Origin of the sequence: Cohnella thailandensis, from assembly GCF_014212135.1 — a bacterium.
Lineage (GTDB): Bacteria > Bacillota > Bacilli > Paenibacillales > Paenibacillaceae > Cohnella > Cohnella thailandensis.
On the sequence record NZ_JACJVQ010000011.1, the window covers coordinates 115,343 to 173,013 of the forward strand.

At 57.5% G+C, this 57,671-nt stretch carries 49 protein-coding genes and 1 riboswitch (1 of these 50 cut by a window edge); of the genes, 8 read left to right on the forward strand and 41 right to left on the reverse strand.

Going from position 1 to position 57,671, the window contains the following annotated elements; translation table 11 throughout:
• Positions 1–130 precede the first annotated feature (130 nt).
• Positions 131–823 carry a cyclic nucleotide-binding domain-containing protein gene (locus H7B67_RS13800; protein ID WP_185120426.1) on the forward strand — a complete coding sequence of 231 codons (693 nt, stop codon included), beginning with the start codon at positions 131–133 and terminating at the stop codon, positions 821–823.
• Between the two features lie 77 nt (positions 824–900).
• On the opposite strand, the gene H7B67_RS13805 is transcribed toward H7B67_RS13800, so the two are convergent.
• From H7B67_RS13805 to H7B67_RS13815, 3 genes are read right to left on the reverse strand one after another with little or no spacing between them, the layout of a single operon-like run.
• The gene (locus H7B67_RS13805) at positions 901–1,794 is read right to left on the reverse strand and encodes an ABC transporter permease (protein WP_185120427.1); all 894 of its coding nucleotides are present in this window, start codon (positions 1,792–1,794) and stop codon (positions 901–903) included.
• Positions 1,775–2,554, reverse strand: coding sequence for an ABC transporter ATP-binding protein (locus H7B67_RS13810; protein WP_209649191.1), 780 nt, complete (start codon positions 2,552–2,554; stop codon positions 1,775–1,777). Before H7B67_RS13810 ends, H7B67_RS13805 begins: the two co-directional genes overlap by 20 nt.
• 19 nt (positions 2,555–2,573) lie before the next feature.
• Positions 2,574–3,686, reverse strand: a complete 1,113-nt coding sequence (locus H7B67_RS13815) for an ABC transporter substrate-binding protein (RefSeq protein ID WP_185120429.1) — start codon at positions 3,684–3,686, stop codon at positions 2,574–2,576.
• A 182-nt stretch (positions 3,687–3,868) separates the two neighbouring features.
• Here H7B67_RS13815 and H7B67_RS13820 point away from each other — a divergent pair, with 182 nt between their 5' ends.
• Positions 3,869–5,122, forward strand: coding sequence for a purple acid phosphatase family protein (locus tag H7B67_RS13820; protein ID WP_185120430.1), 1,254 nt, complete (start codon positions 3,869–3,871; stop codon positions 5,120–5,122).
• On the forward strand, positions 5,119–5,727 hold the full coding sequence (locus tag H7B67_RS13825; RefSeq protein ID WP_185120431.1) for a dienelactone hydrolase family protein: 609 nt from the start codon (positions 5,119–5,121) through the stop codon (positions 5,725–5,727). Before H7B67_RS13820 ends, H7B67_RS13825 begins: the two co-directional genes overlap by 4 nt.
• A 291-nt stretch (positions 5,728–6,018) precedes the next feature.
• Here the strand turns inward: H7B67_RS13825 and queF are convergent, their stop codons facing one another.
• The 8 genes from queF to speD form a co-directional block, all read right to left on the reverse strand.
• On the reverse strand, positions 6,019–6,528 hold the full coding sequence (gene queF, locus H7B67_RS13830; protein WP_185120432.1) for a preQ(1) synthase: 510 nt from the start codon (positions 6,526–6,528) through the stop codon (positions 6,019–6,021).
• A gap of 28 nt (positions 6,529–6,556) precedes the next feature.
• Positions 6,557–7,285, reverse strand: a complete 729-nt coding sequence (gene queE, locus H7B67_RS13835) for a 7-carboxy-7-deazaguanine synthase QueE (protein WP_185120433.1) — start codon at positions 7,283–7,285, stop codon at positions 6,557–6,559.
• The gene (gene queD / locus H7B67_RS13840) at positions 7,278–7,727 is read right to left on the reverse strand and encodes a 6-carboxytetrahydropterin synthase QueD (RefSeq protein WP_185120434.1); all 450 of its coding nucleotides are present in this window, start codon (positions 7,725–7,727) and stop codon (positions 7,278–7,280) included. Before queD ends, queE begins: the two co-directional genes overlap by 8 nt.
• Complete coding sequence (queC, locus tag H7B67_RS13845; RefSeq protein WP_185120435.1) at positions 7,727–8,395, reverse strand: 7-cyano-7-deazaguanine synthase QueC; 669 nt, start codon at positions 8,393–8,395, stop codon at positions 7,727–7,729. Before queC ends, queD begins: the two co-directional genes overlap by 1 nt.
• Positions 8,396–8,529: 134 nt before the next feature.
• Positions 8,530–8,573: riboswitch (PreQ1 riboswitch) on the reverse strand.
• 123 nt (positions 8,574–8,696) lie between these two features.
• The gene (locus H7B67_RS13850; protein WP_185120436.1) at positions 8,697–9,608 is read right to left on the reverse strand and encodes a hypothetical protein; all 912 of its coding nucleotides are present in this window, start codon (positions 9,606–9,608) and stop codon (positions 8,697–8,699) included.
• A 6-nt stretch (positions 9,609–9,614) separates the two neighbouring features.
• Positions 9,615–10,763, reverse strand: coding sequence for a YecA family protein (locus H7B67_RS13855; RefSeq protein WP_185120437.1), 1,149 nt, complete (start codon positions 10,761–10,763; stop codon positions 9,615–9,617).
• A gap of 122 nt (positions 10,764–10,885) precedes the next feature.
• Positions 10,886–12,289, reverse strand: a complete 1,404-nt coding sequence (locus H7B67_RS13860) for an NAD-dependent malic enzyme (protein ID WP_185120438.1) — start codon at positions 12,287–12,289, stop codon at positions 10,886–10,888.
• Between the two features lie 157 nt (positions 12,290–12,446).
• Complete coding sequence (speD, locus tag H7B67_RS13865; RefSeq protein WP_185120439.1) at positions 12,447–13,253, reverse strand: adenosylmethionine decarboxylase; 807 nt, start codon at positions 13,251–13,253, stop codon at positions 12,447–12,449.
• Between the two features lie 190 nt (positions 13,254–13,443).
• Here speD and H7B67_RS13870 point away from each other — a divergent pair, with 190 nt between their 5' ends.
• The 3 genes from H7B67_RS13870 to H7B67_RS13880 all read left to right on the forward strand — a co-directional run bounded on the left by H7B67_RS13870 (position 13,444) and on the right by H7B67_RS13880 (position 16,539).
• The gene (locus tag H7B67_RS13870) at positions 13,444–14,670 is read left to right on the forward strand and encodes an MFS transporter (protein ID WP_185120440.1); all 1,227 of its coding nucleotides are present in this window, start codon (positions 13,444–13,446) and stop codon (positions 14,668–14,670) included.
• Between the two features lie 173 nt (positions 14,671–14,843).
• On the forward strand, positions 14,844–16,178 hold the full coding sequence (locus H7B67_RS13875) for an FAD-dependent oxidoreductase (protein WP_185120441.1): 1,335 nt from the start codon (positions 14,844–14,846) through the stop codon (positions 16,176–16,178).
• 82 nt (positions 16,179–16,260) lie between these two features.
• Positions 16,261–16,539 (forward strand): hypothetical protein, encoded by a 279-nt coding sequence (locus H7B67_RS13880; RefSeq protein WP_185120442.1) that lies wholly within the window; start codon positions 16,261–16,263, stop codon positions 16,537–16,539.
• Between the two features lie 30 nt (positions 16,540–16,569).
• Here H7B67_RS13880 and H7B67_RS13885 read toward each other — a convergent pair whose 3' ends face one another.
• The 20 genes from H7B67_RS13885 to H7B67_RS13980 all read right to left on the reverse strand — a co-directional run bounded on the left by H7B67_RS13885 (position 16,570) and on the right by H7B67_RS13980 (position 39,548).
• On the reverse strand, positions 16,570–17,736 hold the full coding sequence (locus H7B67_RS13885; RefSeq protein WP_185120443.1) for an iron-containing alcohol dehydrogenase: 1,167 nt from the start codon (positions 17,734–17,736) through the stop codon (positions 16,570–16,572).
• A 13-nt stretch (positions 17,737–17,749) separates the two neighbouring features.
• On the reverse strand, positions 17,750–18,418 hold the full coding sequence (locus H7B67_RS13890) for a DUF6904 family protein (protein ID WP_185120444.1): 669 nt from the start codon (positions 18,416–18,418) through the stop codon (positions 17,750–17,752).
• A 401-nt stretch (positions 18,419–18,819) separates the two neighbouring features.
• On the reverse strand, positions 18,820–19,026 hold the full coding sequence (locus H7B67_RS13895) for a hypothetical protein (RefSeq protein ID WP_185120445.1): 207 nt from the start codon (positions 19,024–19,026) through the stop codon (positions 18,820–18,822).
• A 49-nt stretch (positions 19,027–19,075) separates the two neighbouring features.
• Positions 19,076–19,570 carry a CYTH domain-containing protein gene (locus tag H7B67_RS13900; protein WP_185120446.1) on the reverse strand — a complete coding sequence of 165 codons (495 nt, stop codon included), beginning with the start codon at positions 19,568–19,570 and terminating at the stop codon, positions 19,076–19,078.
• Between the two features lie 95 nt (positions 19,571–19,665).
• Positions 19,666–20,679, reverse strand: a complete 1,014-nt coding sequence (locus H7B67_RS13905) for a ThiF family adenylyltransferase (RefSeq protein ID WP_185120447.1) — start codon at positions 20,677–20,679, stop codon at positions 19,666–19,668.
• Positions 20,680–21,071: 392 nt separating this feature from the next.
• Entirely contained in the window at positions 21,072–21,491 is a 420-nt protein-coding gene (locus H7B67_RS13910) for a homeobox domain-containing protein (protein ID WP_185120448.1), read from the reverse strand.
• A gap of 91 nt (positions 21,492–21,582) precedes the next feature.
• Positions 21,583–22,140: an SLOG family protein gene (locus H7B67_RS13915; RefSeq protein WP_185120449.1), complete on the reverse strand. Its 558-nt coding sequence runs from the start codon at positions 22,138–22,140 to the stop codon at positions 21,583–21,585.
• A gap of 84 nt (positions 22,141–22,224) precedes the next feature.
• Positions 22,225–22,677: a hypothetical protein gene (locus H7B67_RS13920; RefSeq protein ID WP_185120450.1), complete on the reverse strand. Its 453-nt coding sequence runs from the start codon at positions 22,675–22,677 to the stop codon at positions 22,225–22,227.
• Positions 22,678–22,697: 20 nt separating this feature from the next.
• The gene (locus H7B67_RS13925; protein WP_185120451.1) at positions 22,698–23,600 is read right to left on the reverse strand and encodes an ABC transporter ATP-binding protein; all 903 of its coding nucleotides are present in this window, start codon (positions 23,598–23,600) and stop codon (positions 22,698–22,700) included.
• On the reverse strand, positions 23,587–24,588 hold the full coding sequence (locus H7B67_RS13930; RefSeq protein ID WP_185120452.1) for an ABC transporter ATP-binding protein: 1,002 nt from the start codon (positions 24,586–24,588) through the stop codon (positions 23,587–23,589). Before H7B67_RS13930 ends, H7B67_RS13925 begins: the two co-directional genes overlap by 14 nt.
• Before the next feature lie 37 nt (positions 24,589–24,625).
• Positions 24,626–25,471, reverse strand: a complete 846-nt coding sequence (locus H7B67_RS13935) for an ABC transporter permease (RefSeq protein WP_185120453.1) — start codon at positions 25,469–25,471, stop codon at positions 24,626–24,628.
• A gap of 4 nt (positions 25,472–25,475) precedes the next feature.
• Positions 25,476–26,426: an ABC transporter permease gene (locus H7B67_RS13940; protein WP_185120454.1), complete on the reverse strand. Its 951-nt coding sequence runs from the start codon at positions 26,424–26,426 to the stop codon at positions 25,476–25,478.
• A gap of 71 nt (positions 26,427–26,497) precedes the next feature.
• Entirely contained in the window at positions 26,498–28,126 is a 1,629-nt protein-coding gene (locus H7B67_RS13945) for an ABC transporter substrate-binding protein (RefSeq protein ID WP_185120455.1), read from the reverse strand.
• Between the two features lie 212 nt (positions 28,127–28,338).
• Complete coding sequence (locus tag H7B67_RS13950; RefSeq protein WP_185120456.1) at positions 28,339–31,350, reverse strand: endonuclease; 3,012 nt, start codon at positions 31,348–31,350, stop codon at positions 28,339–28,341.
• Positions 31,351–31,537: 187 nt separating this feature from the next.
• Positions 31,538–33,166: a DUF5643 domain-containing protein gene (locus tag H7B67_RS13955; RefSeq protein WP_185120457.1), complete on the reverse strand. Its 1,629-nt coding sequence runs from the start codon at positions 33,164–33,166 to the stop codon at positions 31,538–31,540.
• A 154-nt stretch (positions 33,167–33,320) separates the two neighbouring features.
• Positions 33,321–34,715 (reverse strand): DUF4179 domain-containing protein, encoded by a 1,395-nt coding sequence (locus H7B67_RS13960; RefSeq protein ID WP_185120458.1) that lies wholly within the window; start codon positions 34,713–34,715, stop codon positions 33,321–33,323.
• Positions 34,712–35,239: an RNA polymerase sigma factor gene (locus tag H7B67_RS13965; protein ID WP_245363579.1), complete on the reverse strand. Its 528-nt coding sequence runs from the start codon at positions 35,237–35,239 to the stop codon at positions 34,712–34,714. Before H7B67_RS13965 ends, H7B67_RS13960 begins: the two co-directional genes overlap by 4 nt.
• Before the next feature lie 130 nt (positions 35,240–35,369).
• Positions 35,370–36,323, reverse strand: a complete 954-nt coding sequence (locus tag H7B67_RS13970; protein WP_342592507.1) for a CapA family protein — start codon at positions 36,321–36,323, stop codon at positions 35,370–35,372.
• Positions 36,324–36,824: 501 nt separating this feature from the next.
• Complete coding sequence (gene htpG / locus H7B67_RS13975; RefSeq protein WP_185120460.1) at positions 36,825–38,705, reverse strand: molecular chaperone HtpG; 1,881 nt, start codon at positions 38,703–38,705, stop codon at positions 36,825–36,827.
• 150 nt (positions 38,706–38,855) lie between these two features.
• Positions 38,856–39,548, reverse strand: coding sequence for a helix-turn-helix domain-containing protein (locus H7B67_RS13980; protein WP_185120461.1), 693 nt, complete (start codon positions 39,546–39,548; stop codon positions 38,856–38,858).
• A 177-nt stretch (positions 39,549–39,725) separates the two neighbouring features.
• Between H7B67_RS13980 and H7B67_RS13985 the strand changes: the two genes are divergently transcribed.
• Positions 39,726–43,343: a glycoside hydrolase family 44 protein gene (locus tag H7B67_RS13985; protein WP_185120462.1), complete on the forward strand. Its 3,618-nt coding sequence runs from the start codon at positions 39,726–39,728 to the stop codon at positions 43,341–43,343.
• A gap of 53 nt (positions 43,344–43,396) precedes the next feature.
• Here H7B67_RS13985 and H7B67_RS13990 read toward each other — a convergent pair whose 3' ends face one another.
• From H7B67_RS13990 to H7B67_RS14030, 9 genes are all read right to left on the reverse strand, one after another.
• Positions 43,397–44,596, reverse strand: a complete 1,200-nt coding sequence (locus tag H7B67_RS13990; protein WP_185120463.1) for an SLC45 family MFS transporter — start codon at positions 44,594–44,596, stop codon at positions 43,397–43,399.
• Complete coding sequence (locus tag H7B67_RS13995; protein WP_185120464.1) at positions 44,596–45,339, reverse strand: glycerophosphodiester phosphodiesterase family protein; 744 nt, start codon at positions 45,337–45,339, stop codon at positions 44,596–44,598. The genes H7B67_RS13990 and H7B67_RS13995 overlap by 1 nt, the downstream gene beginning before the upstream one ends.
• A 415-nt stretch (positions 45,340–45,754) precedes the next feature.
• On the reverse strand, positions 45,755–46,267 hold the full coding sequence (locus H7B67_RS14000; protein ID WP_185120465.1) for a hypothetical protein: 513 nt from the start codon (positions 46,265–46,267) through the stop codon (positions 45,755–45,757).
• 332 nt (positions 46,268–46,599) lie between these two features.
• A complete protein-coding gene (locus tag H7B67_RS14005; RefSeq protein ID WP_185120466.1) occupies positions 46,600–47,985 on the reverse strand; it encodes an FAD-dependent oxidoreductase in 1,386 nt (461 codons plus the stop codon).
• An 85-nt stretch (positions 47,986–48,070) separates the two neighbouring features.
• A complete protein-coding gene (locus tag H7B67_RS14010) occupies positions 48,071–51,607 on the reverse strand; it encodes an alpha-galactosidase (RefSeq protein WP_185120467.1) in 3,537 nt (1,178 codons plus the stop codon).
• A gap of 158 nt (positions 51,608–51,765) precedes the next feature.
• A complete protein-coding gene (locus H7B67_RS14015) occupies positions 51,766–53,388 on the reverse strand; it encodes an extracellular solute-binding protein (RefSeq protein WP_185120468.1) in 1,623 nt (540 codons plus the stop codon).
• 77 nt (positions 53,389–53,465) lie between these two features.
• Positions 53,466–54,338 (reverse strand): carbohydrate ABC transporter permease, encoded by an 873-nt coding sequence (locus H7B67_RS14020; protein ID WP_185120469.1) that lies wholly within the window; start codon positions 54,336–54,338, stop codon positions 53,466–53,468.
• Positions 54,339–54,363: 25 nt separating this feature from the next.
• A complete protein-coding gene (locus tag H7B67_RS14025) occupies positions 54,364–55,281 on the reverse strand; it encodes an ABC transporter permease (protein ID WP_245363578.1) in 918 nt (305 codons plus the stop codon).
• Positions 55,282–55,306: 25 nt separating this feature from the next.
• Complete coding sequence (locus H7B67_RS14030; RefSeq protein WP_185120471.1) at positions 55,307–56,314, reverse strand: glycoside hydrolase family 130 protein; 1,008 nt, start codon at positions 56,312–56,314, stop codon at positions 55,307–55,309.
• Between the two features lie 128 nt (positions 56,315–56,442).
• Here H7B67_RS14030 and H7B67_RS14035 point away from each other — a divergent pair, with 128 nt between their 5' ends.
• Positions 56,443–57,321, forward strand: coding sequence for an AraC family transcriptional regulator (locus H7B67_RS14035; protein WP_185120472.1), 879 nt, complete (start codon positions 56,443–56,445; stop codon positions 57,319–57,321).
• Positions 57,322–57,445: 124 nt separating this feature from the next.
• On the opposite strand, the gene H7B67_RS14040 is transcribed toward H7B67_RS14035, so the two are convergent.
• A protein-coding gene (locus H7B67_RS14040; protein WP_185120473.1) for an RCC1 domain-containing protein crosses the window boundary here: on the reverse strand, positions 57,446–57,671 show its 3' end. The gene runs 4,499 nt beyond the window's last position; 226 of the gene's 4,725 nt are visible here — the last part of the coding sequence; its start codon lies off the right edge, out of view; the stop codon is at positions 57,446–57,448.

Genomic DNA, 57,671 nt, shown 5'->3' on the forward strand with positions numbered 1-57,671 from the left:
TTGCTTACAACCCCTTTTCTTTTTCGCGCAAATACGCTATGAATGGGACAGATGTCCTTTTCCGCATGCGGGGTTATCCCTACAATGAAGCGCAAAGAAGCGGCAGAAGGAGAACGAAGGGGCGGACTCCGTGAGAAAAATATCCGACAGGACGAGCATCGAACATTGGGTGGAAAAACACGGCTTGCGAGGCATATGCGGCGAAGCTCTTATCGGGGCCATGAGCTTATGCGCCTATGAGAAAGGGGAACGGATCTGCTCGGCCGGCAGCGAGATCGACCAGTTGTACCTTCTTGTGGACGGGAAGCTGAAGGTGTTCTCCATTCTGCCCAACGGCAAAACCATTCTGCTGCGCTTCAATGAGCCTCTCGCGCTTATCGGGGATGCGGAATGGGCTACCGGACAACCCCCTCGCTGCTCGGTGGAGTGCGTGGAGGACAGCCTGCTTCTCTCCGTTGCCTTTGCCCGGCTGGATGCAAGCAACGACGTCCCCTGGCTCCGCTTCGTCATGAAACACATCGCCAATAAGCTCGACACCAACTCCAACGCGATCGGGCTCAACGTCCTCTACCCCGTCGAGAACCGGATCGCCAGCTACCTGCTATCGGTAACTACGGGCGAGAATCCGGGGGTGAACGTTCGCGAGATCCAGACGTCGAAGCTTCAGGAGATCGCCGAGCTGATCGGCACGAGCTACCGGCATCTGAACCGGATTCTCGCCAAGTTCGCGGAGGACGGCATCGTCGAGAGAAGAAGCGGGGGATTGACCGTCCTAGACCTCGGCAAGCTTAGGAAGCTTGCGGAAGGCATGCTGTATAATTGAACATAAAAGTCCCCGACGCCCGCGCCGACCGGCGAGGCATCGAGGACTATTGCCGAGACTTTTGATCCGATAGGATGCTATCCCTCGTAATGATACTTCTTCATCAGCAGATTGCCGATCCAATTGACCACTCCGTAGGCCACTACCGACATGAGGGCAAGCATGCAGACGCTGACCATGACCAGATTCATCTGGAACACCTGTCCCCCATAAATGATGAGGTAGCCGAGACCGGCCTTGGAGGAGAGAAATTCCCCCATGATAACGCCGACCAGCGTCAAGCCCACGTTAACCTTAAGCGTCGCGATAAAATTCGGGACGCTGGCGGGAAGCATGACCATCTTCAGCATCTGAAGCCGAGTGGCGCCGAACGATTCCATCAGCTTCAGCTTCGTCTTCGCCAGCTCCTTGAAGCCGCTCTCGATCATCATGATGGTGACGATGATGGAGATCGCGATCGCCATCCCGTAGATGGAGTACCGATCGCCGAGCCAAATATAGAAAATCGGGCCCAGCGCTACCTTCGGCAACGCGTTGAGAACGACGATGTAGGGCTCCAGGATTTTGGAGGCGTAGGTGGACCACCAGAACAGGATGGCGATGAGAGTTCCCGCCGCCATCGACAGGGCGATGCCGACGAGCATCTCCAGTCCGGTCGTCCACGTATGTTTCAGCAGGTCGCCCTCCACCGTCAGCTCGCGGAAGGAGCTGAAAATCTGGGACGGCTTGCTGGTCAGCATCGAGTCCACCCAGCGTAGACGAGCCGCTATCTCCCACAGGGCCAGCAGCCCTGCCAGCAGCAGCAGCCGGGACAATTGGATGAAGAGAGTCCTTCTCCTCTGCCGCTTCAGATACCGGCGATAAGCCGGCGATTTGGGAGCCTCGTTCGACTGCGGCCGTGCGGACGGAGCCTCCGGAAGCCCGGAGATCGCCGCCGGCTCCTTCGTTTCGTCAACCGGCGGAAGCGACATGGGCATCCAGCTCCTTCCATATGCCATTGAAGTATTCCTGGAAGCGGCCCGCTTCCCTCTTCCGCCAGGGCGTCAGATCCGGGCCTTCGTCGAAGACGATGTCGTAAGAGGCGGAGAAGGTGCTCGGCCGCTTGGACATGACGAGCACTCGGTCCGCCATCGTGATCGCTTCCGGGATGTCGTGGGTGACGAGGATCGCCGTCTTGCCCTGCTCCTTAATGATATGATGGACGTCATCCGCCAGCGTAAGCCGGGTCTGGAAATCGAGAGCGGAGAAAGGTTCATCCAGAAGCAGAATGTCCGGCTCCGCCACGAGGGTTCGCACGAGAGCCACCCGCTGCCTCATTCCTCCGGACAGCTGGGAAGGGCTGTGATGCGCGAATCCCCCAAGCCCGTACCTCTCCAGAAGATAGAGCGCCTTCTCCTTCGCTTTCTTCTTGTCGATGCGCCGAACCTCCGCGCCGACGAGCAGGTTGCTGAGCACGTCCCTCCACTCGAAGAGATGATCGTGCTGCAGCATGTAGCCGACCCTCGGGGACACTCCGTTCACCCGCTCGCCCATGAGAAGCACCTCGCCCCGGGTCGGCTTCAGCATTCCCGAGACGAGGGAGAGCAGCGTGCTCTTGCCGCAGCCGCTCGGCCCCACGATGCTGATGAACTCCCCCGCCTTCACCTCGAGCCGGATGTCCCGCAGAGCTTCCGTTTCGTGCTTCGGCGAAAAATAGCTGAGACCTACATCCCTCATTTCGATCTGCGGCACACCCATGCTCATTCCACCTTTATGAATTGATTTTCTGAACGAAGCTCATATCGACGACCGCGGACATATCCGCCAGCTTCTCTTCCGGCTTCAGCACCCCGTTCTCGATCAGCACGCCCTGCAGCGTCTCGAACAGCTCCGGCGTCATCTCCGGCTTCGCGGGCCAAGTCTGCTGATCCTTGTAGCGCTTGATGGAGGAGACGATAATGTCGTCGGACGTCCCCTCGAAGAACGGCTTCAGCGCCTCCGCGATCTCGGCGTCGCTAGCCGTCTCCAACCACGCCGTGGCTTTCGCGACGGCGTTCACGACCTTCTGGATAATCTCCGGATGGTTCGCGATATAATCCGAGGTCGCCACGTACGACGTCTCCGGGAACTCTCCGTACGCTTCCCCGAGGGAGGCGGCGTAATAAGCCTTGCCTTCCTTGATGAGCGTCGAGGCGACCGGCTCGAACAGCTGGATATAGTCCCCTTGGCCGCTCGCGAACGCTCCGGCCATCGCGGTCGAAGCGATGTTCGTCACGACGTCGGCTCCTTCGATCTTCTCCTTAAGCAGGGTCGAATTCAGAACCATCTGCGGCGCGCTGCCCGGTCTCCAGCCGATGACCTTCTTGCCGGACAGCCCGCTCCAGTCGAAGGAATCCAGCTTGTCGCGGGACAGCAGGAAGGAGCCGTCCTTCATCGTCAACTGATAGAAGAGCTTCAGCGTCTTCTCGCCCTTCTGGTTATAGATGTAGATGGTCGTCTCCGGACCGACGAGCGAGATGTCCGCCGTTCCGGCGATGAGCGCCGCCGCTCCCTTATCGGAGCCCTGCGCGGTGTTCATGTCGATCTCCAGCCCTTCCTCCGCGAAGAAGCCCTTCGACATCGCGATGTAATGCGGAGCGTAGAAAATCGACCGGATCACTTCGGAGAACTTCACCTTCACAAGCTCCTTCGGCGTCTCGGACGGAGACTCCGACGGCGACGGCGATTCCGACGCCGGGGACTCCGAGGCGGACGGGGACGGCGAACCCGGCGGCGACGAGCTCTCCGGCGCGTTATCGTTGTTCCCCCCGCAGCCTGCGACGATCAGCGCCAGCACGATGGACAGCAGCAAACCCGCGACCCTTCCCTTGCGAAACCAACTCATGACATCTCTCCCTCTCCATTGATTACTATATGTTTATGCAAATAGCCCAGGACGGTCCATCGATCCGATATCGTTCTCCCATTCCTCTGCCGCACTCCGGCACGCGCGCGGTTTTGACTTGATCGGGCCGGAATGGGTAAGCTTAGTAAATCATCCATTGGAAAAGGCAGGGCCGGAAGCTTATGAATCTATTGCGAAACTACGGGCTTATTGCGCTAATCATCTCTCTCTTGATCGCGATCGGAATCGGCATCCTGATCTATCAGCAGCGAAGCGCGAGAACGGAAGCTCCCGCCGCTTGGACTCCTCTCTCGCTCGTCACGACGTTCAAATCGGATCCGCATACGAGCCGGGCTTTTGCCTGGAGAACGGAAACCCCGGACGCGGGAACCGTGCTTCAGGTCGTACCGGCCGAGGCCGGCGGCTCCCCGTCCTTCGAAGGAGCGGACATGTTGGAATTCGCCGGCTCGACAAGTCCGGTCGACACCGGAGATACCGGGGTCCAAGGCGCGCACAAGGCGGAAGCGACGGGGCTCGCCGCGGGAACCCGTTACGCGTACCGGGTCGGCGACGGAGACCGGGAGCACTGGAGCGACGTCTTCTACTTCGCCACGGAAAAGGAAGAAACGGCCGACTTCACTTTTCTCAACGTGACGGATTCCCAAGGACTCGCCTACGCCGACTTCCGGCTATGGGGCCGGACGCTCGACAAGGCGTTCGAGACGTTCCCGGACGCCTCCTTCCTCGTGCATAACGGCGACCTGACCGAGGATCCGGAGAACGAATCCGGCTGGGAGGCTTTCTTCGGCGAAGCCCGCAAGTGGGTCGCCGCTTACCCGCTGATGCCCGTCACGGGCAACCACGACGAAGTGGACAAGAAAGCGGAGCGCTTCGTCTCCCACTTCAACGTCCCGAACAACGGTTCCCCAAGCTCTATCGAGGGAACCACCTATGCGTTCGATTACGGCCTCGCCCGTTTCGTCGTGCTCAATACCGAATCGAAGCTGAAGGACCAGGCGGCGTGGCTCGAGAAGGAGCTGGCGTCGACGAAGCAAAAGTGGATCATCGTCGCGCTACACCGCGGACCTTACGCAGGCAACCAGGACGAATCGGTTCTCGAGCGGTGGGTCCCGCTTTTCGACGAATACGGGGTCGATCTCGTGCTGCAGGGCCATAACCACGAATACTCCCGCTCTTACCCGATCAAGGACGGCAAGGTCGTTTCGCCCGGAGAAGGGACGGTTTACGTCGTGACGAACGCGTCCGGCGCGAAGTTCAACGAGAAGAAAAAAGACCAGTTCTACCACCAGGTCCACTTCCAGAACGACAAGCAGACGTTCGCGGGCATCCGGGTGAACGAGCGGACGCTGACTTATCAGGCCTATGACGTCGACGGCATGCTCCTGGACGAATTTACGCTGGAGGCGAGACGATGAGCGGTACGCGGCGGGAGAGATCCCTGGTCATTACCTTGCACGAGATTTATGGCGTCAACGATCATATCGCGGCTTTTAACGAGACGCTCGAGAAGGAAGGCTTCGACACGCTTATTCCGAACTTGCTGGGACGCGAAAGCTTTGCTTACGGGCAGGCCGAAGAGGCTTATGCTTATTTCATGCGGGAGATCGGGTTCGACGGAGCTCTTGAGGCGATTAGGCCGATTATTGCGGAAAATAAAGCGAAGGATCGCCGGGTCTACGTTGCCGGGTTCAGCATCGGGGCGACATTGGCGTGGAGATGCAGCGAATTCGAGGTCGACGGGGTGTTGGGTTATTACGGGTCTCGCATTCGGAGCTATCCGGAGATCGAGCCGTCATGTCCGGCTTTGCTCTTCTTCGCGTCCAAGGAGAGCTTCGACGTAGCGGAGCTGGCAGGACGATTGAAAAAGAAACGGAACGCGGCCGTCGAGATCTTGAACGCCGAGCACGGGTTCATGAATCCGTTCTGTCCGGCTTTCGATTCGTCCGCTCACCGTTACTGCATGGAACAAAGCTTGGAATTCCTGAAGCGGTTGGACGGCTTAAGGGAAGAGGCGCCTTAACGGCGCCGCCTCGTTCTACCATCTATACAGATTCAACCTGTAACGGAACTGAGAGACGCTATCTCGGTTAACGAACCTTAAATAGAATTGTAACGGAAATGAGAGACGCTAATAAGAGGATAACGGCGGAAAAGAGAAGGATTGGACTAAAATAAGGTCTCCGACTTCCGTTAGAACGGAGAATGGCCCTTTTTAGCTCAAATAGCGGCTCTCAGTTCCGTTAGAGCCCCTAAGCCGATGGCGTCGGCTCTTTTTGCTCACGTTTGAGACGCCAGCCGGAAGTTCGCCAGCCTACCGGTTGTCGACCTTCTCCGGGTACAGGTCGTGGTTCAGCAGGCGGTGCTCCGCCATCCTCTCGTATTTCGTGCCCGGCTGCCCCCAGTTGCAGTAAGGGTCGATGGAGATGCCCCCGCGCGGCGTGAACTTGCCCCACACCTCGATGTAGCGCGGCTGCATGAGGGCGATCAGGTCGTTCATGATGATATTCATGCAGTCCTCGTGAAAATCCCCGTGGTTGCGGAAGCTGAACAAGTACAGCTTAAGCGACTTGCTCTCTACCATCCGAACGTCCGGAATGTAAGAAATATAGATCGTCGCGAAGTCCGGCTGCCCGGTCATCGGGCACAGGCTCGTGAATTCCGGACAGTTGAACTTCACGAAGTAGTCCCTTCCCGGATGCTTGTTCTCGAACGTCTCCAGAATGTCGGGCGCGTATTGGAACCGGTACTCCGTCCCCTGGTTGCCGAGAAGCGTCACGCCGCTCAGCTCCTCTTGGTTTCTTCCCGCGCGGTTGTCTTTCATGTTCATCCATCCTCTCCGGTCTCTAGGGTTAAACCCCTTTTTTGTTGCCCCATACCCAGGTATGGAGCTGCGGCAGCACGTGCACCCGATTCAGGTCGGCGCGCTTCATGACCTTGTCGATCAGCCATTCGTATCTCTCGAGCAAGTAGGGCAGCAGCCGCGCCGAATCCGTCTCGCCCAAGTTCCCGTTGCCGGCCTGCGCGTAGAAGGCGACGCCCGGATATCGGGCGTGGACGCGCGCCGCGTATTCGAGATCGAGATCGTCGAACGCGACAACCTTGAGGCTGAAGCGGCGATCGGCTTCCTTCAACCGGCCGACGATCCCATCGAGCGCCTCCCAATCGGTCTCCATTCCCGAGCTCGGCGGCTTCGGCGACAGCGTCAGCTCGTCGATCCTCTCGAACCACGGCTGCCAGCGGCTGCCCTGGGTTTCCAGGGCGACCTCCACGCCTTCCGCGTGCAGCCGGTCGATCAGCTCTCCGAGCTGAGGCAGCAGCGCCGGGTTGCCCCCGGATAGCGTCACGTGGGCGAAGGAATCACCTCCGATCGCCTTCAGCTCCTTCACGATGTCGCTAGCGGCGAGCAGCCGAACGTCGTCCTTCGCGCTGCCGTCCCAGGTGAAGGCCGAATCGCACCAGGAGCAGCGGTAGTCGCAGCCGGCCGTCCTTACGAACATCGTTTTGCGGCCGATGACCATTCCCTCTCCTTGAACGGTAGGGCCGAAAATCTCGAGAACCGGAATCGCTCTCTCAGCCACGCTCGCCGCCTCCCTTCCTCAGCGGGCGATAAACGCAATAGCTGGTCGGCGTCTCGCGGAGGAACACCTGCACGCAGACCGGCTTGTTCGACGTGCCGTCCAGGTGCTCCTGCACCAGCTCGCAGATCGTGCGGGCGACGACTTCCGTCGTCGGAAACCGCTCGGGCCGCTCGTCGCCGAAGCTCTCCTCGTCCTCGTTCAGCACCGTATGGTCGAAGCGGTCGTGAATCAGCTTCTTGATAAGCGAGAAGTTGACGAGGAAGCCGCTCGAGTCCAGCTCGTCGCCCGCGACGGTCACGTTCGCGAAATACGTGTGCCCGTGCATTCTCCGGCACTTGCCGGCTTCCTCCGACGGCACGTAATGGGCCGCCGCGAAATGAAAGTCCTTATTCAGCTCGTAGCGGTAGGGGTGAGAGACCTGGGGATACGTCTGGTGCAGCATCAGGCCCGCCCCTCTCTGCCGGAGGCGGCCAGGTAATCGTCCAGCCCTTTCTTGCGCAGCTTGCAGGCCGGACATTCGCCGCAGCCGTCGGCGACGATGCCGTTGTAGCAGGTCAGCGTGCGCCGGCGCACGAAATCGAAGGCGCCGAGCGAGTCCGCCAGCTCCCAGGTTTGCTCCTTGTTCAACCACATCAGGGGGGTATCGATGACAAAAGGGTAATCCATCGCGAGGTTAAGCGTTACGTTAAGCGACTTGACGAACACGTCCCGGCAATCGGGATAACCGCTGAAGTCGGTCTCGCAGACGCCGGCAACGATATTCGTCGCTCCGATCTGCTTGGCAAGAACTGCGGCGAACGTGAGGAAAAGCATATTGCGGCCGTCGACGAAGGTCGTGGGAAGCTCCCCTTCCTTCTGCTCGATGGCGATGTCGTCGCGGGTAAGCGCGTTCGGAGCGAGCTGATTAAGAAGCCCCATGTCCAGCACATGGTGCTTCACGCCGAGCTCCTTCGCGATCTCCGCCGCTACTTCCAGCTCCAGCTTATGCCTCTGCCCGTAATTGAAGGTAACGGCTTCGACCTCCGCGAAGCGCTCCTTGGCCCAGAACAGGCAGGTCGTGCTGTCTTGGCCGCCGCTGAAGACGACGACCGCTTTGCGTTGTTGTTCCATGCTGTATCTCCCTCTCTTGCTCAAATGTGGAGAAGAGAGAGATTCTTGAAGTCCGACCCTAAAGAATCGGCGCGAAGCGTCATGCCGCTTCGCGCCGAACACAAAAACGACGACTCCTCGGAACAGGTTGTCGTTTTTGCATAGTTTTTTATAGAGGGAGTTCGCGAACCTCTCCCGGCCGCCCGCGCCGTATGGCTGCATCGATGCCGGAGTTTCTTCTTCGGTTGTATGAACGTACTATAGCATAATTGCGGCGACTTGCGAAATGGAAGTGCTTGGCGATCCCGCAGAAACGCAGTCGCTAGTAGCGTACGCCCTCGATAATATAAGTCGTGTCTTTGAGCAAACGGTCGATATCCACCGCGGCCGCCCTCAGGTTGACGGTCTCGCCGCGGCTCATCATCTCTTCCAGGTCCGCGATCATCAGCTCGACCTGCTTCAGGTTGGCCAGAAGCCCGCGATTCTCGCTTAAAGAGAGGTCCTTCTCGATCCTCGCTTTAAGCAAGGCGGCCTCCCGGTCGATCCGGTGCTTCATGTCGTCCAGCAGCTCGACGTTTTTCCGGAAGTCGGTCGTCCTGACCTGCATGTCGGCAATCAGGGTTTGCGTCTCTTGAACCTGCTCCTTCGCCCGGACGGAGTCGAACGCTCCCGCCTCGCTCGCCTTCCGGATGGAGCTGTCGATTCGCTGCAAGCCCTTCCGGAAGTCGTCCAGCGGGTAGCTCGTTCGCTTGGCGATCTCCTCGACGGCCTTCGCCACCGCTTCCGAATCCTTCTTCGCCTGATCGAGAAGACGCCGCGCTTCGTCGGACGCCTTCTCCATCACGAGCATCTGCCGCTTGAAGCGGTCCAGCTGCCCGGCGATCTCGTTCCCTTCGTATTGAAGCTTCTTCGCTTGGTAATACGGCGTAACGAACGACAGGAATCGGACCCGGCTTCCGTCCAGCTTCCGCTGGAGGGCTTCCGATTTCTCTCGGGCGGAGAGAACGGCTCTCTCCAGATCCGACAGAGCTTCCTTCGTCCGCCCTTGGACGAAGCCGGAATCGGCCTCCTTGAATTCCGTCGATAAAATCAAAGAGCTAAGGCGGGTCAAAGCTTCCTTATTCCGTTCGGATTCCCGCCGCAGCACGCTCCTGCTTAGGCCGAACTGCAAGCTCAGCAGTAGAAGAGCGAACGCAACGAGCGCTAGGATCGGGAAGAGGAGCGTTGTCGACATCGGGCATCAGCCTCCGTGGCACTTCTTATACTTCTTGCCGCTTCCGCACGGACAAGGATCGTTCCGTCCGACCTTCCGTCCGGTCGCCAGGTCGATCAAATTGCCCGCGGCCGTCTTTCTCACGTTCTCTTCGCCGCTCGCTTCTCCGGAGAGCTCGTTCGGGGTGTGCCCCTTCAGCCCCCAGAAGCGCGTATGGTTGTGCAGCTCGGTGATATGCCCGATGAACCCTTGAATAAGCAGCGCATCCTCCATCTCCAGCTGATCCTGGAAAAACTCCAGCAGCTGCGAAGGGCTGGCTCCCGCTTGAATGTTCATCGAACACTCGAGAATAAGGCCGTCCGCGTCCTCCTCGGACAACGAGTAGTTCGTCTCCAGAAACCGGACGAACGCCTTGAAGCTGGCGTTGCGCTCGATGTAATCCCATTCGCCGGCCTGAAGCAGCTCTTCCGTCGTGAACGGACGGAAGGGAAGATCCGGGCGCAGAAGCTGCTCCTGAACGAGCTGCTCCGGCTCGAGGGCCGAGTCGTCCGCATAGCCGTATGCTCCCGCCTGGAACCCGGCGTCATATTGGCTCGCCTCGGTCAGCAGCCGATCCAGCTCGCCTGCCTTCAGCTCGGCGCTAAGGTGCGGAGCCAGCAAGCCATGCAGATCGGCAGGGCCGAGCGCTCCGTAGTAATTCAGCAATCCGCGTACGAGACGCAGCGTTCTCGAATTGTTGCGGGCAGCCTCCCGGTAAAAGGATGGGTCCAGCTTCTTGAACGCTTCCGCGACTTCGGCGGGCATCGCCCAGCGGTTCTTGCCCTTCGCGCTGCGAGGGAACAGGAAGCCTCTCTCCTGCAGGTAATAGCAGCCGATGCCGCTTTGCTCGGGCAGCCAGCCGTCGGTCGCCGCCTTCTTGACGAGCTGGAACCTTTCTTCGTCCAGCTTGACCAGAACGCCCGGCAGCTGCTGCGGCAGAAGCTCCGCTAGCCGGGCGGCCAAGTCGTCCTTCTTAAGCGAGCTAAGCCCGGCCAGCTTCAGCGAGCTGCGAATAGCGGTCAGATCGCTCTTCGACAGCGGCGCCAGCGCGTCGGCCAGGCTAAGCGTCCCTTCCAGCGAGGGCCACGATTGATCTTGTTCGAGTGCTTGATTCTGTGCTTGCTTGGTGCTCATCATTTCATCCTATCTCCGCGTAACCGGACTATTTCGTCCCTTCCATTCTAACCAAAGTTACACGGTTCGACAACCGAACTGGAATGATTTACCTTGCAAGCACTTTCCGCAGCACCTTCCGCGGCTTAACGGAAATCCGGCGGAATGCGCCCGGCCAGGCCGGTCAGAATCGCCGTCTCGATGACGGCATGGCGAACCTTCGGCACGACGTGCTCGTTGAAGATGCTCGGGATGATGTACTGATCGTTAAGCTCGTTCTCCGTGACGACGGACGCGATCGCCCGGGCCGCCGCCAGCTTCATCGGCTCGCTGATCCGCTTCGCGCGGCAGTCGAGCGCGCCGCGGAACAAGCCCGGGAACACCAGAACGTTGTTGATCTGGTTCGGGTAATCGCTTCTTCCCGTGGCGAACACGGCGACGTGAGGAAGCGCCTCCTCCGGGGCGATCTCCGGATTCGGATTCGCCATGGCGAACACGATGGAGCGCTCCGCCATCTTCCGGACGTCCTCGGCTCCGAGCAGCCCGCCGCGCGACACGCCGATGAACACGTCCGCCCCTTCGATCGCATCCTTAAGCGTCCCCGGCTCGGGCTGTACTTGATGCTGCTCGGCGAGCCAGCTCCACATCGGATGGTCGTAGCGGCCTCCGCGAACGATGGCCCCCTCCCGGTCCACCGGAACGAGGAGGGTCACTCCCGCGTCGAGCAGCATTTTGCAGATCGATACTCCTGCCGCGCCGATGCCGTTGACGACGACCTTCACCTGATCGATCCGTTTGCCGACGACCTTCAGCGCGTTGAGCAGACCGGCGATGACGACGACGGCCGTGCCGTGCTGATCGTCGTGGAAAATCGGAATGGACAGCTCCTCCGACAAGCGGCGCTCGATCTCGAAGCAGCGCGGCGAGCTGATGTCCTCCAGGTTGATTCCGCCGAAGATCGGGCTGATCGCCTTGATCGTGCGGATGATCTCTTCGGTATCCTTCGTGTCCAGGCAGATCGGGAACGCATCGACGCCGGCGAGCTGCTTGAACAGCATCGCCTTGCCTTCCATGACCGGCGCCGCGGCATACGGTCCGATGTCGCCAAGGCCGAGAACGGCCGTGCCGTCCGAGATGACGGCGACCGTGTTCCGCTTCACCGTCAGCGAGAACGCCTTCTTCGGGTCCTCGTGAATCGCTTCGCACACGCGCGCCACTCCCGGCGTATAGACCCGCGACAGATCGTCCCGGTTCTTGATCGGCAGCGTCGGCTGAATGGAGATCTTGCCCCCCAGGTGGGCCAGGAACGTCCGGTCGGATACGTTGACGATCTTGAGCCCCTTCACGTTCTTAAGGGCTTCGAGGAACGGCTTCTCCCCATGATCTCCGGCGTCCACCGTCACGTCGCGGATGGACGACTCCTTCCCCGGGCGGATGACGTCGATCGAGGTGATGTCCCCTCCCGCCTCGGTAATCGCCGTCGCGACTTCGCCGAAGCTGCAGCGGGAATGATCCATTTCCAATCTAAGAATAAGGCTTGTCTGTCCCATTTGGCTTCCGTTCCTCCTTTTCCGAATGCGGTTCTAAGCCCCATTATAGTCATGCAAGGGCCGTTATCAATGAACGATCTGATGATTAAATCGCGCGGATAGAACAAAAAACCGCCCGAAATGGTTCGGTCGGCGGCTAAACGGAAGTTATGCGGCTTCAGCGAATGTTTTTCCCATAGAAAATTTCGTCCATCTCCATCTTCAGCTTGCTCGCGATCTGCTCTTGGTCCGCCGGGGAGAGCTTGTCCTTCGTATAGCCGAATAGGTAGTTGTTCAAGTCGAACTGCTTCAGCTTGCACTTCGTGTGGAAGATATGCTCCTGATAGACGTTGACGTCGATCATGGAATACAGCTCGGCCACCTCGTCCGGGATATAATTCTGGATCGAGTTGATGTCGTGGTCGATAAACAGCTTGTGCCCGTCAAGCGCCCTCGTGAAGCCGCGAACGCGGTAATCGATCGTCATGATGTCGGTGTCGAACGAATGAATCAGATAGTTCAGCGCTTTGAGAGGGGAAATTTCGCCGCAGGTGGAGACGTCGATGTCCGCGCGAAAAGTGCTGATCTCCTCGTTCGGATGGGACTCCGGGTACGTGTGCACGGTGATGTGGCTTTTGTCCAATTGCAGCACGACGTTCTCCGGGAGCGGTCCCGGCGACTCCTCGTACGATTCCGTCGGAACCTCGACGATCGGTCCTTCCGACACGAGAAGGGTCACGCTGGCTCCTTGCGGAACGTAATCCTGTTTCGCCGTATTCAGCACGTGCGCGCCGATGATGTCCGACACCGTGTTCAGAATGCTGGTCAACCGGTCCGAATTGTATTGCTCGTCGATGTAGGCGATGTAGGCTTCCCGCTCTTCCTTCGTCTTCGTGTAGCAAATATCGTACATATTGAAGCTGAGCGTCTTCGTTAGGTTATTGAAGCCATGCAGCGTTATTCGTTCCTCATGCGAGGCGTTCATCCAAACTCCCCCATTCTGACCTAAGGGTTCCCACTGCGGGCGGCGGCCATTCATGGCGGCCAATCTTCCGCGAGGTCCTGACGAAAGTCCGTTAGGATGGTATACTCGTTACATTCAAATAGAGAGCCGTCCGAAGAGACGGAATATACGGATAGGAAAATACGGATAGAAAGAGGAAGAAACCACACCTATGAGTACCCCCAGTCCGACCTCCCAAACGGCAAGCCGGAAGGAGAAGTTTCCCTTCCCCTTACTTTGCCTTACCCTCGGCGCCTTCGCCATCGGCATGACCGAGTTCCTGATCATGGGGCTTCTGCCCAACGTCGCCGAGGATCTCGGCGTCTCGATTCCGCGAGCCGGCCAGCTGATTACCGGCTACGCTCTCGGCGTCGCGGTCGGCGCGCCGCTTCTGACGATTCTGACCTTGAAGGTCGCGCAGAAAAAGCTGCTCGTCCTGCTCATGCTCATCTTCATTCTCGGCAACGCCCTTTCCGTGGTCGCGCCGAGCTACCTGCTCCTGCTCTCGGCGCGGATCCTGACCGCGTTCGCGCACGGCACGTTCCTCGGCGTCGGCTCCTTGATGGCCGCACGCCTCGTGAAGCCGGAGCGGCGCGCCGGCGCCGTCTCCCTCGTGCTCGCGGGGCTGACGATCGCCAACATCGTCGGCGTCCCGTTCGGCACCTTCATCGGCCAGCAGCTCGGCTGGCGGGCTTCCTTCGGCGCCATTACGTTGCTCGGCTTGATCTCGCTGGCCGGCATCGTCCGCTTCATTCCGGTCTACGAGCAGGGATCGGCGCCGAAGCTGTCCAAGGAGCTGCGCAGCCTCGTGAAGCCGCAGGTCCTTCTGATGCTGGCGACGGGAGCGTTCGGCTGCGCCAGCCTATTCGCTCTCTTCACGTATATTACCCCGATTCTGGAGACGGTAACGGGATTCGCCGAGCATAGCGTCACCTACATTCTGGTCCTGTTCGGGATCGGAGTCACGCTCGGCAACATCGTGGGCGGCAAGCTGGCCGACTGGCGGCTCATGCCCTCCGTCTTGATCATCTTCGGACTGCTTGCCGTCATTCTGGCTCTGATGACGGTTCTGCTGGAATCGCCGGTTCTCGCCGTTCTCGCGATCTTCGTCTGGGGCGTCGGCGCCTTCGGCGCGTTCCCGGGCATCAACGTGCGCATCATGAACGAAGCTCACGAGGCGCCGCTTCTGTCATCGACCTCGACCCATTCGGTCTTGAACATCGGCAATGCGGGCGGCGCTTATCTCGGAGGCCTCGTCATTTCGCATTCCGGCTTGCACAACCTGCCTTGGCTCGCTTCCGGCCTCGCCGCCGTCGGCCTGGTGATCGCGCTGTCCAGCTACCTGCTCGGCCGCCGAATTCCCGCGGCTACCTCCGCCGAAGCAACCCTCTCTTCCTGACGGAAGGGAGGGCTTTTTTTATCCGCAAATAAAGTTGTGAAAATAATCACATAAAACTATTGCCATCCCGTTGTCGATCGAGTATGATTATTCCAACGGATACGTTGTGAAATAAATCACAATATAAACGTATGTGAAAAAAATCACACTTACCTTTAGAGGAGGACCCCGCCATGAGAATCGTCGTTATCGGTTGTACCCATGCAGGAACCGCCGCCGTCACCCAGATGGCGAAGCTTTACCCGGAAGCCCGGATTACGGTCTACGAACGGAATGACAACATCTCCTTCCTGTCGTGCGGGATCGCGCTGCACGTAGGCGGCGTCGTCAAGAAGGCCGAGGAGCTGTTCTACTCGAGCCCCGAGCAATTGACGGAGCTGGGCGTCATCACGAAGATGAAGCACGACGTGCTGGCCGTCGATACCGAAGCCCGTACCGTCCGCGTGCGGAATCTCGTTACCGGCGAAGAGAGCGTGGACGCCTACGACAAGCTGGTCATGACGACAGGCTCGTGGCCGATCATTCCGCGTCTGGAAGGAATCGACCTGCAGAACGTCCTCCTCTGCAAAAACTACCATCACGCCCAAACGATCATCGAGAAGGCGAAGGACGCGAAGCGGATCGCGGTCGTCGGCGCCGGCTATATCGGCATCGAGCTCGTCGAAGCGTTCGAGCAGCTCGGCAAGCAGGTCACCCTGATCGATGCCACTCCTCGCGTTCTTTGCAAATACCTCGACGCCGAATTTACCGATCGGGTGGAGGATGACATGCGGAAGAAGGGCATCGATCTGAAGCTGAACCAAGGCGTGACCGGGTTCACCGGGGAGAACGGACGCGTGAGCAAGGTGCACACGACCGAAGGCGCGTACGAGACCGACATGGTCATCCTCTGCATCGGCTTCCGCCCGAACACCGACCTGCTGAAGGGTCAGGTCGACATGCTGCCGAACGGAGCTATCCTCGTGGACGACTACATGCGCACGAGCCGGGACGATGTCTTCGCGGCGGGAGACAGCTGCGCCATCCGTTACAACCCGACCCGCAAGCATGCGTACATCCCTCTCGCAACGAACGCCGTCCGGATGGGAACGCTCGTCGCCCGCAACCTCGCGAAGCCGACCGTCAAGTACATGGGAACGCAGGGCACATCGGCCATCAAGATTTTCGACCATCACATCGCTTCGACCGGAATGACCGAACAAGCCGCTCTAGACGCGTGCATCGATGTGAAAAATGTCACAATCGAAGACCATTACCGTCCCGAATTCATGCCGACTTACGAAAAAGCGCTGCTTAAGGTCGTGTACGAGGCGGGGACCGAACGGATTCTGGGCGCGCAAATCTTATCGAAGGCCGACCTGACGCAGTACATCAACACTCTCTCGATATGCATTCAGAATCGAATGACGATGGAAGAGCTCGGCTTCGTCGATTTCTTTTTCCAACCCCATTACAACAAGCCCTGGAACCTGTTGAACCAGGCCGGCTTGCAAGCTTACCGCTCGTAAGCGCAAAAAGAACAGCCAGAGCTCCTCTCTCCCAAGGAGAGGCTCTCTGGCTCTATTCCATTCGTATAAGGACGGTAGCGAGATGAGACTGATGAAGTTCCCGTTGGCGATTCGGACCCGAAGACAGCTTCTTCTGTCCGGTTATCTATTTCTCGCGATGTGGGCAGCCCTCGAGTGGATCAGCGATCAACATGACCACACGATCCGGTCTCCCTTTGTCTTCATCCCCTATATGGCTTCTTTCACCGCGTGCATGGTGCTGTCGGCCGCCCTTTACCTGCATCGTCCCGGCAAGTGGCTCTGCCAGGAGAAGCTCGCCTCGCTTCTGCTGCTGACCCCTCTGGTCTGGAATTTCTTCTAGGCGGGAACGGGGACGCATGCGGCTTTCCGTTTACAGGCTAAGCCGGTAAATCGCCGCGACATCCGCTTGTTCAAGCTTCTTGAAGTGGCCGAGCGGGCCGAAGCCGACCGCCTTGGCCGCCATCTCTTCGATCCGGTCCTCGCCGATGCCGACCTCGGCCAGAGTCGAAGGAGCGCCCAGCGAACGGAAGAAATCCCTTGTCGCTTGGATTCCTTCCAGCGCCACATCCTCGTCCGACTTGCCGGACGGATCGATATCCCAGACTCGGACCGCGAACTGCACGAACCGTTCGATCCGCTCGCGATAAACGTACTTCATCCAGTTCGGGTATACGATCGACAGTCCCGCTCCATGAGCGATATCGTAAATGGCGCTCAGCTCGTGCTCGATATCGTGGCTCGCCCAATCCTGGTCCATCCCCACGCTGATCATCCCGCCGTTAAGCGCGTATGTACCGCAAAGCATCAGGTTCGCTCTCGCCGCGTAATCGTCCGGCTTCTCCTGCGCCAGCTTCGCGTTCTCCACGATCGTCTTCAAGATCGATTCGCACAATCTCTCCTGCAGCGGCGTATCCGGCGTATGATTGAAATATTGCTCGAACACGTGCGTCATCATATCGACCGCGCCATAGGCCGTCTGATCCTTCGGAACCGTATACGTCAAGGTTGGGTCGAGGATCGAGAACCTCGGAAAAGCATGTACGGACAAGTACCCGAGCTTGCGGTTCTGCTCCCAGTTCGTAATGACGGACGCGCTGTTCATCTCGCTTCCCGTCGCGCTAAGCGTCAGCACCGTGCCGAGCGGCAACGCGTCCTTCGCCGTCGCCTTGTGCTCATAGAAGTCCCATACGTCGCCTTCGTAAGGCACTCCCAGCGCGATCGCCTTGGAAGCGTCGAGAACGCTCCCTCCCCCGACGGCCAGCACGAACCCGATGCCGTTCTTCCGGCAGATGTCGATCCCTTTATGAACGGTAGAAAGTCTCGGGTTCGGCTCGATGCCGGCCAGCTCGAACGCTTCGATTCCGTGCTCCTTCAGCTGCGAGAGCACCTGATCGTACAGCCCCGTCTTCTTGATGCTTCCGCCGCCGTAAACGAGGAGCGCCTTGTTTCCGTACGCGGCCGCTTCCTTGCCGAGCTGACGGACGGTGCCTTGCCCGAAAATGATCTTGGTCGGATTCTGAAACGCGAATGAATTCATCTAAGCCCTCTCCTTACCAGAGAATGTTCGATTCCTTCGGATACTCGGAGTTGATGCCGATCTCCTCCACGGAGATTTGGTGCTGGCGCGCCGCGTCGAGCACCGACTGCTTGAACTTGCGGTATTCGGGTCCTTGCTCGATCAGGAGCTTCGTGACGGCGGGAAGGTTGCGAAGCCTCTTCTCCGCGGAATCCAGCGCCAGATGGCCGACGTTCTGCTCGTCCAGGAACTGAACGATATAGTTGTCCTCCACGAAGGTCTGCGTGCCGAGGGCCTGGAACGCCCGTGCGGCGGAGAAATCCTTCACCGTCATGCGAAGGCAATCGACGACCTGGTTCTGGAACTTGCGTATGGCCGCCACGGCAAGGTCCCATTCGGACGTCTTCGCGCTCCGGTACGATTGGCGGATGCAGTTGTTCAGCGCCGCCCACACGAAGATCGTCTCCGGCCAGTAGGCCTTCACCGTGACGCTGTCCTCTCCCGAACCCCGTTCCCCCTTCAATTGTTCGTTCAAGCGATCGCGCAATCCGACCACGCGGCTTCTGGCGGAGACGAGCCCCGCCGGAACGTTCTCTCCGTCCCCGGCCACGACGCCGATGGCGTTCAGAAGGGCGTCAAGCTCCGCGGCCGTCCCCTTCAGGCTCAGCCCGGCGTGATTCGGAGTGCTTTTTAACTGGATCATGTGTCAAACTCCCTTTGTCTAATTCCAATTGGTCTTCGATTATTTTACCACTAATGGCGAATGAAAGATTCTATAAATTAGGCAAAAATAAAAACCTGCTCGTGCCCCTCCAGCGAAAATTGGTAAATAATACCACGTTGTTAGTGGCTTCCTATCTCCCGTCCCAAAAAACCACTATCCCCTTCGATCAGAACCGGGGCTTCGGCCGGATTTCTGAGCGAGCGGGATAATGGTTTTTTCGTGGAAAATCGAAACGGCTGCCGCCTACCCCAACCACCGATTAACGCTTCAACGCAACAAAGCGACTTTTCCGCAAACGAATCCGAATAACGAGCCAAAGAGCCCATAATCCGGACAACGAGCCCAAATACCCATGATCCGGATCGCGCCGCGGATGCCTGCTAAACTCCCGTCCGCTTCTTCTGGTTGTTCGGTTTCTTCTTGATCTGGCTCGTCATCTTCTTCGTCGCCGTCGAATAGTGGTCCGTGCCGCCCTTGGCTGCCGATTGAGCCTGCTTCTTTTGCTCCAGCTTCCGCTTCATCGCTTCGGCCAGGCCGATCTTCTTCGGCTCCGCCGAAGACCCGTTCGACGCCTGATTGTCTTCCATCCCGAGTGACTCCTTCTCTCCAAAATCGATCCAAGCGCGTATCTCCGAATTACTTTTGCTGAAGCTGCTTCCACACGGTCTTGTTGCTGTACTGTTTCTCCGCGCCGATATCCCGGCCGAACCACTCCGGAGGAGAGAAGGCATTCGCTTCGTCCTCCGACTCGAACTCGACCTCCACGACCGTCAGCTCCAACTGATCGTAGATGTCGATCTCCAGCACTTTATCCTGCCATTCGGCCGTGATTCGGTTCTTGGTCAGAGGAATCGCCCCGAACGCGCTTGCCACCTGCTCGTAGATGCTGCCCGAAATCGAATATTCGACCTCCTCGCGAGCCATCCCGCTTCCCAGCTTAAACGTATGCGTATATTCCATCTGTCCGGTCCGCAGGTCGGTAATCCGGCGTATCCGCAGCTCTTGGGTGTCGTCCATCGCCAGGTACGTCTGCTCGATTCTCTGCTCCTTCACGGGGCGAATGATTTCGTTATCGATCAGCCATTCCGGCGTTCGGTTCAGCAGAAATTTTCTCTCGATCTCCAGCGCCATTCCGTTGTCGTCTCCTCAGCTTGCTTAGTTGATAGTATTGTACGCGATGCCGGGTTTCCGGTCAAAAAAGCTCGGGCTCCGGTCAGCCTCCAGCGTCAGTAACCGATATACCTGGCGTAGAGCGACTTCGCGCGGACGAAATCGGCCGTTCCTTGAACGAGAACCCGGCCTTCCGGGAAGAGCACCAACCGCTCTCCCTCGGGCAATTCGGCCCGAAGCAGGTAAGGATTCAGCTTGACCCTAGCCACGGCCGGCTCGAGCCGCGCGCTCCACTCTTCCAGGTCGAACGGACGGCTGCCCGCGATCTGCACCGACTCTCTTCCGCATAACGAGAGCAGCTCGTCCAGCGCCGGTTCCTCCAAGGCCGGGTATTTCTTTTCTTGGCAGCAAGGACAAGAGGCCGAAGGTTGGCCGAGCTTCATCTCGTAATATTGGTTGTGCCAGATATCGAAGCTGACCAGGCTCTGCCGGCGAGCCTCCGCCGCTCCGACCAGAAACTTAAGCGCTTCGACGGCCTCGTAGGAGGCGACGATATCGACGACCGGGGCGATGACCCCGATCGTGTCGCACGTCTGCCCGCCGCTGTCCGCCGAGGACATAAAGCAGCGCAGGCAAGGAGTCTCGCCCGGGACCAGGATGGCGCTCATCCCGCGAGAGCTGACCGCTCCTCCGTAGGCGAACGGGATCCCTAGCTTAAAGCAGGCGTCGTTCAGAAGGAAGCGCGTCTGGAAATTATCCGTGCCATCCAGCACAAGATCGATTCCTTCCAGCAGCTCATCGATGTTGCGCGCCGTTACGTCGGCGACGATCGCTTCGATCCGGACGCTAGAATTGACCCGGCTCAGCTTGTCCTTAGCCGCGATGGCTTTCGGCAGACCCTTCTCCGCATCCTCTTCGTCGTAGAGCATCTGGCGCTGAAGATTGCTTCGCTCCACGAAATCCCGGTCGACCATGCGCACAAGTCCGACGCCCGCCCGTACCATATGGTTCGCCAGCACCGTGCCGAGCGCCCCCATCCCGATGATGCATACCGCGCTGTCCGCCAGTTTGCGCTGTCCGCTCTCCCCGATCGGAGCGAACAGAATCTGGCGGGAATAGCGTTCATCCATGCGCAAAGCCCCCTTACCTTATGCGGATCTGTCGAATTCCGCCTACCCATATATCTTCTCCTATTATAACGGTCTAAGGGGGATGGAGGGAATCTTCCGGCCGCCGGTTTTAGTAGAGTTTGTGAATCACGAAGCTTGGCCGAGCGCCGCCGGCCGTCGTGCCGTTGAAGATCAGATGCGGATGCTCGGACAGCAGGCTTAGAAGGAAAAGCGCAAGAGCTCCGAACAGCATTTGGTAAGCCGATGGATGCGGACCGACTTCGTGATGCGCAGGGACCCGTACGTCAGCCGTCCGCTTCAACTGCTTCTGGAGGAGCTGAAGAAAGCGGAGGAGATCGGCGCATAAAAAATAGCCTTCGTTCCCGAGGTTGAGAACGAAGGCTATTTTTTGTTTATAGAGAGGTCGCCCTTCTGGAGAAGTAGCTGTGCGCGCTCTTCGTCCGCTCCTTCATGAGCCGATCCTGTTCGTATTCGTGGGCCACCGCAGTCTGAATTCGCGTCGAGCAGCTTACGCATAGCTTCCCGCTGCGAATAGGTCCCGAGCATAGGTCGCAGGAATCCGACAGGTTCGGGTAATCGTACAGCTTGAGCCTTCCGTTCCGGATCCAGGCTTTGATCTGACGAAGCGGAATCGAGGTTTGCTCGGAGAGCTGCTCGTTGTTCAGATACCGATTGCGCCGGAGTTGGCGGTCCAGAATCCCCAATTGGTCCTGCTCCCGGGCGGCGCAGTCCTGGCATTGGCTGCGAGAGACGGTCGACTGATATAAGCTTCCGCAACTAGGACATTGGGCGACGACTGATCCTATCGGCATATGAGTTCCTCCGCTGACGTAGTTCTTATGGAGTGATCATATCACGATATTCCTTATTTTTCATCCCCCTATTAGGACTATTATCATATTTTTATTCATAATAGCGAGATTCGCTCTCCTCCGCGATGCTCTGAATGTCCTCCGCCCCGATCGATAGATAACGGTAGCCGTCCTTCGCGTTTCTGCGCAGCGCCGCCTCCTTGAAGAATCTCGGGCTCGCTTCTCCCGAATCCTCGTCGTAGACGAGCAGGATGCCGTCGGACTTGCGCAGCAGAAGCTCGTCCCGGGCCTTGAACTGCCACACCCCGCTATAAGGCTGCTTGCTCACGGCTCCGTAATAATCGACTTGCCCGATAATCCCTTGGTAATAGTCCTTGCGGTCGTCCTTCCACTTCTCCTCCGGATTCGCGTACGCGGTCAGAATGGAGAGCTTCAGCTCGGGGAATCGCTTTCGGAGCTCGATAACGACTTCGCAGGCCCATAGATCGACCCCGTACTGGCCGGGCGTAAGCACCCACTCCAACCCCTCATCGGCCAGCGGGACCAGCTTCGCTTCGATAGCCTTCTTGATATAGGCGATTCCTTTGTGCTTCTGGCCGAAAATGCCGAGCTCATGGGCCCGGTAGCCGGTGACGAGCAGGTTTTTCATGGGAGACTCCTTGTCCGGTCGTTTGGTATCTAGCATAGCATAAATAAAAAGGCCAACCCACGCTTTAATGGGTTGACCTCCGTCTTATCGCTGTATCGGCTCGATCCGGTACGGGCCGCTCGCCGCGCCTGCAGCGTCGGATTCGATTCTCCAGCCGAAGGATAGAACCTCCCGCAGCCGAGCGAGCTGGTCGGGCGTCAGCTCCGCCAGCACGGCTTCCTGGCCCTCCTCCAGCACGAGCTGCGGCTCGAAGCCGAAGGCGACCCAGATCCAGCTGCGGATGCCCCGCACCGTGTTGTATTTGATCTGGTACCCTTCGCGAACCGCCGTCCGGAACGTTTCCGGTTCCTTCTTGGCGAACGCCGCCAGATCCTCATAGTTGAATTGGAATATGCTGTCGTCCTTAGGAAGATCGGTTCCCCGTTCGATTCGCTCGATAATCTCCTCGTCCGTCCAGCCCGATCCTCTTAGCGATTCCAGCAGCAGGGCGTCCCACTGCGACAGCTTGGTCAACGACTTGGCTTGCTCTTCCGCCATCTCTCCGATTCTCCCTTGTCTTAGGATACGGCCACCCAATGGCCGGGACTGACTTCCTTCAGCACCGCTCTCTCCAGGCTCTCCGGGTCGGGCTTGAAGACGACCCGCTCCCGGACCGCATGCGGATCCGGAATCGGAATCGCCGACAGCAGCGCCTGGGTATAAGGATGCAGCGGGTTCTCGTACAGCTCGTCGCTCTCGGCGACTTCCACCAGCCGACCGCGGTACATGACTCCGATCCGGTCGGAGATATGCCTTACCATCGACAGATCGTGCGCGATGAACAGGTAGGTGAGGCCGAACTCGGCCTGCAGGTCCTCCAGCATGTTGACGACCTGGGCTTGGACCGATACGTCGAGCGCCGAGATCGGCTCGTCGCACACGACGAAGTCCGGCTTCACGGACAGCGCGCGCGCGATCGAGATGCGCTGGCGCTGGCCTCCGCTGAATTCATGCGGGTAGCGGTTCAGGTGCTCGCGCTTCAGCCCCACCTTCTCGAGCAGCGCCGACACGGCTTCCTTCCGGTCGTCGCTCTTCGGATAGAGCCCGTGAATGTTCATCGGCTCCCCGATCAGGTCCAGCACGCTCATGCCGGGGTTCAGCGAAGAGTAGGGATCCTGGAAAATCGACTGGATCCGCCGCCGGTAAGGCTTCAGCCCCTTCTCGCCCAGCTTGGTGAGATCCTGCCCTTCGAAGCGGACGCTGCCTTCCGTATAATCGTACAGCCTTAGGATGCATCGGCCGACGGTGGACTTCCCGCTTCCCGATTCCCCGACGAGGCCGAACGTCTCGCCGCGGCGAATCTGGAAGCTGACGCCGTCGACCGCCTTCAGCCATCCGTTCGCCCGTCCCCAGACGTCCCGGCTCTTCACGAAATGCTTCTTCAGCCCTTGGACGTCGACCAGAACGTTATTGTCCGCCATTACCCGCGCCCCCTTTCGCCTCGTCGTCGTTCAGCCAGCACATCGACCGGTGGCCTTCGCCGACCTTGAAGTGCGGCGGAAGCTGCGCGCACTTCGGCATCGCGTGCGGGCACCGCTCCTGGAACGGGCAGCCCGGCGGCGGGTCCAGCAGATCGGGAGGCGTGCCTTCGATCGGCACGAGCCGCTCGCGGGAGCCGGCCTTGCGCTCCGGAAGGGAGCGCAGCAGCCCTTGCGTGTACGGGTGCTTCGGACGGTAGAAGATGTCCTCCACCGTCCCTTCTTCCATGATCATGCCGCCGTACATGACGATGACGCGGCTGCACACCTGCGCGACGACGCCGAGATCGTGGGTGATCAGGGCGATCGAAGCGCTCGTCTTCGCCTTCAGCTCCTGGAGCAGATCGAGAATCTGCGCCTGGATCGTCACGTCGAGAGCCGTCGTCGGCTCGTCGGCGATAAGCAGCTCCGGCTGGCAGGAGAGCGCCATCGCGATCATGACGCGCTGGCGCATGCCTCCGCTGAATTCGTGCGGGTATTGCCGGACTCTTCGTTCCGGCTCGGGAATGCCGACCTGGCGCAGCATCTCGATCGCTTCCTTCAGCGCTTCCGCTTGGCCGAGATGCCGGTGCCGGCGAATGATCTCGGTCATCTGGTCGCCGATCTTCTTGACCGGATTGAGGGACGTCATCGGATCCTGGAAGACCATCGCGATCCGGTTGCCGCGGATGCTCCGCCATTGCTTCTCGGACAGCTTCCGAATCGATTCGCCGTCGAAGCGGATGTCCCCTCCGATGATCTCGCCCGGAGGCGGGATCAGAGCCATGATCGCCTTCGCGGTCACGCTTTTGCCGCTGCCGGACTCGCCGACGATGCCGATCGTTTCTCCCTTATCGATGTGGAAGGAGACTCCTCGGACCGCTTTATTTTCCCCGTCGCGGGTATGAAAGGACACTTGCAGGTTGTCCACCGTGAGCAATCTGTCTGTCATGTTTCGTTCACTCCTCTCGCTCTACAGCTCCCGCTACTTATCTCTTGTTAAGCTTCGGCTCGAAACCGACGCGGAGAATGTCTCCCAGAATGTTGAAGCTGAGCACCGTCAGCAGGATGAAGCCGCCCGGGAAAATCGCCATGTAAGGCGCCTGGGCGATAAAGCCTTGCGCGCTGTTCAGCATGCTGCCCCAGGTCGCGTTCGGCGCTTGAACCCCGAAGCCGAGGAAGCTGAGCGAGGATTCCATCATGATCGCGGACGCCACGTTGTTCGTAGCTCCGACGATGATGACCGGAACGAGGCTCGGCAGCACGTGGCGGACGATAATGCCCCAGTTGTTCTGGCCGGAAGCCTTCGCGTAGAGCACGAATTCCCGCTCCCGGATCGACAGCGTCTCCGCTCGAATGATCCGTGCCATGTTCATCCACATGAGCAGTCCGATGATCAGGACGATGCTGCCGAGACCCGGCTTCAGGAAGACGCTCAGCAGCAGCATGACCAGGAAGGACGGGATGGACAAAATGATCTCGAGCAATCGCATGAGAAGGTTGTCGATCCACCCTCCGAAGTAGCCGCTGACGACGCCGACGAGAACGCCGATCGTCGTCGCCAGGATCATGGCCGAGAAGCCGACGAGCAAGGAGACGCGGCCGCCATATAGCGCGCGCGTAAAGTAGTCCCGCCCGTAATCGTCCGTGCCGAACCAGTGGCTGGCATTCGGACTTTGCAGACGTTCGAGAACGTTCAACGCATTGGGATCGTAAGGCGACAGGAAGGCGAAGATCGCTCCCAGGACGAAGATCGCGAGAATCGCGACCGAGACGATGCCCATTTTCCTCGCAAGCAGTTCGCGGCCGACGTTAAGCCATTTGGTCCTGTTCATGGGATCACCTCGCTCCTTTGATTCTCGGATCGGCCAATCCGTACAGGATATCCGCGAGCAGGTTGCCTAGGATCAGGAATAGGGCGGAGAACAAGGTAATGCCCATAATGACCGGATAATCCATGCCCTTGACCGCGGTCATGCCGAGAGAGCCGATCCCCGGCCAGGAGAAAACGGTCTCCGTCACGATAGCTCCCGCCACCAGATCCGCCATCGACATGCCGAGCAGCGTGATGACGGGCAGCAGCACGTGCTTCATGACGTGGCGGAAGACGATCGTCTTCTTCGTCGAGCCGAAGGCGTACTGGATTTGAACGTACTCTTCCTTCAGCTGCCCGATCGTGCTGGAACGAATGTAACGAACGTAGACCGACAGGAATCCGAACGCCAGAACGACGCAGGGAAGGATGCCGTGCTTAAGGACGTCCATAGCGGAATTGACTCCGATCGAGCGCATCCCCATGCTGGGCAGCCAATGAAGATGAATGGCGAACAAATAAATGAGCAGGATGGCGAGCCAGAACAACGGCACGGAGATGCCGATGTAAGAGAATAGGTTAACCAGCTTATCCGGCCAACGGTCGCGGTTCGCGCCCGCGGTCAGGCCTAGCGGAATGGCCAGAAGCACGGCAAGCAGGATCGCGCTGCCCATGAGCCCCGCCGTCGCGGGCAGCCGATCCAGGATCTGATCCATCACCGGCTGATGGTTCACGAGGGAATAGCCGAGGTTGCCCTGGAACAGTTCCTTGAGCCAGAGCCAATATTGAACGTAAGCGGGCTTGTCCAGCCCCAGGTTGTGGCGGATCCGCTCGATATCCTCCGCGTGCATGTTCGGCGTCACGAAGGAGAGCACCGGGTCTCCCGGCGCCATCTTGACGAGGGCGAAGCAAGCGATCGACACGAAGAACAGCAGAGGGATCGTCTGCAGCAAACGTCTTGCGATGAGTTGTCTCATAACGATGGTCTCCTATGCCTCTACGGCAAAAAATAAGCTGGTCAGAGCCAGCTTATTTTTTGGCCTTGCTCTTATTTCAGGTACAGCTTGGACGGATCTTCGAAGATGACGACCGGCTTCAGGACGGCTTCGTCCAGGCCGCCGTACTTCTTGTCGATGGCGACGATCGTCTTCGTGTACGCAGCCGGGTAGATGACGGCGTCTTGCGCGATGATTTCTTGCAGCTGCTTGTAGATCTCGCCGCGCTTGGCCGGGTCGGCTTCGCCCGCGCCTTGGTCGAACAGCTTGTCGACTTCTTCGTTCTTATACTTCGCGTAGTTCGAATTCGCGTCCGATTGGTACAGGATGCGGTAAGCGTCCGGGTCGTAGCCCATGATGTAGCCGGCATAGCTCAGCTCGTAGTCGGTCGCGTTCAGGTCGACGAACTTCTGGCCGTAAGCGGAAGCGTCCATGCTTTGCAGCTCGACGGTAACGCCGATGTCCTTCAGCTTCTGTTGAACGTACAGGCCGGCCGCTTCTTGAGCCTTGTTGCCGCTGGAGATGATGAAGCGGAGCTTCAGGTTCGAGACGCCCGCGGAAGAGAGCAGCTCCTTCGCCTTGGCCGCGTCGTTGTCGTAAGAAGTGACGTCGTTCGTGTGGAACAGGCCGTCAGGAGTGACGAACGACTTCGCCGGGTCGGCATAGTCCGCGGAACCGTAGACGACTTGAATCAATTCTTCGCGGTTAAGCGCGTAGGAGATCGCTTCGCGAACTTCCTTCTTGGCGAGAGCGCCGGTGTCGCTCTTCTCGTTGAACAGCAGGTAAGCCAGACGGCCTTCGCTGTACGCTTGGATGTCGAACTTGCCCGTGCTCTCGATCGTAGCGACATCTTGCGGGTCAAGGTACTTCACGTTGATCTCGCCGTTCTGCAGGGCGAGGTTGGCGGCGTTCGTGTCCTTCGCGATGCGGTACGTGATCGAGTCGAGGTGCGCCTTGCCACCGAAGTAGTTATCGAAGCGCTCGAGCGTCACGTATTCGCCCGTCTTGTATTCCTTGAACTTGAAGGCGCCGGAACCGACCGGAGCCGCGTTCTTCGTGCTCTTCTCGATATTCGCTTCGTTCTCGAAGATATGCTTCGGAATCGGGGTAAGCTGAACGAGAGTCGCCTCGAACGCCGGATTCACCTGAGGGAGCTTGAATTCGACCGTCGTGTCGTCCACCTTGACGGCTTGCACCGGCTTGCCGCCGATGATCAGGTTCTCGCGGAACATGCTGTTCTGCGATTCGTCGAGAATCTTCTCGAAGGTGAAGACGACGTCGTCCGCCGTCAGCGGCTGTCCGTCATGCCAGGTAAGGCCGCTCTTCAGCTTCAGCGTGTACGTAAGGTTGTCCGCGGAAGGCTCGAGGCTGTCCGCCAGGTAGAACGTCTTCTCTCCGTTGTTTACTTGGAACAGCGGAGCGTACAGGGCTTGGTCGATCGTCAGGCTGACGCGATCTCCCGCGTAAATCGGGTTAAGGATGACCGGATCGGCTCCAACTGCTATAATAAGATTTCCGCCGTCTTTCGCTTCGCCGCTAGCCGCGGGTTCGGAAGCGGAAGATGAGGTCGGCGAAGCGGACGGCGAGGCCGTGTTTCCGTTATTGTTGTTTCCTCCGGAGCAAGCGCTGACGACCAGGGCTAGCACGAGGAGAGTAAGTACGGTAAACCAACTTTTGCGCATGGCACAATCCCCCAGTAGTTTTGTGTGTGAGTAATGTAGTATATATTACATCGGATTAGTCGGAATTTCAATCCCTTTTATTTTTTTATTTTTCGTTTTGCGAGGAAAAATATTCTTTAGCATCCAAGCCGCATAACGCCATAAGGCAAAACGCCGAGACGACCGGGGAACGTTCCCTGGAGAAGTCTCGGCGTTTTCTTCATGTCGGAAGCTTATTTCGTTACTTTCACGACGATCGTATTGCTGACCGTCGCGCCGGCGGAATTGATCCATTCCGCTTTGTATTCGTACGTTCCGACCGCGCGTCCCGTCACGGCCGTCTCGGCATGCTGCGCCGAAGGCGTTGCCGCGGTCAAAGCTTGATCGTCGATGAGAACCCCGTTCTCGTAAAGCTTGTATTCGCTGCCGTTCGTGCCCCACCACAGGTTGGCCGCTATCGTGAAGCTGCCGTCGCCGTCCCAGTTGTTATGGGAGAGAACCGGCTTGCCCGGGTTGGCGTCCGTAACCGTTACGGTATGCGGATCGCAAGAGGTCGTTCCGAATACATTGATCAGCTCGCAGGTATATACGTACGTTCCGTTCGACTTGCCGGCGATCGGCACGGATGCGGTCTGAGCGGACGGCGAAGCATCGGCCAGAGGAACATCCGAGATCAGGACGCCGTTCTCGTAAAGCTTGAATTCCGTTCCGTTATTGCCCCACCACAGGTTCATGGTGACCGTGTAGCTGCCGTCGCGAAGTCCGTTATCGTACCCGTTATTATTGGTAAGAACGGGTTTGCCCGGAGCTGCGGTCGCGAGCGGCTTAACGACCGTGATCGTTACCGGATTGGATTCGAGCGTCACATTGCCAAGGGTAACCTTCGCCGTCACGTCCGCCGAACCCGCCTGCACCGCCGTAATCGTTCCTTGAGCGTCGATGGACACGGCCGGATCGCTGCTGGAATAGACGACGCTCGCGGCGGACAGATCGGCAGCCGATCCGTCGCTGAGAGCGGCGGCAAGGCTGACGCTGCCCGTATCGCCGATCTTCAGGGTCGTCGGGCTTGCGGACAGCGTTACGCTGCTCAATTCCGCAACGGCCGTAAAGTCGCTAAGTCCGAGCGGCTTCAGCTGGTACAGGTCCCGGAAAATCGCGGACACCCCGCGAATGTCCACGACGTCGCCTTCGGAGTACGGGAAGTTCGCCAGCGACAGACCCGTGCGCACGTCGACGCGGACATGATTCGTTCCGTCCGCGGTAACCGCGTCGAATTCGAAGGAGCCGGCCGGAGTCGCCGCGATGATATTGGTAATGGTCGCTTTGGAGAGACTCACCAATTGTCCCTGATTGCTGTCGTCGACGAAAGCTACCGGCTTGTAGTCGGGAACCGCTGCCGTTCCCGTCTTCTCGATGGAAGCGATATTGGCGAGCTCGAGCTCGGTGTTGTACAAGGCCGTGCTGCCTTTGATCTTCAGCTTGTCGCCTTTGTGGAAGCCGAAGGCCGTCTGATAGACGTAGATGCCGCCGGTCTCGTCTTGAAGGTAGAACGTTTGTCCGCCGAACGCGCCCGGCTCCGTCGTTACGACGCCTTCCACGATAACCGAAGCGCCTTCCGCCTTCGCTCTCGCTTCGGCGATCGTGATCGGGTCGTTGATGCCGGGGCTCGTGGAGCTGGAGATCGTGACGGCGTTCGTCAGCAGATTCGTGCCGTTCTGCCGGAGCCTTAGGTTCGCCGACGTTCCGCTGGCGACGGTCGGATTGATCTGAACGTTCAGCTCCTTGGAAGCGGAGCCGTTGCTATCCGTCGTTACGCTGAACGACGTGCTGTAGCCGTAGCTGGAAGGCCAGCTGCCGTCCGCGTTCTGAACCTTGGCGACCTGGGTCCCTCCGGTCAGATAGACGCCGATCTGGAAGCCGGATACGGTCGAATTCGCCGGCAGATTGCTGAAGTTGACGCGGATTTGATTGACGGATGCCGTGGAGAGCGCAGCCGGCGTCGTGAAGCTGTAAGCCGGAGGATTGACGACCGTAGCCCCGCCGAAGGAACCCGGCTTAAACGTGTTGCGATCGTACCAGAGGTAGCCCGCGTTCGGAGCAGACCAAGGCTCCGGCGCCGGTTCCGTCGACAGCTCGGGCTGTTCGAAGGAATGCAGCGCGGTCGGCTGATCCAGCGCAAGCCCCGGAACTTGATCGAAGCTCGTGTAGCTCTCCTGCTCCGACAGCCAGTTCACCAGGTTGACGAGCAGCACGCCGTCGTCCAGCTCCTTGAAGCCGTCGTACGTCGTTTTCTTCGCGCCCGTATCTTCGCGCAGGTACTTCGGCGTGATGTCCTCGACCGGCGAGGAGTCGCCGATAAAGGCAGCCTTGCCCGCGCCCAGCTTGGAGACGGCTACGTAAGGGCCTTCCGCGATCCCGCCGCCATTGTAGACGCCTTGATCCACGGCATTGCCCCAAGCTTCGTTCGTCTCCGGAACGTAGACGATGCCCTTCGCCTTGGTCGGATCGATAATCGCCAGGGTAGAGCCCGCATGCATCGCTACGCCCGACACTCCTTCGGTAATGCCGAAGGCTTGCTCGGGAGCGACGATCCGGTTGGCGTTAATGTCGCCAAGCGCGTTATAGCGGAAGCGAATGCCGAAGTTGTCCGCCAGCCAGTCCGAGCTTGCCACGTCCTGCATCGCGGGGGAAGCCGCTTCCGCCGCGTCCATGCCTTGCGTCGGATTGGTCCACGCGCCGCGACGGAAGCCGTTGATGCTCTCCGAGCCGTCCCAACGGTTCTTGTTGCGGTCGGCGTTGTAGTGGTCGCCGATGAAGAAGATGCTGCCGCCTTGCTCCACGTACTGTTCCATGGCAGCCTGTTCGCTCGTCTTAAAAGGAATGTTAGGCTCCGCGATGATGAACACGTCGTAATCCGCCAGGTCCTCGTACGTGAACGGAGTCTCCTTGCGAAGCTCCTTCACGTAATAGCCGTCGCCCGCCAGGGCGTTGCCGAAATCCGAGAACCCGCCGTCGATGACCCAGTCCGCCGCTCCCGCCGTCTGCGCGTGCGTGTTGTCGAACAGGATCTTTTTGCCCGCGTTCTCGTTCGTTACGGTCGGATTGATGAACGGCGCGGGATCCGTCGGTCCCTCCGCCGCTGCGGATGGCAACACTGCGCTTAAGCCGTACGGCCCCGGCAACAGAATCGTAACTGCAAGACCAAGCTTTACCCAACCGCGTTTCCATCTCGATAGGCCTCTCATGATTTTCCTCCTCGACCAATTTATTAGAAATTCATTTCTAAGTCTACCATTTCAAAATTACAAATAGAGTAGAAGTTTGTAATTTTTCGGTAAATCCTTAAAAGATCGGGCTAATGGTTGGGAGGTTGATGTCTAATAGCGACAAAAAGAGCCTCTCGGATTCTCGAGAGACCCTGAAGTCCACTTGTTATTTTATTGGGATAACAACATGTAATCCCGGAATCGGTTGGGGCAGGAAGCTGCCGAAATTCAACACTCGAATATAAAGCTTGGAAGAATCGGGCCATCTCGGGAGCTTAAGCCGGTAGGAGTAGCTCTCATTGCCCAGCCTTACGAGATTGCCGGTCATGAGCGGGTTGATAAATTGGCCATCTTCTCCCCCTATCCCCCAAGCTTCCATTCTTTCGTACGGATAATCCCCTTTGACCTCGAATTCGAGGATCGTGCTGTCGGTTGCGAGCTCGATCTTCCGGAAAGTGATGCTGCCCGAATCTCCTTGATCTACGGTCAGAGGAAGCTTGGAGCCATTCAGAGGAAAATCCGTCGCCGTAATGCCGCTTGACTCCCGGTTCGGTCCATCGTTGCTGTCTGTTTTTTCTGCCACTTCGGTCTCTTCCACAATGAGATTTAACTCGCCAGCCTTCTCGTGAAGGGTCGCGTACGTAATAAAATAATTTCTTTTGCCCTCGCTTCCGTCCGTATAGCCGCCCGAAGTCAAAGGTTCCAGTTCGACTCCGCTATCATCCTTCAAAATAAATCGCAAACGATCTAGCCGCAGCTTCGCCTCTTCATCTTCCTCCGGGTAAGAGATTTCGTAAGTAAGATTCGTCGTGAGAGGACTGACGCTGATTTCGGCGACGGAGATCTCCAGCCCGTCGTTAGAGCTTGCCTTCAGCGGCGGGGAATAGGTGATTTTGCGGATATTGCTCTTCCAATCTTTAACCGTCGCATGGAAGTTCCAGGACCCCAGAACCTTCTTGCTCTCGCTGGCGCGAGTATCGATAATATCGTTGACCTGAATCGTCAAATCGAAGGAATTGTTCAATCCTCCGAAGCGCTCGAAGGTCAGTATCGTCGTTTTCTCGCTCTTATTAAGACTTTGACTGATTCCATTCGGCTGCATATCCTTCAAAATCCCGTCTACATCGAGCATGCCGAGGCGAGGCTGGATCTCGATCCCCTTCTCATGCTTAAACCGGATTGCCAATCTTGTTCCGTCGTAAATAACTTTATCCAACGTCAGCTTAATTCCTTGATCCTCTACCGTCTGTTTCTCCGAATCCGATTGTTCCGTTATCCTCAGACCGGGAATATCAGCCGTCAATCCTACCGTGACAAGAATAGCCGCCAAGAGGGCAAGGCTTAACCCTAAACGCCAGCGGCGCCTGTGGGCATAGAGCTTGCGCTCGAGCGCAAGCTCGGGAATCGACGGATAGAACCGTTCCAACCTCTCTCGCAAGAACGGCGGGATTGGGGAAGGCTCTCTCGGCTCCATAGCCCCGAAGCCAGCGTCGTCCGTTTGGGAAGGTATCGCGTCGGTCTGGGTAATATAGCTTTTGCGGGATTGGAGCATCTTCTTGCACTCGTCGATATGGATTTGAAACAGCCAGGTCTTGAAGTCGGCCGGTTCCTTTAAAGCGGCAAGAGAGCCGTACGCATGCACGATCGTCTCCTGCATGGCATCCGCGTTATCCTCCTCCGAACGGAAAAATGCCTTCGAGGTCTCGTACAGTTCCCCTTCGAACGATCGCATCAGGCGAATAAACGCCTCTAGATTCCCTTTTTGAGCTTGTTTGACTTCTTCGATCCGTTCCAATGCCGATTCTGCCTCCTCTATCTCTCGCCCCTTCTTATCTATTAGACATTAATTAGGTTAATTTTGATTCGCTCATTTGGAAAAAAAATCAACCAAACCCAAAGGTCTGGTTGATATGGCGCCTTTTTAGGAAAGCATGTGTCGACCCACGCCGTTACTTGATCGGCAGGATCATATCCAATTCCGGTATCGGAGTCCGGTTCTGTTGCGCCTGCAATGCCCGAATCTTGATCTTTGAAGGATCCGGATAAGCGGGAAGCTCGATTCGGTAGGAATAATCGTTGCCTATTCGAATCGGATCTTCGGCAGCAGGCGGATGAAAGGTGCCTTCCTTCTCGTCGACCACCCACCAGCCTAACGGGTAATCTCCTTTAACCTCATAGTCGACGATCGTTTTGTATTCTCCAAGGTCGATTCTGTTAAATACGATACTGGACGATTCGCCAAGCTCAACAGTCAATGGGGTAGTTGAAGTCAGGGGAATGTCCTTATAGGGTAGAGGAGCTTCACTTCCAAGCCCTCCATTACCGTTGCTAGTCAACTGATTGTATTGTGCGTCCACGCTTAGGCGCAGCTCGTTCGTATCGGGGTCCAGCAACGAATAATACGCCGTATACACGACAGGCCCGTTGTCTTCCCTCGTTCCCATAGTACCAGAAGCCTCCAATTCCGCTCCCCGATCGTCGAACAGCCTTACATTGAGAGTCTTTAACTCTACCGTCTCGCCTTTCGGGAGTTTCACTTTGCTCCGCATCTTTTCTTCCCAACTTTGTTGAGTGAGCTCCGGATCGTCAAGCTCATACGTCAGCTTCACCGTCAAAGGACTGACCGTCATTCCAGTAACGGCAAGCTCCGTATCCCCCGCTTTAGCCCTCAGTGGAGGATCGTAGGTAACCTCGCGTATCGACTTCTTCCACTCCCCTACCGTCGTCCGGAATTCCCATTTTCCCGAGATCGTTTGGGGCTTGCCGCTTCCTCGGCTATCGACGATAACGTTCACCTTGATCGCGATGTCGAAAGTATCCGGAAGCGTGCCAAGCGCCTTATGGTAAGTAAACAGCGTTTCGGTTCCCTCTTCGTTCTGGCTTCGAGTCATATTGCTGACAAAAGTGCCATTCAGGCTGACCATCTGCGCGAGCGGCCGGATCTCGATGCCCGGCTCGTGCCGGATGCCGACCGCCAATTGATTGCCGTCATAGAGAACTTGGCTCAGCGTCAGCTTGATCCCCTGGTCCTCAACCGTCTGTTTCTCGAATTTCGTCGCGCTGCCGGACGTTGCGAAGCCAGAGCCGATGCCCTGCAGCTGCCTCAGCCAATCCGACGCGGTCGGAGTCGCCAGCCCCGCCGTCACGACAATCGCCAGAAGCAGCGCGATGCTCGCGCCGAGGCTCCATTTTCTCCGGCGGGCATATCTCCTGCGGTCCTCCGCAAGCTCGGGCAGCGCGGCGTACAGCCGCTCCATTTTCTCCCGAACGACAGTCGGCACGGTAGCCGTTTCTCTCGACATGGCTTGCCTGATGCGAACGTCCTCCTCGCTGAGCTCGTTCATGAGTACAAGGCTCCTTTCTCTTGTCCGTCCCAGTTCAAAGAAGCTAGAATCTCCCTCGCCCGATGCAGCCGCGACTTGACCGTTCCTTCCGGCAGGCTTAACTGCTCCGCGATTTCCTTGACCGACAGATCCCCGTAATAATACAGCCGCATCACCGTCCGAAGCGGAGAGTCGAGCCGGTCGACGATTTCGCGCAGCTCCATCCGGACGAACCCGGCTTCGTCGATCTGAGGATCCATTCCCTCGGTGAGAGGCACGTAGCTTTTGCGGGATTGCAGCATTCGTTTGCACTCGTTGATATGTATCCGAATCAGCCAGGTCTTGAAGTAGGCCGGCTCCTTTAACCCCGAGATCGAACGAAAAGCGCGAATAACCGTCTCCTGCATCGCGTCCGCGCAATCCTCGTCCGAATGGAGGAACGCCTTGGCCGTCTGGTACAAAACCGCCTCGAACGATCGCATCAAGCGAACGAACGCGTCCTGATCCCCCATCTTCGCTCTCTTGACGTCGTCAATCCACTCCAATGCCGTCCCTTCCTCCTTTTTCCTTCCTATCTACCTATTAGACCTCAATTCAGTGAGCTTGGTTCGCCCGGTTGAAAAAAAAAGACCAAACCGCGTAGCGGTTTGGCCGGAAGCAATGGCGGAGAGGGAGCTACTTCGAGAGAGGAACGACGCGATACCCTCTGCCTCTGTCGCTTCGAACCTTGGTCTTGATGCGGCGAACGCCGGAGATATCCGCGGGTTTCCTTCCGTTTTTCCTCACGGTCATCTCCAGAATGAGCCCCGTGATCGAATCCTCCCTGTTGCGGAGCTTTTTCGAGACGAAATTGCCCAACGAAGAAGCGACCACTCTCGTGAGAAGCCTGCCGTCGCGGTCCCGGCTGCGGATCCTGCGTACCGGATGAAGAACATGGGGGTGCGCTCCGACGACGGCGTTGGCTCCTTGGTAGAGAAGCTCGTTCATCAGCCTTTTCTGGCCGTCGCTCGGATACGTCCGAAACTCTCGTCCGAAATGCAGATAGACGATGATGAAGTCGGTTTGGCTTCGAAGCTTGCGAATCATCGCTTTGATTCGATCAGCCGAGCCGATTTTGTTCACCAGCCAAGGCTGCGGGACGGGAATAGAGTTCGTGCCCATCGTGTAGGAGAGGATAGCGATTCTGAGCCCGTTTGACCTGACGATCAGCGGCGCGCCTGCGCCTTGAGCGCTTCGGTAAGTGCCCGTATGCTTCAAGCCATGCCAATCCAGAACGGCCAGCGTCCTCTTGAGTCCATGCGTACCGCCGTCCATGGAATGGTTATTGGCGGTGACCATGACGTCGAATCCGGCAGCCTTCAGGGCGGATGCGAGCTCATCGGGGCAGTTGAACCGAGGGTAACCCGTTCTCGGGTGCCTCGACTCCGTCGGGTACCCGTTCCCCTTCACTCCGGGACCCGAATAGCCGGAGAACGTCGTCTCCAGGTTGCCGATGGTCACGTCGGCTCTCCTCAAATAAGGTCGCACGGGCCTCAAAAGCGAATGAAACTCGAAGCCCCTTCCCTTCCGTCGAGCCGAAGCGATCACCGGCCGCTTCATGAGGAAGTCTCCTACGATGGCAATCTTCACTTTGGCCAAGACATTCGCTCCCTCCTTCGGTGTGACCAACTTATTCAAGCGCGTTCCATGTGGTCACATTTACCCTTGCCGTACGTCGCTTTTTTGGTGCACCAGGCGCACTCCTTTAGCTCGTTCCCACGCGTTCACGGCAATGTAGTGCACCCAGTGCACCACTTTCGCTCGTTCCCACGCGTTTCCGCCAATGTGGTGCACCCAGTACACCACTTTAGCTCGTTCCCACGCGTTCACGGCAATGTGGTGCATCCAGTGCACCACTTTTGCTCGTTCGCACGCGTTTCCGCCAATGTGGTGCATCCAGTGCACCACTTTCGCTTGTTCCCCCGCGTTTCCGCCAATGTGGTTCACCCAGCGCACTCCAAGCCGAAAAAAAAGGCCGCCCGCCCGATCGCCAACCGACCGGGTGAACAGCCCCTTCGCCGCGGATATCCGCTTATTCGGACACTCCTCGCGCCAAATGCCTTTCTCGCGTGTATCCGCCTTATTTTCCTCTTAGCGCATGATCTTGCAGATGTTGTTCGTGAACTCGACCGGATCCTGGATCGGAAGGCCTTCGATCAGCAGCGCCTGGTTGTACAGCAGGCTCGTGTACAGGCTCAGCTTCTCCTTGTCGTTCGCGAAAGCGTCTTTCAGCGACTGGTACACCTCGTGATTCACGTTGATCTCCAGCACCTTGTCCGCTTGGATGTCTTGGCCGCTCGGCATCGCCTTGAGCACCTTCTCCATCTCGATCGACACGTCGCCTTCGGCCGACAGGCAAACCGGATGGCTCTTCAGGCGCTTGGACGCCTTGACCTTCTTCACCTTGCCGGCAAGCAGGCTGCCCATCGACTCGAACAGATCCTTGTTCTCGCTCTCTTCGGCTTCCGAAGCCTTCTCTTCCTCGCTAGGCTCGATGCCCAGATCGCCGCTGGAGACGGAACGGAATTCCTTCTCCTTGTAGCTCTGGATCATCTTGATCGCGAACTCGTCCACGTCGTCGGTGAAGTACAGGATTTCGTAGCCCTTGTCCGCGACCACTTCGGTCTGCGGCAGCTTCTCGATCCGCTCGATCGACTCTCCGGACGCGTAGTAGATGTACTTCTGGTCTTCCGGCATGCGGGAGACGTACTCTTCCAGGCTGACGTTCTTCTTCTCCTTGGAGGAGTAGAACAGCAGCAGGTCCTGCAGAGTGTCCTTGTGCATTCCGTAGTCGTTGTAGACGCCGAACTTCAGCGTACGGCCGAACGACTTGTAGAATTTCTCGTACTTCTCACGGTCGTTCTTCAGCAAGCTCTGCAGCTCGCTCTTGATCCGCTTCTCCAGGTGCTTCGCGATCGCCGTCAGCTGACGGTCCTGCTGCAGCATCTCGCGGGAGATGTTAAGCGACAGGTTCTCGGAATCGACCATGCCCTTCACGAAGCTGAAGTAGTCCGGCAGCAGGTCGGCGCACTTGTTCATGATCAGGACGCCGTTGGAATACAGCTCCAGGCCCTTCTCGTATTCCTTCGTGTAGTAATCGAACGGAGTGCTCTCCGGGATGTACAGGATGGCGTTGTAGACGACCGCTCCGTCGGCGCTGATGTGAATGTGCTTCACCGGCTTGTCGAAGCCGTAGCGCTTCTCCATGTAGAAGTTGTCGTAGTCCTCGTCCTTCAGCTCGCTCTTGTTCTTGCGCCAGATCGGGATCATGCTGTTGACGGTTTGCTCTTCCTTGTACGTCTCGAACTCGCCCTCTTCGCCTTCCTTCGGACGGCTGGACGTCATCTCCATCTTGATCGGATAACGGATGAAGTCGGAGTACTTCTTGACGATTGCGCGCAGGCGGTATTCCTCAAGATACTCGTCGTAGTTGTCGTCTTCGGTATTGTCCTTGATCTTGAGGTAAATGTCGGTGCCGACCGTTTCCTTCTCCGCCGGAGTAATCGTGTAGCCGTCCGCTCCGGTGGATTCCCACTTGAACGCCTGGTCGCTGCCGAGCGAGCGGCTGACGACGGTGACCGTATCCGCTACCATGAACGCGGAGTAGAAGCCGACGCCGAACTGGCCGATGATGTTGTGGCCGTCCTTCGCTTCGTTCTCGTTCTTGAACGCGAGCGAGCCGCTCTTCGCGATGACGCCGAGGTGGCTTTCGAGTTCCTCCGCGGTCATGCCGATGCCCGTGTCGGAGATCGTCAGCGTGCGCGACGCCTTGTCCGGGGTCACCTTGATATAGTAATTATCCTTGTCGAAGACGAGGCTGTCGTCGGTCAAGGCGCGGTAATAGATTTTGTCGATCGCGTCGCTGGCGTTGGAGATCAATTCCCGGAGGAAAATCTCCTTCTGCGTATAGATGGAGTTGATCATCATTTCCAGCAGGCGCTTGGATTCTGCTTTGAACTGCTTCTTGGCCATGAGGGATTCGGGCTCCTTTCGTTCATGAGAGATAGGGGTTGTTCGTTATAGACATTATTTTAGCACTCAATCAGCTTGAGTGCTAATCTTTTTCCTATATACCATATCTCAAAAAGCGCTGTCAATATGGGACTATTCGTCTCCGCGCGGCTAAATGACGGTCCTGATAAGCCCATTATCGCGAATGCCCAGTAGGCGGTAAGCATTCCCGACCATATCCTTGTCGTTGCCGTAAAGATGGATCGATCTGCCGGGATGGTTGCTTGCGGACGAAACGTAATTCATCTGGTGAACCATATATTCGGAGTTGCACAGGACAACAACCTGCTTGATGTTCTCCGTTAATTTATTTTGGAACCGGACGGCCTTTTCTACGATTTCTTGCGAGAACACCGCGGGCTCGCTATCGGAGGCCTTCATGGCCCGGTAGTCGTAGAAGAGACGCAATTCCCGATCGCCAAGCTGAGCGCTAATGGTCCGCCAGGTTCTGATCATGTGCTCGGTATCTTCTTCATTAAGCAACCCGCCTATCCGAAAGGACAAGATTCGATTGCTCTCGTCGAGATGGTGCTTAAACCGTTCCGAGAGAGGCACGGCAAAGTCCTGCTGCTGATAGGCCGGCTTGTCCGATAAACGCTCCTCCGAGAAGAGATAAGCCAGAGACACATGGAAGGCCGAGGCAATCTTCTCCATGCTCGAAAGACTGATATTGCGCTGACCCCGCTCTACGCTGCTTATATAGGTACGATCAAGGCCCGCCCTGCTCGCCAATTCTTCCTGCGACATGCCCGATCGCGCTCTTAATTGCTTGCAACGAAGGCCGAATTCCATCTGAATATCCATCAAGAAACCACCTCCTACCAATAAATCGACAGCAGCGGCCGAAAAGTTAACCCATTTTATCCCATGGTTTCGATTCCGTTCGTCATTGATACTCATAGTCCATCGACTCCGAATGAACAATGGTGGTTTAATTGTGCAGAGTAACGGCAATCGACAAAATGTTAAGGAGTCCACAAAATGATTGTATTTCCCCGCACGACGAAAAGATCGATTCTCGCTCTGTTTTTGGTTTTGCTGTTATTGCTGAATAGCGTCGCGTTCTTGATTCCGTCCGTTTCCGCGGTAGCCAAGATCAGCTATGCGGCATCCGCCAAAGCGACGGCATCCAGCGTCGAAGCCGGCTCCGAAGCTACGATTCTGGTCAGCGTAACCCCTTCGGAAACGACCGACGTATTGATCGATGTCGAGTTCTTTGATTCAGACGTAAAAAACGTAGGCAAAGTTTACATTGACAAAGTTCATTTGGAAGCAGGCGTAGAAAAGACGACCGCGCTCGTTTGGAAAGTACCTGCGAACTTGCCGGAAGGGAAGTATACGGTCAGCTTCGGCATTTTCGGAGCGGGCTGGGGCAGTCCGAGCAAATGGTACCCCGGAGCGGCAGCGATACACGTAACTGGAGGCGTGCCTTCCGTCGATTATGCGACCGCTGCGACGGTTACTCCGGACCCTGTCCTCAGGGGGAATCGGGTCGCCATCGACGCTTCCGTAACGGCAAGCGTGTACACGGAAGCCCTGGTAGAAGTAAGCGTCGTTCAACCCGACGGGGAGAAGGCGCTAAGCCAATCCTGGGTCGAGACGCTTACGGCCGGCCAGAAGAAGGATTTCCGGCTCGATTGGACCGTTCCGGCAACGGCCCCGTTAGGGAATTACAAAGTGGCCGTCGGATTGTACAGCCCGGATCGAACGGTAACGTATAAGGAAAACGCGGAAGCGGCGCCGTTTCAGGTAGCCTCCGAATCGCAGCCCGTTCCCGCAACGCCGGCCGATGTAAAGGCGGTGCCTTCGACCGATTCCGTCACGGTAACTTGGAAGGCGGCGGAGCAAGCGACAAGCTACGACGTGGAAGTCGACGGAACGCCGGTCGGCATTCCTACAGGCGCGTTGTCTTATACCCATAGCGGTTTGAAGCCGGATTCCGAGCATACGTACAGAGTAAGAGCGAAGAACGGCAGCATGGCCGGTCCATGGAGCGCAGCCGTAACCGTCAAGCTCCCTCCTGCCGTCCCGGAATCGCAGGACATCAAAATCCTTACGACTACGGGGAACAAGCAAAGCACTTCCTCCATCACTCCGAAGTTCAAAATGACCAATTTAGGCAAGACGGCTATTCCTCTGAAGGATACGAAGCTCCGCTACTACTTCACGGCGGATTTCGCAAAGGACGAAGAAAAACCGTTCGAGATCGGATTTTACGGCATGGTCAAATGGAGAAACCTCTCCGCGGACGATGTCGTGACCAATATCGTCAAAATGCCGATTCCGGCCGCGGACGCGACTCATTACCTTGAGGTCGGATTTACCGAGGGAGCGGGCGTCGTGCAGCCGGGAGAGACTCTCACCTTCAACGGTCGGATGAACAAGAGCGACTGGTCCAGCTTCGATCAAACCAACGATTACTCGTTCTTGAACACCTCCGCGGAAGTGGAGAGCCCTAAGACACTCGTTTATCAGGACGGAGAACTGCTATGGGGGACGGAGCCTTCCTTGCTTGACATCCCCCCGTTCCCCGCGACCGTAGAGTCGACTTCAACGGATACTTCCATCACGTTAACATGGGATGCCGTTGCCGAAGCGACGGGATATGAAGTTCGCGCCGACGGCGTCTTGACGACGGTTGCAGGGAATACGTTCGTCCATGACTTCTTAAAGCCGGGTACGCTGCATACCTACAATATCAGGACCGTCAATGGGGGCAAGACCAGTCTATGGAGCTCCGCCTTCACGGCCAAGACGACAGGCGAGCAGATCTTGCCCGCGCCAGCCGGAGTTCGCGCGGCGAAGAATGAAACTTCCATCCAAATAACTTGGAAGGCTCTGCAAGAGCTGGTTACGGGCTATGAGATCGAAGTCGACGGCGACGTTCTGTCGACGGGAAAGACCTTGTCGTATACGCATGAAGGGTTGGCTCCCGCAACGCTGCATACGTATCGGGTTCGAGCAAGAGACGGGGAAACCGCCGGTCCGTGGAGCGATCCGATTAAAGTCAATACGCTCCGGACGGTGACGGGTACCTTCGATGTCCAATTCAACGTCGATCCGACGGCGGACAGAACGCCGATCAGCCCCTATATTTACGGTGCGAATGAAGACTTGACGGGAACGGAGAATTTGACGGCCCGGAGAGCGGGCGGCAATCGCTTCTCTACCTACAACTGGGAGAACAACGCGTCGAACTCCGGCAGCGACTCCGGACATGTGAGCGACTCCTTTATTCCTTGGTACTATGGCGGAATTCCGGTGTCGGACAGCGCCAAGTGGGAAGTCCCGGGCAGCGCGGCAGTCGGTTTTCATCAGCAATCGTTGGAGAAAGGCGCTTATACTCTCTGGTCGCTGCCGACCGCGGGGTATGCGGCCAAGACGAAGGGGATTAAGATAACGGATGCGGACAAGGCTCCGTCTTCCAGCTGGGTCGAAGTCCAAGCCGCTAAAGGCGCGCCGTTCAGCTTGACGCCCGATTTGAACGACAATGCGGCGTATAACGATGAATTCGTAAATTTCTTGGTCAACAAGTTCGGGCCGGCCTCTTCCGCGACGGGAATCAAGGGCTATTCCATCGATAACGAGCCGGGATTGTGGAACAAGACCCACAAATACATGCATCCGGAAATGACGAAGGGCGCCGAGGTTCTTAGCAAATCGATCGATCTCGCGAAGGCGGTCAAGAACGTCGATCCGAGCGCTGAGCTGTTCGGGCCTGTGTCCTACGGCTTTAGCGATATGTATATGGTCGATAATAAAGCGGAATGGGAGCAGATCAAAGGAAAATACGGCTGGTATTTGGACTACTATCTGGATAACATGGCGAGAGAGTCCAGAATAGAAGGCAAGCGACTGCTGGACGTTCTGGATGTCCATTGGTACTCGGAGGAGATGGGCGGCGGCACTCGAATCACGAGCACGAATTTAGCCGCGCATAATCTGGAAACGCATAAGGTTCGCGTGCAAGCGCCGAGATCCCTATGGGATCCGAGTTACTTGGAGGATACGTGGATCGGTGATTGGTACAGCGAATTCCTTCCCTTGCTCCCGGCCATGAAGAACTCCGTGAATAAATACAATCCGGGCACGAAGATCGCGATAACCGAATACGACTTCGGTGGCAATCACCATGTATCCGGAGGAATCGCGCAGGCCGATACGCTTGGCATTTTCGGCAAGCAGGGACTTTACTTGGCCACCTATTGGAATATGGCGGGAACGGCGAATTTATCCAAGATCCCGTATCTTTCTTCCGGTTTCAAGATCTACAACAACTATGATGGAATGAATTCGAAGTACGGGGATACGAATGTTAGAGCGGAAACCAACGATATCGAAAATAGTTCCATCTACAGCTCCACGTTCAAGGATAACGACGGCAACCTGCACATGATCGTCATTAACAAGAACTTCGATTACTCCATGAACGCCGATTTTACCATCGGAGGAACAAAGCAGTACACATCGGCAAAAGTGTGGGCGTTTGACGAGAATAGCCCGCAAATCACGGAAAGAGACGGCTTATCGAACATTAACGGCAACAAGTTTACGTTAACCATTCCGAAATTGACGGTGGCTCATATCGTTCTATCGTAACCGCAAAACGGCCTCGGTCCTGAATTCTCGGACCGAGGCCGTTTTCTCGCTTCTCATACCGCTTTGGAATTTCGGGAGCTCGGAAGCCCCGAGGTCCGTCCGTCATGCTTCACCAACGACAGGAAGAGCAACGCGAGCAGCATTCCGCCGGCCGCGCAAACGAACAAGGAGCCGTACCCGAAGCCGTCGATGACCAGCCCGAGCAGCGGAGGCGAGGAGATCGCCGCCAGCGAGGAAGCCAGATAGTAGATTCCCGTCCGGGTGCCGATGCTTCTCTCCTCCCCGGTAGAAACGATAAACGGATAAGAGTTGATGTTGATGCAAGCCCAGAAAATACCGCCCAGGGCAAGCAGGATCCGCAGCAGCAGCAGCGACTCCACGAGAGGAACGACGGCGAAGACGAGAAACAGCCCGCATACCCCGACCATAATCGTTCTTTTTTTGCCGTAGCGATTGCCCAGCCAACCGCTTGGTATGGCGAATAGGACAAAAAACAGGGAGAAGAACGTCAGGGAGAACGCCGCGGCGCTCTCGGACAAGCCCAGATGATGCTCTCCGTACAAGGTGAACAGCGCTTCGACCCCTTGGTACGAGACGAACCAGAAGAAAATCGCTCCCAGCAGCATGACGGTCGTCCGGTCCAGCTCGCCTCTCCAGCGGATCTTAACCTTTTCTTCGGCGATCGGGACGACGCTGTCGCGACGCTCGTTAACCGTTCGGTAAAGAATCGCCATACAGATAACCGTTATGCACGCGGCCGCGATAAAAGGATACGATTTATCCGCATCGTACAGGATGGAGCCGACCCCGTAGGCGAGAATGCCCGCGATGCCTCCCATGAAGTTGATGATCCCGTTGGCTTTCGTTCTCTGCGCTTCCGGAGTCAGGTCGGGCATCAGGGCAATCGTCGGCGAACGGTATATGCTCATGGCCAGATTCATCAGCACCATGAACAGAACTAACGTTACGAAGCTCGTATGCAGGGGAATCAGGATCACGAACACGGCGGCTAGCGGCATCCCGAAGAGAAGATACGGCATTCTTCTGCCGAACCTGGTGTCGGTTTTGTCGCTGCGGCTTCCTATCCAAGGCTGCAGGAACAGCGCGAAGTAATTGTCGATCGTCATCATGAATCCGATCAGGGCCGTGCTCGAAAGGTAATTGTCCAGGAAGAAGGGCACAAAGCCGTTGTACAGCGCCCAAGTGATGCTGATGCTGAAGAATCCGAAGCCGAGCAGCCAGGTCCTCTTCATTAAGCGTCCTCCTCGGCCTCTCTAAGAATCGATGCCAAGCGGTCCGGGTAGTCCGTAATGATGCCCGCCACACCCGCTTCAACCAATCTCCGCATGGTTACGGAGTCGTTGACCGTAAACGGATGATAAACGATGCCTTTGGCGGCGGCTTGCTCCACCCATTCCGGCAGCACCGCGTAGAAGTATGCGTGAAGCGCATCCGCTTTGATTCCGGCCGCATACTCCCAGGGCTCGTACAAGCCTTCCATATACAGAATTCCCGTACGGATCTCCGGGGCCAGCAGCTTGCATTTGACAAGGGAATAGTGGTTGAAGCTGGAGATCACCGCCTGGTCCGAGAGCCCGAACCGGCGAATCTCCGCGATCACGGCTTCCTCGAGGCCGGGGTAGAGAACGACGCCGTTCTTCAGCTCGATATTGACCAACGTTTGCGTTCCGCTAACGAGCTCCAGCAGCTCCGCCAGCGTCGGAATCCTCTCTCCATGGAACTCCGGACCGAACCAGGAGCCGGCATCCATCTGCTTGATCTCTTCCAGGGTCGCGTCTTTAACCAGCTTGGGAGAGCCCGTCGTGCGCTGAAGCTGTTCGTCGTGAATCAGAACGAGCTGCCCGTCCTTCGTCATCTGCACGTCCGTCTCGATTCCCGTCGCTCCCAGCTCGATTGCTTTTACGAACGCCGCCATCGTATTCTCCGGACAATAAGCCGAAGCTCCGCGATGCGCGAAATTGATCACGTCTGCCACTCATCCATTCCCCCAACCGAACGTTTTAATAGGTTAATCATCAGAATTATACAGGATACTAACGTAAAGATAACCCGATTTGTGTTAAAAAGGAAGCGTTGTCATAGACAGTTTAGTTGCCTTGTCCCCATTGCCCGACTGTAACGGAACTGAGAGCCCTTATTAGGTACCAAAAACCGGTTTTGAAGTTTTAACGGAACTGAGAGCCTCTATTTTGAAGAAATCTTATTTAAAAGGACATCCCGGCGAAAATAAAGGCTCTGGCTTCCGTTAGATTTGAAAAGAGGCGATTTAAGCGAAAATAACGGCTCTCAGTTCCGTTAGGGATAAGAAACGATCGGTGCTCCATGCAAAAAAACTGCCCTTATGCTGCTTTCGCAATCCGGGCAGGTCTTTTCTTCGTTTAGGCGACTCTTTATTGGACGGCTGCCTTATCCGCTATCGCCTGGGCTTCCTCATAGTCCGTTGCCGGCGCCGCAATGGTCAATCCTTTTGCCGACTTGCTGCTTCCCTCCACCGGCTCGAATACCGAAATCCGGAGCCGATCGAAGCCGCCCTCCTTCCAGATCGAACCGAACGTCCTCAGGATCGGCCGGCCATTCGAGACCGTGTCATAGACAAGATAGCCTTCTCCATTGTTGATATCTTTGTCGAAGGTAACTTGGGAGAGATCGTAGGAGTCCGTGTAATCGTACCCCTCAACCGTAATTTTGCCGCGGAAGTACTCTTCCCGGAACAACGGCTTATAAAGGGTTCCTTGAATGGTAACGGCCGTCTTGCCGGCGGATGCGGCATCGCCGTCGCGGAATTCGATCGCTTCGTAGCTGGCGTCGATCGTCTTCGGAAATTTGTAGGACCAGCCAAAGGCCAACGCTGCGCAAATGATCGCGAATGCGACGATAAGGATCGTTCTCGTCTTTCTGCTCATCCTGAACTCCTTCGCCCGGCGAATTTTCTCTTACTTCGCCTATCGTTGCTTCCATCTTATCATTATGTCGGTCAAAAGTCGCGTTAACGGGGGGAGGCGGGGAGCGAGTCTTATTCGGAAAAAGCTCAAAAAAACCCACTATCCCATTCTCTCAGAGTCTGAGTGGCGGGGATAGTGGGTTTGCCTTATCCCCTCCTGTCAGAAGTCTGAGCCTTGGGGATAGTGGGTTTTCCTGAACCGAAGGGATAGTGGGTTTTCTGCCCAAGACGGATAGCAAAGCTTCTTCACGGAATGCCCTATTCAACACATGACAATAATCAGAAAGCCAAGGGTCAAACCAAGCCGGAGGCGCCATACCGACGCTCCTCGCCCAACCAGGCTCCCTGCTCTAGAAGGCGTTGCTGGAGCGATTCTATCGGCACGCCGCGGGACGAACATGCATCTCCCAAGCTTAAGGCGATGGCGGCCGCGGTGCCGGCCGCCTGGCCCATCGCGAAGCAGTTCGGCATCACGCGAAGGGAGCCTTGGACGATCCGGTCGGAGGAAGCCGCGCGCCCCGGCACCCACAGATTATCGATTCCCAGCGGAAGCAAAACCCGATAAGGTACGCCATGGGATTGTCCCGGAGGGAGATGATTGATCGTCATGCCGCCCTTGCTGCTCGCCATATGGATGTCGATGTAGTAGGCATTGCGCGCGATGTCGTCGGGGAACGAACGGGCCGCGACGAAATCATCCGCCGTCAGCACGTAATCCCCCCGAATTCGGCGGGTTTCCCGTATGCCGAGCTGTTCGCCGCTCGCGACCAGATGGGCCTGTTCGAAGCCAGGAACGTACCGGCGGAAAAACCGGACCTGCCGATCGGCCAACCTCCGTCCTTCCACGGCTCCCCGCGTCAGGTCCTCCGCCCTCGTGCCGTCCACTCCGAAGACGTGGCCGAAGTTGACGCCGACCAGATAATCGCTCACCCAGGCCAAGCCGGAGACGCACTTGCGCCCTTCCGGCAGCGCCCCCTCGGCTATCGCGCGTTCGACCGTCTTATGAAGCTGTCCCGTGTCTCCCGTCTCCGCCAAGAATCGGTTGAACGCCTGCCGGTCTACATTGGCGAGCAGATAGCACATGCTTCCCGGCTGCAGTTCGCCCTGCTCTCCGCCCTTCTGGAACGGAACTCCGGCCAGAGCCGCCAGATCGGCGTCCCCCGTCGCGTCGATCAGGCAACGGCACCGGACGAACGACCTTCCCGACTTATTGACGATGACGATCCCTTCGACTCTTCTCTTATCCTCCGAAAGAACGACATCATAGACGAAGGTATGGAAAAGAAGCCGGGCTCCGCTCTCGATGGCCGCTTCGTCATAGACGCGCTTCAAGACCTCCGGATCGATCGGCACCCAATCCAGCGCGTTCTCGTATTCCTTCCGGTAATCCTCGCGGCACTCCCGCTTCATTCGCTCCATGAGCTCCAGGCCGATCCCGCGAACGATCGGTTTCTCCTTGTCGGTGAACGGACAGAATGCCGGGACCAGCGATACCGTCCCCATCCCGCCGAGGTATCCGCGCTGCTCGATCAACAGCGTCTTCGCTCCGTTCGCTGCCGCGGCGATCGCCGCCGCGGTTCCCGCCGCTCCTCCTCCCGCAACGACTACATCCGCCTCGTGAGAGACGGGGATGATCGCCTCCGGGAGTCGTATCTGCTTCCTTGCTCCGCTATCCTTCATGCTGGATTCTCCTCCGTTCAAGTAAGCAGGGCTGCCTCTCCGCTTCAAGCGGCGGAAGCAACCCTCGTCCCGTTGCAGGTTCTTTCTACAGCTTCATCAGCCGCAAGTTGTCGAACGCCAAGGTGTAGGAATTGCTGCCCGGGTCCTTGCCGGCGATCTGGAACTTGAATGCTTTGTTGCCCGCCGACCCGAACGTTATCGTTCCAAGGCTGACGATCTCGTAGCCCTGAACGGGACTATACAGGTCGATAGGATAGCTCTGCGGCGTCCCGTCGACGTATAGCTGGGCGGTTCCTCGGTCCGGATGCTTCTTCACCCTCGCGCTTAGCGAGTAGGTACCGGGAGCCGGCACGCTCACCGCGTACTGCACCCAATCGCCGACCGCGTTGAAGCCGCTGTAGTTCAGCGATCCGCCGCTCGCCGCGGAATCGGCCGAATTGGCGGAGGAGTCTCCGGACGAGACGGTCGTCGTTAAACTTTCCGCCTCTAGCGAAGTCGGCTGCCTCGTGAGCGTAATGAGGTCGGTCGCCAGCGTATACTGGCTGCTGGCCGCGTTCTTGCCGGTCGATTGGAAGCGGAATGCCTTGCTTCCGGAAGATGCGACCGTGACGTTGCCGAGATCGACGGTGACGAACGCGGGCGAGCTCTGGTATTGATCGACCGGAGAGCCCACGGCGACGCCGTCCACGTATAGCTGCGCGATGCCGCGGTCCGGGTGCTTCTTCACTCGTACCTTCACGTTGTAGGTGCCGGGCTCCGGCACGTTCACCGCGTATTGCACCCACCCGCCGACGCCACCCGGGTTCCCGTAGGCGAGAGAGCCGCCGCTCGCCGAACCGTCGGCGCCGACCGCCGTCGAGCCGCCGCTCGATACCGTGGCGGTAAGCGATTCCGCTTCGTAGCGGGCCGGCTCGACCGCCAGCGGAGGAAGCGCCAGATCCGGGGACCGGTACGTGAGCCGGATCGAGTCGGTCGCCAGCGTGTACTGGCCGCTGGCCGCGTTCTTGCCCGTCAGCTCGAACCGGAACGCCTTGTCTCCGGCCGACGAGAACGTCTTATCGCCGAGATTCACTTCCACGAAGCTTTGCGTACTCGCGTATTGGTCGACGGGAGCCCCTTGGGCGACGCCGTCGATGTACAATTGCCCGATGCCGCGGTCCGGATGCTTCTTCACCCGGACCTTCACGTTATAGGTGCCCGAGCTCGGGACGTTAACCGTATACTGCGCCCATCCCCCGACGGCGTTGCCGTTGGCGTAGCTCAGGGCGCCGCCGCTCGCGAGCGAGTCGGTCCCGTTCGCGTTCGTGCCGCCGGCCGACATCGTGATCGGCAACGTCTCCGCCTCGTGCTTGAAGCCCGACTCGTACATGACGCTGCCGGTTCCGCCGGAACCGATCGCCACTTCCCGGATAACCGTCTTGTTCGCCGAGCGGTCATAGAGAATGACCTTGCCCGTCGTTCCCGAAGCTCCCGTCGCGGTCACCGTAAGGGTCGACTCTCCGGCGCTCGTCGTATACGAAGCGATCTTTTCGTCCGCGTACAATACTTGCAGATCGGCCGTTGCGTTATCCTTCTGGAAGTAGAACGCCTTGCCCCTCGACGTGTTCTCTCCGAGATTGACCGTAAAGCCCGGCGCCTTGAGCTGCGCTCCCGTAAACCTGCCTTTGAACTTATAATTTATCGTGCCGTTGTCGTCCATCGAGACGTCCTCCACGAGATACGTCTTCGAGCTGTCCAGCCAGCGCAGGTTCAGCGTGACGTCATTGACGGCGGTATCCATGCCCGCGGCGGTGACGATAAGCAGAGCCTTGCTCTTATCGTCCGGCGCGTACATCCAGGCGTACGGACCGGTCGTGTCGTAGTTCGGACCCGCGTACAGAGGCCGGACGATTCCGTCCGTAAGCTCCTTGATCCGAGGGCTCTTCCTCCAGTCGTTGAATTTCTTCAGCGTCGCGATGCCGGCGGCGCTCCAGGTAGCCGGGTCTTTGGCGTACTTGATCGCCCTGGCGAGCATGTGCGAATAATAATCTTCCGTCTTGCCCGACACGAGCCCGCCGTAATAGACGGAGCTCATCGGGAGATAGCCGAAGTGGTTCATGCCGATGAGAATTTCTTTGTCCACGTTGCCCTTCGACGAGACGAAGCCGTTATCCCCGATGTGCAGAAGACCGATATTGCGATCCCCTTGGGTCGGATAAATGTCGACCTCGCTCGTCACCTTCATCAGGAAGTCCGGGTTGCGGGAGACGACGTCGTTCATGTAATTCCGAACGAGGACGTTCTTGCGGTACACGCTGTCGCTTACGTGCGAGGTCGCCGTGTCCGCCGCGTTCGGCCAATACTCGGTCAGGTCGATCATCTGGTGGGACAAATTGTAGTTCGGGATCATGAAGTCCTCGACCTGGCCGCGCTTGAACTCGATGTTCGCCGGATCGGCCAGATCGCGTCCCGCGTTATGGTTGTCGCCGGTCATGCTGAACCACAGGCCGAACTTCATCCCGTTAGCGACAATGGTATCCGTCAAGCTCTGCAGGTCGTTCGTGAACGAGCTGACCGGAGTCGTCGAGTCCCGCGTCACGTTCCATAAATCGTCCGGCATGATCATGTCCATGCCCGCCTGCACGGCCTTCGGAATGACCGTGTTGCGATAGTACGATTCGGTGCGGTTATTCAGCCACTCCCAATCGTTGACGATGAAGACGGACGACGTATCGTGATACTTGAAGCGCTTGCGGAAATGCTCCTCCATCGCCATCCGCCCGTCCAGGCTATCCCCGACGAAGGCGGTCATGTCGACCGCGATATACTCGAACTCTTCCCCCGGAAACAGGACAAGCTGCAGGGAACCGGGATTCGTCGACACCTTCACGCCGTCGATGCCACTCCAGGCGTTGATCGCGGCGAACGGCAGCCGGTCCGGAGCGTCCTGCGTCTTCCAGTTCATCTCCGGCTGGACGATCCAGCCGTCTCCCGTGTCGTACCGGGTAATGGCGTTCCTGCCCGTATTCGGCGCCAGCGCGCCGGTCGTGCTGCTCCAGGTCATGTTCGGCACGTAATGGATCGTATGGGCGTCGTTCGGAAAATTAAGCGCGATAATGTCCGAGGCGCCGATCGTCTTCTCCGAGCTGTCGTTGTTCTGAATCGTATTGTAGTAGCGCAAACCCGCCTTGTCGTTGTACAGCTCGAACTTTAGCCGAACGGTCACGTTATGCGGCGTTGTTCTCGTAATCGGAATGACCAGCTCCTTGCCCCAATTGGCGCCGAACTTGTCGATATCCGTTATCGCATCCGTTCCCAGCGTCCAACCGCCGTCGTTGGAATAAAGATCGCTTCCCTCGTAATCGTAGTAGAACAGATGCTTGCTGCCGCCGCCGGTCAAATACTCGCGTCCCGCGGCCTTGTTGTAGAAGCTGGTCATCTCGATGCTGCCGCCGGAGAAAACGACGACCACCCGAAGAACGTCGTTCTCCAGCGTCCACGTATTGCCGTTTTTCGTGATGCCCGCTCCTGCCGCGGACGCTTCCTGCGGCTGCGTATCCTTCGCGAACGGAATTCCGGTAAAGAGCAATCCCGCGATCAACGTCAAGCATAATGCCATTCTCAAGCCCATTTTCAACATCATGATGCCCCCTTTTGCCCATAGGAAAGTAACATGACTTCACCAGCCATGCTCGCGAAACGCTATCGTAAAGGTAAGGCTGATCACCCGCAAACCGCCGACAACCGGTCTTCTCCGCCATCCGCGGCTTGCGGGCACCGAAAGCTAAGCTCCTTCTTTGCTTACTTGCCGAGCGAGTTCATGAAGTCCACGTATTCCTTCTCCGCGTCCGCGGTTGCCGGGTACCATTCCTTCTCGAGGAATTCCTTGAACTTCGCTTCGTCGATGGCTCCCGTGATGTAGGCGATCTCCTTCTCGTCCTTCTTCTTGACCAGGTCCGGAATGCTGGAATTCAGGTTAAGGATCTTCGGCGAGCGCACGGCCGGCACGTTGACGGCGGTCATCTGCTTCAGGGCTTCGTCCAGCTGCGCCTGATAGACGGCCAGTCTCTCCGGCGTATCTCCGTTGACGATAGAAGCGCCGTCTCCGTTAATCGCGTTAGCCGGAGTCAGATAGGTGCTGGAGATCGTCTTCAGCTTATTCGCCTGTTCTTCGGTTCTCGTGATCAGCTTGGTCGACGGGTCGTAGCTATCGTACGTCAAGCCTTGGATGCCGATCTGGAACAGGGCGTTGGCTTCCGCCGTGTTGCCCCAATCGAGGAACGCGAGAATGTCGTCTACCTTCTTGGAGTCCTTCGGAATCATCCAGCCTCCCCACATGGCCGGCGTGATCCAATCGTACGCGACGCCTTGATCGTTCTTCAGGACGGCGTGGTAGCTGAAGATCTTCTCCGAATCCGGCAGCTTGGAGATGTTGCCGAGCACCGCCGTCTGATGGCCGTAGATGATTCCGACCTTGAATTGGTTCAATTTCTCTTGGTCGACGTAGATCTTGTTGATCAGGAACTCCGGATCGATCAGCTTCTCTTCGTTCAGCTGTCTCAGGTAAGTCAGGTAAGGCAGATAGCCGGACATCTTCTCGCGAATTTTATAATTCCCGTCCGTATCCTTCACGCCGTCCACGACCGGCAGGTTGAAGGCGGAGGTCAGGAAGTTCGTCGCGTTCCAGATCGTGTTGCGGCCGAGGTCCGGACCCGCCAAGGACAGGCCGTAGGTGTCGTCCTTGCCGTTGCCGTCGGGGTCGTTCTTGGCGAAGGCGCGCACGACCTCGGTGAATTCGTCCAGCGTCGTCGGCGCCTTGAGCTGAAGCTTGTCGAGCCATTGCTGGTTGATGACGTAGCCCCAATGGTTGACGACGTTCGGCCTCGGGATGATATAGGTTTTGCCGTCGTTTACCGACTTCACGGCATCCCACATTTCTTTGGTAATGTTATTCATGAGATTCGGATAATTCGCGATCTTGTCGTCCAGAGGCTCGAGCAGCCCGTTCTGCGCCCACTTCTCCATGTTCGCGTCCGCCCCGTTGCCCGCGGTTCCCCAGTTGTAGATCAGGTCCGGCAAGTCTCCCGACGCCATCACGACCTGAAGCTTGTCGACGTAGTTGTTGATTGGAGGCGCTTCCACTTCCAACTTCACGTTGGCCAGCTTGCCCGCTTCCTCGATCACCGGATTGCCGTCGATGACGACGTCCGCGTTCACCCGGTTGAACATCTTGATCTTCACCGGCTCTTTGGTCTCTTGGGATGCCGATGCCGAGGAGGCAGAGGTAGTAGCCGGAGCCTTGGATTCGTTGCCGCCGGCGCCGCTCTCTTCGCCATTATTATTGGAGGAGCAAGCGGCCAGCGCGGTGGTCAGCAGAACGACGGACGTCAGAACGCCGACTCGATTCGGATTGATTTTCCCCATGTGCGTATCCCCTTTAATATGTTTATATTAAAACTGCTTTGCGCAGCCTTAACCGGAATCGGAAGGGCAAGCCGGGCTTACCCTTTGATGGAACCGATCAGCATGCCTTTCATGAAGTACTTCTGCATAAACGGGAAGATTAATAGAATCGGAAGCGTGGAGAAAATGATGATGGCCATCTTGATCGTAAATTCGGTGACTCCCGAGTTGGCGGCGTCCATGACGTCCCGCGCCACCCCTCCGCCGTCGACGACCAAATCTCTCACGATGAGCATAAGAGGCCATAGATCTCGTTTGGACGTGTAGATGATCGCGTTGAAGAACGTGTTCCACTGGGTGACCGCATGGAAAATAACGAAGGTCGCGATCGCCGGCTTGGAGAGCGGAATGATGATTCTCGCGAGAATCGTCACTTCGTTCGCCCCGTCGATCTGGGCGGATTCCTCCAGGCTGGACGGAATGTTCTGAATGAAGCTTTTCATCAGGATCAGGTTGTAGGCTCCGAGCGCTCCCGGCAGAATCAAGCTCCACAGCGTGTTGTACAAGTCCAGCGACCGGATCAGGTAGAAGTTCGGGATCAAGCCGCCGTTAAAGAACATCGTGAAGGTGATCATCAGAAGGATGACGTTGCGGCCCTTCAGGTCCGGCTTGGAGAGCGGGTACGCGGTGATGAGCATCAGGAAGATGTTGAGCGCCACTCCGGCGACCGTGATGATGATCGTGTTGCGGTATCCCGTCCATAGAACGGGCATCTCGAAGATTTGCTTGTAAGCGCCGAACTCCAGCTTATAGGGAATCAGCTTAAGCGGATGCTGCAAGTATTCCGTGTACGAGGTAACCGAGAAAGCCGCCACGTAGAGGAACGGGAACAGGCAGACCAGCGCGAATATCGTAATGACCGTATAATTTAAGGAATCGAATAACTTGTCCTTGAAGGATCGAATCCCCATCGTTGCTCCTCCTCTCTAGGTCCTTTTACCAGATGCCGTCTTCCTTCATCCACTTGGCGATCCGGTTGCTCGCGAGCAGGAAAATCAGCCCGATCACGGAAGTGAACAGCCCCACCGTCGTTCCGAAGGAGAAGCGGCCGCCGAGAATGCCCACCCGGTAGGCGTACGTCTCGAACACCTCGGATACCCCGAGATTCATCTGGTTCTGCAGGACGAAGATCTGCTCGAAGCCGTTGTTCATGATGTGTCCGAGCCTTAGGATAAGCAGGACGATGATCGTGGATTTGATGCCCGGCAGCGTGATGTGCCAGATCCGCCTGAGCCTGCCCGCGCCGTCCATGCTGGCCGCTTCGTACAGCTCCGTGTTTACGGAGGCGATGGCCGCCAGGTAGATGATGCTCTCCCAGCCGGAGTCCTTCCAGATGCTGCTGAGCACGACGATAGGCCGGAAGTAGCTTTCGTCCGCCAGGAAGAAGATCGGGTCGATGCCGAGCTGGCCGAGGAAGATATTGAGTACCCCCCAAGTCGGAGAAAGGAAGTTGACGAGAATCCCGCCGATGATTACCCAGGAAATGAAGTGAGGAAGGTAGATGAGCGTCTGGGTAAATCTCTGGTAGGTTCGGCTGCGCATCTCGTTGAGGAAAATAGCTAGAAGAATAGGGAAAGGAAATCCGAACAGCAGCTTCAGGAAGCTTAAGATCAGCGAGTTCCAGAAGACGGTATAGAAGTCGCTGAGCCCGAACATATACCGGAAGTTCTCGAAGCCGATCCATGCGCTGCCCAGTATTCCCTTGTTGAAGTTGAAGTCCTTGAAGGCGATGAGAACCCCGTACATCGGAACGTAGTTAAAAATCAGGAAGTAGAGAACGCCGGGGATAAGCATGATGTAGAGGTACTTCTTCTTGTCGACGTAACGCAACGCGCTTCTGAGGTTTTTCGCCATTGGTGCTCCCATCCTTGCGATCAGATTACTTTAAGCAAAGCCCGATCAAGTCATCGATGTCCGCAGTCGCCAAGCACTCATACGTGTCTCCCGCTCCGTAGTAGATTTTCACCTCGCCGTTATCCTCCAGAATCATGCCGCCCGGGAAAATGACGTGATTGCGGAATCCGCCGTCTTTCTCGTAGGGAGCATCGGGTGCGAGCAGGGGTTCCTTATATAGTCCGACAACTTGCTTGGGGTTGTCTAGATCCAGCAGCATTATTCCCGCGGTATAACGCTTCTTCCACGAATCCTCCCAGCCGTTCTTCCCTCTCGAAGGGTCGATGTCCACGGCGTGGAAGGTGGTCAGCCAGCCTTTGGGCGTCTTGATCGGAGGAGCGGCGGGTCCCAGCTTCGCGTTCGCGTACGGCACCTGCTCGACTCCGAGAAGCAGATCGGAATTGCCCCAGTACTTCAGATCCGACGAATCGGAGATCCAGATGTCGAATCTCTCCTTGCCTTCGCGGCTATAGATCGTGAACGGCCTCTCCAGCCGAACGTAACGGTCGTTGATCTTCTCGGGGAAAAGCACCATGTTGCGGTTGTCCGGAACGCTCATGCTGATGATTTCGAAGGTCTCGAAGTCGTCCGTCACGGCGATCCCCCCGCGGATGCCGTGAAGCGTGTCCACCGCGAAGCACATGTAGCAGCGGCCGTCGATCACGGTAAGGCGCGGATCGTAAGCCCGGACGATCTCCTCGTCCCGAATATCGAAGCACGGCTCCGGCCTCACGTCCCAATTCACGCCGTCGTCGCTGAAGGCGATTCCCATATTCGTCGTGCCGTAATGGGAAAGCGTTTGCAATTTCGGATTGCCATAATCGTTCCGGAACACCATCACGTACTTGCCTTGGAACTTCGTCACGCCGGCATTGAACACCAATGCTGGTTTGTATGGGACTTGATCGCTGGTCAAAATCGGGTTGTCCGGGTGTCGGTAAACCAGCGGACTCGATTGCACGTCTCCGATCAACCCTAATGTCGGCAAACTCATCTTACATCCTCCCTGATGCCATCGTTTATCCTTCGCGTTCACAAGCCTAGTTTATGGTATAATCGGGCTGTCAGAGGCGCAATTTTTTATCCCTTTATCCTAATTTTTCTAAGTCTTGGAGGGATTTTATGACTATCTTCCCTATGAACAAGAACTTATCCGATTACGATATGATCGAACGGGACTTCCCGGTTCACGTCTCTATCAACGAGGTTCGGCATCATTTCCCCGCCCACCGGCACGATTTTCTCGAATGCTCGCTCGTCATCGAGGGGGAAGGCTACGAGACCATCAACGGCGTGAAGCATCCGATGTCCCGCGGCACGTTCAACCTGCTCCTCCCTTATCAGATCCACGAGATCGTCACCACTTCGCCGACTCCGCTGAGATTGTACAATTGCATGTTCGCCATGGAGCTTCTGACCGCCAGCTCCAAGATCGGCTCGGCCCATCTGCAGACGATGCTCGTCGAGAATCGGCTGCCCTACGTTCAAATCGACAAAGAGGAGCTGGCCTCGTTCGAGGGGCTGTTCGGCAGCATTCTCGCGGAGTATGAGGCTCGGGATCCGTTCCGCAAGGATCTGCTCCCCTTGAAGCTGCACGAGCTGCTCATCCGCTTCGAAAGGAAGCGGCTCGCCATTCGGGAGAGCAGGCGGGCGGAAGAGGAACAATCCGGCCGGAAGGGCGTCGTTTGGCCCGTCATCGAATACATCCACTACAATTACCGCGAGGATTTGTCCCTGACGGGGCTGTCCGAAACGTTCCGAACCCACCCGACTCGCCTCAGCGTCGAGATCAAGAAGCATGCGGGCATCAACTTCATGCACCTCTTGCATAACATCCGTCTGCGCCACGCTTGCAGCTTATTGGTAGCGACCGACATGAGCATCCTCGACATCGCCCTGGAGGTCGGCTTCAGCTCTTACAAGGTGTTCGCTCGGGTCTTCCGGGAGAAGCAGGGGATGACCCCGAGCGAGTACCGGCAGGTTCATTATGCCTCTTATTGAACGGCTAGCGTCTCATGGAGGGCGTTGTTCCGAAGCTGCAAAAAACCCATTATCCCTTCCGCTCAGAGCCGGAATGCGCCCGTTAGTCTGAGCTTTGGGGATAATGGGTTTTCTTATTCCGATTTTAATCGATCAGCCCGGCTTGCTTCAGCAGCCGCTGCACGATCGCGGCCGTTTCCGCCCTTGTCATCTTGCTCCCCGGCATAAACCGGGAACCGGAGCCCGCAGCCAGTCCGTTCGCGACCGCGGCGGCGGCGCTCGGCTTCGCCCAGCTTCCGATGTCCTCCGCGTCCTTAAACGCGGACAGGATTCGCGCCGAGTCCTCGGCGCTTAAAACCGTGTCCACTCCG

What these genes read in the sequence shown, in the direction of transcription:
- queD (WP_185120434.1), bottom strand. Translation starts at nt 7,727, where the DNA reads ATGCTGCACCAGACGTATCCCCAGGTCTCTCACCCCTACCGCTACGAG.
- H7B67_RS13990 (WP_185120463.1), bottom strand. Translation starts at nt 44,596, where the DNA reads ATGAAGAGGACCTGGCTGCTCGGCTTCGGATTCTTCAGCATCAGCATC.
- H7B67_RS13895 (WP_185120445.1), bottom strand. Translation starts at nt 19,026, where the DNA reads ATGGAAGACAATCAGGCGTCGAACGGGTCTTCGGCGGAGCCGAAGAAG.
- H7B67_RS13805 (WP_185120427.1), bottom strand. Translation starts at nt 1,794, where the DNA reads ATGTCGCTTCCGCCGGTTGACGAAACGAAGGAGCCGGCGGCGATCTCC.
- H7B67_RS13850 (WP_185120436.1), bottom strand. Translation starts at nt 9,608, where the DNA reads ATGTCGACAACGCTCCTCTTCCCGATCCTAGCGCTCGTTGCGTTCGCT.
- H7B67_RS13910 (WP_185120448.1), bottom strand. Translation starts at nt 21,491, where the DNA reads ATGCCGATAGGATCAGTCGTCGCCCAATGTCCTAGTTGCGGAAGCTTA.
- H7B67_RS13920 (WP_185120450.1), bottom strand. Translation starts at nt 22,677, where the DNA reads ATGGCGGAAGAGCAAGCCAAGTCGTTGACCAAGCTGTCGCAGTGGGAC.
- speD (WP_185120439.1), bottom strand. Translation starts at nt 13,253, where the DNA reads ATGAACGCCTCGCATGAGGAACGAATAACGCTGCATGGCTTCAATAAC.
- H7B67_RS13915 (WP_185120449.1), bottom strand. Translation starts at nt 22,140, where the DNA reads ATGAAAAACCTGCTCGTCACCGGCTACCGGGCCCATGAGCTCGGCATT.
- queF (WP_185120432.1), bottom strand. Translation starts at nt 6,528, where the DNA reads ATGAAAGACAACCGCGCGGGAAGAAACCAAGAGGAGCTGAGCGGCGTG.
- htpG (WP_185120460.1), bottom strand. Translation starts at nt 38,705, where the DNA reads ATGGCCAAGAAGCAGTTCAAAGCAGAATCCAAGCGCCTGCTGGAAATG.
- H7B67_RS13890 (WP_185120444.1), bottom strand. Translation starts at nt 18,418, where the DNA reads ATGATCCAGTTAAAAAGCACTCCGAATCACGCCGGGCTGAGCCTGAAG.
- H7B67_RS14035 (WP_185120472.1), top strand. Translation starts at nt 56,443, where the DNA reads ATGACTATCTTCCCTATGAACAAGAACTTATCCGATTACGATATGATC.
- H7B67_RS13925 (WP_185120451.1), bottom strand. Translation starts at nt 23,600, where the DNA reads ATGGCGGACAATAACGTTCTGGTCGACGTCCAAGGGCTGAAGAAGCAT.
- H7B67_RS14030 (WP_185120471.1), bottom strand. Translation starts at nt 56,314, where the DNA reads ATGAGTTTGCCGACATTAGGGTTGATCGGAGACGTGCAATCGAGTCCG.
- H7B67_RS13960 (WP_185120458.1), bottom strand. Translation starts at nt 34,715, where the DNA reads ATGAACGAGCTCAGCGAGGAGGACGTTCGCATCAGGCAAGCCATGTCG.
- H7B67_RS13950 (WP_185120456.1), bottom strand. Translation starts at nt 31,350, where the DNA reads ATGAGAGGCCTATCGAGATGGAAACGCGGTTGGGTAAAGCTTGGTCTT.
- H7B67_RS14000 (WP_185120465.1), bottom strand. Translation starts at nt 46,267, where the DNA reads ATGAGCAGAAAGACGAGAACGATCCTTATCGTCGCATTCGCGATCATT.
- H7B67_RS14015 (WP_185120468.1), bottom strand. Translation starts at nt 53,388, where the DNA reads ATGGGGAAAATCAATCCGAATCGAGTCGGCGTTCTGACGTCCGTCGTT.
- queC (WP_185120435.1), bottom strand. Translation starts at nt 8,395, where the DNA reads ATGGAACAACAACGCAAAGCGGTCGTCGTCTTCAGCGGCGGCCAAGAC.
- H7B67_RS13885 (WP_185120443.1), bottom strand. Translation starts at nt 17,736, where the DNA reads ATGAATTCATTCGCGTTTCAGAATCCGACCAAGATCATTTTCGGGCAA.
- H7B67_RS13815 (WP_185120429.1), bottom strand. Translation starts at nt 3,686, where the DNA reads ATGAGTTGGTTTCGCAAGGGAAGGGTCGCGGGTTTGCTGCTGTCCATC.
- H7B67_RS13825 (WP_185120431.1), top strand. Translation starts at nt 5,119, where the DNA reads ATGAGCGGTACGCGGCGGGAGAGATCCCTGGTCATTACCTTGCACGAG.
- H7B67_RS13860 (WP_185120438.1), bottom strand. Translation starts at nt 12,289, where the DNA reads ATGGGACAGACAAGCCTTATTCTTAGATTGGAAATGGATCATTCCCGC.
- H7B67_RS13900 (WP_185120446.1), bottom strand. Translation starts at nt 19,570, where the DNA reads ATGGCGCTGGAGATCGAGAGAAAATTTCTGCTGAACCGAACGCCGGAA.
- H7B67_RS14010 (WP_185120467.1), bottom strand. Translation starts at nt 51,607, where the DNA reads ATGATGTTGAAAATGGGCTTGAGAATGGCATTATGCTTGACGTTGATC.
- H7B67_RS13905 (WP_185120447.1), bottom strand. Translation starts at nt 20,679, where the DNA reads ATGGATGAACGCTATTCCCGCCAGATTCTGTTCGCTCCGATCGGGGAG.
- H7B67_RS13985 (WP_185120462.1), top strand. Translation starts at nt 39,726, where the DNA reads ATGATTGTATTTCCCCGCACGACGAAAAGATCGATTCTCGCTCTGTTT.
- H7B67_RS13980 (WP_185120461.1), bottom strand. Translation starts at nt 39,548, where the DNA reads ATGGATATTCAGATGGAATTCGGCCTTCGTTGCAAGCAATTAAGAGCG.
- H7B67_RS13945 (WP_185120455.1), bottom strand. Translation starts at nt 28,126, where the DNA reads ATGCGCAAAAGTTGGTTTACCGTACTTACTCTCCTCGTGCTAGCCCTG.
- H7B67_RS14025 (WP_245363578.1), bottom strand. Translation starts at nt 55,281, where the DNA reads ATGGCGAAAAACCTCAGAAGCGCGTTGCGTTACGTCGACAAGAAGAAG.
- H7B67_RS13930 (WP_185120452.1), bottom strand. Translation starts at nt 24,588, where the DNA reads ATGACAGACAGATTGCTCACGGTGGACAACCTGCAAGTGTCCTTTCAT.
- H7B67_RS13875 (WP_185120441.1), top strand. Translation starts at nt 14,844, where the DNA reads ATGAGAATCGTCGTTATCGGTTGTACCCATGCAGGAACCGCCGCCGTC.
- H7B67_RS13870 (WP_185120440.1), top strand. Translation starts at nt 13,444, where the DNA reads ATGAGTACCCCCAGTCCGACCTCCCAAACGGCAAGCCGGAAGGAGAAG.
- H7B67_RS13940 (WP_185120454.1), bottom strand. Translation starts at nt 26,426, where the DNA reads ATGAGACAACTCATCGCAAGACGTTTGCTGCAGACGATCCCTCTGCTG.
- H7B67_RS14005 (WP_185120466.1), bottom strand. Translation starts at nt 47,985, where the DNA reads ATGAAGGATAGCGGAGCAAGGAAGCAGATACGACTCCCGGAGGCGATC.
- H7B67_RS13935 (WP_185120453.1), bottom strand. Translation starts at nt 25,471, where the DNA reads ATGAACAGGACCAAATGGCTTAACGTCGGCCGCGAACTGCTTGCGAGG.
- H7B67_RS13855 (WP_185120437.1), bottom strand. Translation starts at nt 10,763, where the DNA reads ATGATGAGCACCAAGCAAGCACAGAATCAAGCACTCGAACAAGATCAA.
- H7B67_RS14020 (WP_185120469.1), bottom strand. Translation starts at nt 54,338, where the DNA reads ATGGGGATTCGATCCTTCAAGGACAAGTTATTCGATTCCTTAAATTAT.
- H7B67_RS13880 (WP_185120442.1), top strand. Translation starts at nt 16,261, where the DNA reads ATGAGACTGATGAAGTTCCCGTTGGCGATTCGGACCCGAAGACAGCTT.
- H7B67_RS13820 (WP_185120430.1), top strand. Translation starts at nt 3,869, where the DNA reads ATGAATCTATTGCGAAACTACGGGCTTATTGCGCTAATCATCTCTCTC.